Genomic DNA, 45385 nt, shown 5'->3' with positions numbered 1-45385 from the left:
TCTTACTGTTTTTGGGTGTCTTAAAGGTCTTCTCTCGAAGCTTTAAAACTTGTTCTCTGAATTTTCTTTTTTAGAATTTTCAGGGTTGCATTACTGTTTATTTGTCAAGGTTCTGTGCTTGTGCTTTCTTATCTGATGTTTGTTCCAGACAGACTTCACAAGCTTGCACAGTAGCTTCTTATATAGAAGAACTGCGAACGGAGAAGGAGGGATTTGAACCCTCGCGCCGCTATTAACGACCTGCACCCTTTCCAGGGGTGTCCCTTCGGCCACTTGGGTACTTCTCCAAGCAAGCTGATTCAATCAACTCTGCGGTTTGACCCGCTATTTATTTTTGTGTGTCTCGAAAATCATTCAGTCTGATTTCCGCAGCGATTAACGCTAACGGAGAGGGTGGGATTCGAACCCACGCGCCCTTGCGGACAAACGGTTTTCAAGACCGCCTCGTTATGACCACTTCGATACCTCTCCATATGTTTTCTGTCAAACAAAACACTGGGATATTCTGTATCTTATCTTCCCTGCTGTTTATAGGAAAGAATGTTTTCAAGCTTTGCTGTTGCGGAACTCTCTGTTTGTTCAGATGTTTGTGTTCCTCAGCAGTGCAAAAGTTATTATAGCGAAAAAGGCCCTCAGTGTCAACACATTTTTTCCAATATTTTTAATTATTTTTTAGAAAGTGTAATTTTTCCCGTATTTACTGCATATACAGGAATAGCAAATCGGTCAGATTCTGCAAAATCAGACTCTTTTTTCCAAAATGCCGTCAGCAATTACAAGATCTTCGGGCGTGGTGATCTTAATATTTTCATAGGATGCCCGGAACAATTTTACGGGTTGGTGAAGCAGGGTTTCCACTGCCATGGCATCATCCGTGATCTGAATTCCCTCTGTACGCAGCTTTTCTTCTTCCTTGATAAGCCTGCGGTATGCCTCCCGGATCAGGGACGCCTGAAATACCTGGGGGGTCTGCATCATCCAGACGAGATCCCTTCTGGGGGTTGAAACTGCAAAATCCTGATCGTCTGCGATTTTTATCGTATCCTTTACCGGCATCGCCGCCACACAGGCTTTGTGAACCCGTACATTCTTCAGTGCGTCATTTATGATTTGCCCGGTAACAAAAGGTCTGGCTCCGTCATGGATAAATATATAGGCACAGTCTTCCGATACGGCCTCCAGTCCATTGGCCACACTGAAATACCGTTCCGTTCCGCCTGCGGTTATATGCTTTACCTTGGTAAGGTGATATTTATCGACTATTTCTTTCCGACAGTATTCCTCTTCCCCTTTTTCGGTTACCAGGATGATTTCATCCACGAAGCTGTCCTGAAATGTCTGCAGGGAATAATAAAGAACCGGCTTTTCCCGAAGCAGCATAAACTGTTTCGGCACATCGCTGTTCATTCTTTTTCCTTTACCGGCGGCCAATACTACCGCAGCTGTTTTCTCCTGCATAATCTGTTCCTCTTTTTCTGCATGGGAAGTATATTTCCTCATGCTCTATGTAAAATACAGGCGTCAGAATCTATATTCTTTCACCCAGCTTCAGATTGGGAACCGCATTCAGATCCCAGCCATGTCTTGTCCCTTTGCAGTATTCATAATAACCGGCCACGCCGATCATGGCGGCATTATCCGTACAGTACACCGGAGATGGGTGATAGAATTCCAGGCCTTTTTCTCTGCAGGCTTTTTCAAATGCGGCGCGCAGGGAAGTATTGGAAGCCACTCCTCCGGCAATGGCAAATTTATTCAGATGGTATTGGGACACGGCTTCCATGGAATGCCCTACCAGGACATCGATCACCGCTTTTTGGAAAGAAGCTGCAACATCCGCCTGATTTACCGCAATTCCTTTCATTTCACAGGAATTGAGGTAATTAAGCACTGCGGATTTCAGGCCGCTGAAGCTGAAATCGTAGGTACTCCCGTCTACTTTCGCACGCGGGAATACAATGGCATCCGGATTGCCTTCTTTCGATACTTTATCGATTTTGGGACCGCCGGGATAGCCGAGACCGATAGCCCTCGCCACCTTATCGAAGGCTTCGCCCGCGGCATCATCCCTTGTCCTTCCGATGATTTCGTACTCCCCGTAATCTTTTACCACTACAAGATGGGAATGTCCGCCGGAAACCACAAGGCAGATAAAAGGAGGCTCCAGATCCTTATTTTCTATAAAATTGGCGCTGATATGTCCTTCGATATGATGGACTCCGACCAAAGGCTTGTCCGCGGCAAACGCTATGGCCTTTGCTGCGGATACTCCTACCAGAAGCGCCCCCACCAGGCCGGGGCCATAGGTCACTGCCACAGCAGTCACTTCCTCTAAAGTAATACCCGCATCGGACAGGGCCTTTTCGATTACCTGATTTACTTTCTCTATATGCTTTCTGGATGCGATTTCAGGGACCACACCGCCATAGAGCGTATGCAGATCGATCTGTGAATATATAATATTGGAAAGAACCTCCCTGCCATTTCTGACAACGGAGGCCGCTGTTTCATCGCATGAGCTTTCCACTGCGAGAATATAGATATCTTCTTTTTCCATGGGCTTTTCTCCATTATTCTGCTGCATTTCAGTCTTCCTCGAAAAGGAGGTCTATACTTTTCCCGTCTTTCCCGGCAATGGCCTGAGGGAAGATTTTGCGGACTCCATCCATATAATCTTCCGGCCTGATGAGGGAAGGACTGTAATGGGTCAGCCACATCTGCTTGACCTGGGCGCGTTTTGCCATATCCGCCGCCTCCAGAAAAGTCATGTGCTTGTATTCCCGGGCCTTGTCCTTTTTTTCCGGTTCGCCGTACATACCCTCGCAAATGAACAGATCGGCTTCGGCGGCATTTTTTACGATTCCCTCCGTGGGCCTGGTATCTGTACAATAGGTGAGCTTAATTCCTTTTCTGGGAGGCCCCATAACCATATCCGGGGTGAACACGTTTTCCGGGGTCTCGATGGTTTCCCCTTTCTGCAGACGGCTCCAATACTGTTTGGGGATATTCAATGCCTGGGCTTTGTCCAATTGGAAACGGCCGCTTCGTTCAATGATTATACTATAGCCGTAGCAGACTACATTATGGTTCACGCGGAAGGCTTCAATACGGAAGCCTTCAAAATCTATGCTGTGCTCCGGCTCTGTCAGTTCCATATATTCAATAGGAAAAGGAAGTTCGGGAGCGATGACACGAAGGGAATTTACCACACGGGTAAGCCCCTTGGGGCCTATCAGAAGAAGCGGTTCTGTCCGTTCTGCATTCCCCATGGTGAGAAGCATTCCCGGAAGGCCGCTGATATGGTCGGCGTGATAATGGGTAAAGCAGATAATATCCACCGGCTTAGGGCTCCAGCCCTTTTCCTTCATGGCAATCTGTGTTCCCTCGCCGCAGTCGATCATAATACTTTTTCCATTGTAACGGGCCATGAGGGAGGTCAGCCACCTGTAGGGCAGGGGCATCATCCCTCCGGTTCCCAATAAACATACATCCAGCATCTATACGTATTACTCCAATCCGCTACAGAAGTTCTTTTGCCTCCTTCACTTCGGCAGGCACCTGAAATTCTGTGAGCATTTTATCAAAACACTGTTCGCACAGGTCAAATTGATACACCTGTCCGTCCTTTTCACTGAAATATCCGAAAGCATGGCTGACTTCAAAACAGCCTTCCTTCAGTATTCCATTTTCCACCTTTAACTCTTTTTTGCATCGGTTGCAGATTACCGTTACAAGTTGGGTATTATTATCCTGATATTTCCGCATGGCCACTCCTATCCGCGTATTTTACGCTTTCCGTTTTGTTCATTATAACGTAAATTTTTGTCGAAAAACAGCGGTAATTATTCCATGCGCTGGCTATCTCTTCCACATAATGAGCGCATTTTCATTCGGATTTCTGTAAAAATTTTTCCTGATTCCCTCTGTAACAAAGCCTAAAGACTCATAAAGGCGGATGGCGGGCAGATTACTCTCCCGAACCTCCAATGTAAAATTTTCCACGCCGGAGGCTGCCGATTTCTGCATCAGTTCCCGGAGCAGAAGACGCGCGAATCCTTTTTTTCTGTATCTTTCGTCCACGGCTACATTGGTGATATCTCCGTCTTCAAAGGATCTCCAGATACCGCAGTAGGCTATCAGGCCTTCCTCCTCTACAATGCAGGTAAGGTAGAGCGCATTCTCATCCTCCAGGGCATCAGCGAAGGCCTGCATCGACCAGGCATCCGCCCCAAAGCATTTTTCTTCCAGCGCGGCAGCCTGAGTGAGATCTTCCCTTCTCATTCTGCGAATTTCCATTATCAGCTACCACTTTCTTCCGGGATGGCTTTCTTCTCTTTGGAGAAGGTTCCTTTTCTCATCATGGCGTCACCGGCCTGGGCTCCTGCTAATTTCCGGGCCTCGCTTCGTTCTCTTTCCGCCTGGGAGGGACGAAGATATTCCGGGACAAAAGCATCCGCCGATACCATTTTCCCTTCTTTTGCATACCCGGCGGCTAATACCGCGACTGCAGAGGCGCGCTGTCTGTTGCACAGAGCCGGGGCAAAGGAATAGGGACGGCGCATTAATTCCGCCAGCCTCGAACGGAAAACAGGTACCCCATCCCCTAAAAAGATCACGCCGCCGGCTTCCGGCAGCCGGTTCAGCCTTTCTGCAATCTCTTCAATGGGTACCACACATTGGGGCTCTCGTACTTTCAGAGAATAGCTGACTTCACCGAAAGCCTGTGCCTGCGCGGCATCCGGAAGGCTGGCAGGAGCTGCCGCCTCATTCCCGCTTTCCTGCACAAAACGGTAAATGCCGGTATAAACCTGGCTGCGTCTGGCATCCATCAGGGGGCAGATGATCTGATCCGTCCCATACAGGTTCATCGCCAGGGCATCCACTGTGGGTACACCTATCAGCGGCTTATTCAAAGCCAGGCCCAGCCCTTTTGCTGTTGCGGATCCTATCCGGAGCCCGGTGAAGGAGCCCGGGCCGGCAGATACGGCAATGGCATCAATGGTGTTTAAATCCAGTTCTATCATTTTCTTCACTTCATCCAGCATGGGAAGAAGTGTCTGGGAATGTGTTTTCTTATAGTTGGTGGTGTATTCCGCGATAAGATTATCATCTTCCGTTACCGCCACGCTGGCTACCAGTCCTGAACTGTCTATGGCTAATATTTTCATTCTTGATTCGCTTCCTTCCTTGTCAGGGTGATTTTACGATAGTCAAAACCCTTTTTCAAGTCTTTTTCAATCCGGATCTCCGTATAGGAGGGGGGAAGGATTTCTTCTATGAGGTTGGCCCATTCAATAAGGCAGAGGCCGTTTCCGTAGAAACAATCTTCATAGCCTATCTCATCCATTTCTTCCACATCGCCGATGCGGTAAACATCAAAGTGATAAAAGGGCATCCTTCCTTCTTCATAAATTTGGATAATAGTGAAGGTAGGGCTGCTGACCGGCTCCTGAATACCCAGTCCTGCCGCAACACCCTGGGTGAAAACCGTCTTGCCCACACCCAAATCACCTATGAGGGTATAAACCTGCCCGGGAACGGCCTGTCTGCCGATCTGTTCTCCAAATGCAAAGGTGTCTTCCGGGCTGAAGCTCTCGATCTGTTCTGTTTTCATTATGGTATCTCCTGCGTCCGTTTTGCCGGACATTATCTGCAAAGGCTGATAACTACATTCGGATATTCACTTTTTTAGGAGGCATATGCGTGGAGATCATTTCCACAACTTTGGAGAGGCTATCCTTTAAATCCCTGCGAGGAAAAATACTCGCATTGATTCTGGTTGTATAAAGGATAATGCTCCTGCCGGTGGAAATCGCCTTCACCATATCCTCCCACTTCTGGAATTCCACCATATCCCCCTGGGATACTTCGACGCCTTCTTCTGTCATTTTATAATGAAGGGGCTGCTTGAATGCCGGATTTGTGAGCGCCTGCTGCTTTGCTTTCAATAAAAGACTTCCCGGCTGGTACAGCAGGATTATAAGTCCGGCAATCAGATAGACCACATGGCCCGTCATGCCAAACGCAACCAGAATCAGCGCTCCTACCGTAGTTCCCACTACTCCGGCAAAGCTGGTATAGGTATGGTGGAGCATATAGTCATAAAGAACTGCCGAATCAATTTTTACATCAAATTCCACTTCCATAAATTACCTTCCTGTCCCTGTTGATTCATACGACCCGAAAAAGCACCTACGTCGTAGGTGCTTTTGTCTACTTATCATTATATTATACTGAAAATATTTCGTAACGCAAGAGATTTCAGCCTATTCATGGCGAAGCGCTTCAATAGGGCTGAGTTTTGCCGCCTTCCTGGCAGGATAAATTCCGAAGAAAATACCTACGCCTGCCGAGAACAGGGAAGCTATCAAAACAGTGCTTGGCTGAATCCGGGCTGAGAAGCCAATTACTCCTCCGATGAGAATCGCGCCTGCAACACCCAGGATGATACCTATAATACCTCCCAGCAGGGTAATAATAGCGGATTCGGACAAAAACTGGAGCAGTATGGAACCGGTCCGGGCACCCAGAGACTTGCGGATACCAATTTCTCTGGTACGCTCCGTAACGGAAACCAGCATGATATTCATAACACCAATTCCGCCGACCAAAAGGGAAATTGCCGCCACTATTACAACAAAGATGGATATACTTCCTAAAACGGAGTTGATTTCGGAAATCTGGTCCTGCATGTTCTGAACCTGAATCACTCCCTTTCCTCTTACATTGTGTCTTCCTTCCAGCAGGTTGATACTGCTCTGGGCCACCTGAACGGACTCCGCAGGAGAATCACTGATAATCATGAAATCCGTAAACTCCCCAAAATACAATCCATAGGACGCGCTGAGTACGCTAAGCGGCAATTCAATATTAATCATATCACCATACATGCTGAACATAGCCGCAGCACTGTCCTGGCGGACACCTACAATCCTAAGATCCTGTGTTGTCCCATACAGAGTTACCTCTATGGTAAGGCCTACAACATCCGTAGTACCAAACATCTTCTTCGCCGCCTGTTCCGGTACAACGCAGACCTTATTACCGGAATAATAATCACTGGCGGTAAAATAATGTCCTGCAATAATAGGCTCACTCTGGTAAAATTCCATGCTTTCCGTACCGCCGGATGCATACGCGGTAAATTCACCTTTTTTGCCAATTGCACTGCCGTACATCGTATATACAGGGGTCACACCCTTTACACCCGGCACCTTCTCTTTTATTGCTTCAAAGTCATCCGAGTCAAAATAAACCTCTTCTTCACTGTGCTCATTATTTACATAAATACCAATCAGCCCTCCGGCCATGGCATTCAATTCATCATTAACCTGTCCTTTAACCCCATCGCCGATGGATATAATCATGATTACGGAAGTAATACCGATGATAATACCCAGCATAGTCAGGATTGACCGGCCTTTATTGCTCCTGATATTCATCAGGGCAATTTTTATATATTCCCATGCCTGTGCCACTATTCAGTCCTCCTTATATAGGCAGCTTCGAATAGTACCTGGCTATTCATTTTCAGATCCCAGTGTGCCACTCGCTGCCTGTGATTCAGCAGTTTCTGTTTCTCCGCCTGCTTCTTCGGAGGAACCCTCTCCGGCCGCTGTCTGCGATACAGCTTCCGATGCCGTTTCTGTCACAGCTTCCGTTTCACCGGCTGCTGCTCCGGTTTCCATCATGGTCTGGCCGGCCATTCCGCCGCCCATAGGAACTGCCATAACCTTCATTCCTTCCATAATGGTACCTGTCACATCATATACAATCTGATCGCCCTCTTTCAGGCCTTCTTTTACCTCAACCATGCTGTCGGAGGAAATTCCTGTGGTGATTCTTCTCATGGTCACAACACCATTATCCACTACATAACAGAATTCGCCCTGCTTATCCGCATTTACGATTTCAACCGGTATGGTTATTACATTCTCCGCGTAAGCGGTATGAATAACAAGCTTTGCTTCCACACCCAGGAAGATGCTGTCATCGGGATTCTTGATATGGACTTCCGCTCCAACCACGGGTGTTCCCTGGGAATTGGCTGCCGCCACCTTGTTAATTTTGGAAACCTCTCCTTCATATACATTGCCCGCTATTGTAACGTCTACCTGCTGGCCAATGGCTATTTTGGGCAAATCGTATTTGGTAACTTCTATTCCTACTTTGACCTGTTTATTGCTTTCAATCGTAAAGAGTTCGGTTCCTTCGGCAACGGTTGCGCCTTCCAGAAGGCCGCCGCCCTTGGTCGCATCCTTGGATGTGGATACGGTGGCAATTTTGGTAACAATGCCGGGGAATTCGGCAGTTACGCCTGCCCGGGCTTTTTCCAGTTCATTTTCAGCCTCGGTTGCCGTAAGCTGGGCGCTCTGTGTGTTTGCCGCCAGCTGCTGTTTTTCATAAGGATCGGCAATCCCCGCTTTCGAGGAGGTTTCCTTGCCTTCTCTCTTATTGATTTCTTCGTTCATATCATCCAGTTTCTTCTGTTCTGCATCGATAAGACGCTGTTTTTCTTTCAGCTCGTCAGACATGCTCAGATCGCTGATCTGGTTATTCGTTTCGCGGATGCTGTTGTTCAGGTTCTGGATGATCTCCTGAATACTTTTTCTCGTCTCAGAATCGTGCTGCTCCTCCAGCTTATTAGACTGTGTATCCAGCTCCTGATTCAGTTTTCCCAGCCAATCCTGCAGCTTTTGCTTTTTCTGCTGCTGCTCGTCCTCCAGCTGGTACTTCAATCCCTGTACATACTGTTCCTGCTGCTCTGCCAGTACCTTCAGCTCAGGCAGACCGATTGTTGCTTCATTATATTCAGACTGATTTTTATTGCTCTTATACTCGGAACTTTTGTAGCTGTTTGCTGTTACGGACGCATCCAGCTCCGCTTTCGTCTTCTTCATTTCCAAATCTGTAGTATCAAAGGAAACCAGCTGCTGTCCCTCTGCCACCTCATCACCCAGGGCGATGCTCATTTGGGAAATGGTAGCACCCACAGGCGCATAATATGTTTTGCTCTGCTCACTGCTTACCGTACCGCTGGTGGATAATGTTTCTTCAATCACTCCGACGGTCGCTTCCACGGTATTCACCTGCATGGGGGTGTTTTTGGCAATAACACTTGTCACAACGGAATAGCCCACTATGACAATGACTAAAGCAAGGGCGATAATCCAGCCGAATTTCTTCTTTTTCTTCTTGCCGGTCCCTCCGGCCATAACAGCTTCTCTCTTCTCCTGAGCCTTCTTTTCCTTTGCTTCGGCTTTTTCTCTCTTCTTTTTATCTTTGGCCGATTCCAGGCTGCCGGTATCTTTGTTCTCTAACTCACTCATTTTGATTCCTCCATAATTTATCCCGTAGGGTAGTTACCTATTATATAAAGAGTTCTGAAACTCTGTAAAAAAATTATTCCTCATAGTTCTCCGTATCCTGGTTATAATCCGCTTCAATATAGCCATCCTTGATACGGATAACCCGCTCTGCCTGAGCGGCGATATCATTATCATGAGTAATTATGATTACGGTTCTTCCTTCCTGGTGAAGGCTCTTAAGAATTCCCATAATTTCTTTGGTCGAACCGGAGTCCAGGTTACCGGTAGGCTCATCCGCAAGTATCACAGGCGGCGCCTGGGCAATGGCTCTCGCTATGGCGACCCTCTGCTGCTGCCCTCCGGACATTTCCGAAGGCTTGTGGTTCATTCGTTTTTCCAGTCCTACCTTTCTGAGGGCATCCTGGGAAAGCTCCAGCCTCTCTTTTTTGCTGATTCCCCTGTAAATCAGAGGAAGTTCTACATTTTCCAGGGCCGTCAGATTCGGTATCAGGTTAAAACCCTGAAAAATAAAACCGATTTCCCGGTTTCTGATATCGGACAGATCATCGTCACTCATCCTGGAAACGTCCTGATCATGCAGAAGGTAGGTTCCGCTCGTAGGGACATCCAGGCATCCCAGCATATTCATAAGCGTGGATTTTCCTGAGCCGGAATGACCGATAATTGCCACAAATTCATTTTCATTAATCGATACATTTACATGATCCAGTGCCCGCACTTCGTTTTCACCCGGGTTGTAAACCTTACACATGTCCTTTACTTCAACCAGCGCACTCATACTTTTTCTCCCTTTGTTCCCCTTCCGGTCAATTTTCTTTTTTGACCGCGGAAACTGTTTACATTTCATCTGTATTATACAGTTAATACAGTAATACGGTTTATTCATTTTGTCAACCGGATATTTTATCCTGCTGACAGTATCCTCCGTTCCATCCCCTTAAATTAAGGAGTGTCCCGAAATATTACTTTGACTATCATACTATAGTTACCTTTGAAAAATCTATGTACTTCCTTTAAAATTTTCTTAATTTTTTCTAAATAACGATTGTTTTTGTATAATTATCTTGAAACAACACATACTATCCGTGCTTCCATAACAACTTATAACAGCAAAGGAGGAAATATGAGCCTTTTAAATAATGATGAAATACCGTTGGGATTAGGCATGGCGTTAGCCCAGAATATGGATGCCATGCGTGTTTTTTCCTCATTGAGCGAATCTTCCCGCCAAAATGTGATCGATCGTTCAAGACAGGTGAATTCAAAACAGGAAATGGAGCATCTCGTAGCCGGGCTGACCGAAGATATGAAAAGCGAGGGATTCATTTTTTAGTTCCAAAAGCTTCACAATTTCTTCAAACTTCCATCACGGAACTTCCATACTTGGATGTTATCGTATATTTATACAAAGCCAATAACTTTTTAAAATAGATTTCTTTTTCATAACTTGCCGGCATCTGCCAAGATGCCGGCCCTCCCTCAAAAATTATAGCAGGCCGGACGGCCTGCCTTTTTTGTGTATTCCTTCCTCTATTTATTGAAAAACAAACTCAGCAAGATAAAACAAAAGGAAGGTATGTGCCGGATAAAAGATGTAAAAGAAATATTTCATGCCCGGGCCCTTCTGGTTATTGTATCCAAGCATCAGGGGAAGGACGAGAACCATGAGCCACTGGGTAGCTCCGATGCCTCCGCTTTCAAACATCTCTATACTGAACTGGCTGATACAGAAGAGGATATACATAACGCAGAACAAATCTTTCTTCTCCTTCAGGAAATACATGAGTACCCCCAGGACCACGAAAGAAAAACCATATTCATTCAGCGCAAGATTGGGAACAATCCCCGTAAGAAGATCCCCGGATAAATTACGTGTAAAGGGAATAATATTGGGCATGAGGAAATACAGCAGCTGGACAAAGGCTATCGCACCCAACAGGACAGCGCCCTTTTTCCGATCCTTCTGATATAGCTCCACTGTGCTGATAAGCACGCCTACCAAAAACATGGAGAGAAAAATATTGTGATTTCCATAACCGTTCTGCGAAACAAACACTGTATCCACGGTATAGGAAAAGAACGTCATAAAGAGACTCATCAGATACAGACGAAGCAGATACCTTTTCCGGTTCCTTGTATACTGATAGCCCCAGACCATGCAGAAAAGAAACAGGGGATAGGAGCCTCTGCCCAGCCATCGAAGCCAGGACGGCGTTCCTTCAAAATAATAGCCGATATGATCGATAACCATAAGGACGAGTGCGATCATTTTTAATGTAAAGGTATTCATGACGAGCTCCTTTTCGTGTCACTCCCCGGTAACTGCCGCGGGGCTTCCGACTTGCTTCATCATACTATAGAAGCGGTCTGCAAATCCATGCGGTTCTTTTAAGGTTTCCTTATTTTTTTCTAAATTATGGGATTATTATGAATATTTCCGGGGAAAACGGGTATTATAGGAATATGAAAAATCAATAGAGGATACATTTTCTATTTGCAATAGCTTCACAAATTCTTCAAAATTTCATCACGATTGCTACACAATTGAATGTTATCCTTTATTCATACAAAGCCAGTAAGACTTTTTTAAATAGATTTTTCTTTTTCATAACTCACCGGCATCTGCAAAGATGCCGGCCCTCCCTCAAATTTTATGGGCGGCCGCATTCATCGGAAAGCGGCCGCCCTGTTTTATTTATGCTTGTGCAAAATCTGATGTATTTCCTTTATTACAGTTCCCCTTCCAGGGGCGGGCCGGTAAATTTCATCAATTCCTTTTTATGGTACCGATAATAAACCAGCCCCGTCACATCAGCCAAAATCCATCCGACGGGAATAGCCGCCCAGATTCCGGTCACACCGACAAATGCTGAAAGCAGATAGGCAAGCAGTACCCGCATTCCCAAGGAAATCACGGTCAGCACCACGGACATGCCGGGGCGTTTTACGGCGCGGTAAAAACCATAGAGTAAGAAGAGGCAGCCGATTCCCCAGTAAAAAAGGGCGACAATCCGCAGATATTTCACGCCTTCCGCAAGGATTTCCGTTTCCTGCGGCTGTACAAACAACAGCATAAGAGGCCTGGCGAAAAGAACTACAACAGCAGATACGAAAATGCAGAACAAGAGGGTGAGCTGCACTGTTTTTTTAATGCCGACCCGAATACGCTCTTCTTTTCCGGCTCCATAATTCTGAGCCACAAAGGTAGAAAAGGCATTTCCGAAATCCTGGACCGGCATGTAAGCGAAGGAGTCGATTTTGACGGCTGCGGCAAAAGCCGCCATGATTACCGGCCCGAAGCTGTTCACCAGGCCCTGTACCATCAGGATTCCGAAATTCATGACGGACTGCTGTATGCAGGTGAGAATAGAAAGGCTGCATATTTCCCGCAGGATATGGCTGTTCCACCGCAGATCCGTACGGGATGGCAGAAAATTTTTACAGCGGATAAAGGTATAAAGCGTGATACCCAGGCCTGCTGCATACTGAGCAATAACCGTAGCGCCTGCCGCCCCCTTCACTCCCCAGTCGAATACGAGAACGAACAGCAGATCCAGGCCGATATTCAGACATGCGGAGATACTCAGAAAAATCAGCGGAACGGAAGAATTTCCCATGGCCCGCAGCAGTCCGGCAAAAAAATTGTAAAGGAAAGCAGCTCCCACGCCGGCAAATATAATCCATAAATAATCCCTCATCAGGGGATATACCTGTTTTGGCACATGCAGAAAGGCCATGATAGGATCGATAAACAGATATACCCCGACATTCAGGACGGCAGCAATCACAAAAATCAGTCCGAACGCATGGAGGACAGCAGCTTTCAAACGCTGTGTATCTCCCTGTCCCTGGTAAATGGAAAACAGCGCCCCCGCTCCCATGGACAGGCCCAGAAGAATGGAGGTGAGGAACGTCATTAATGTGTAAGCGGAGCCTACCGCTGCAAGGGCATTGCTGCCAAGGAACCTTCCTACTATGAGGGTATCGGCTATGTTATAAAACTGCTGCAGCAGATTTCCCGCCATCATAGGCAGCACAAACAGTATTATTGTTTTTGTTATATTCCCTTTGGTTAAATCCCGGTACATGGAATGCCGCTCCTGTCATCGTTTTTGTCAAAGATATTTTGCCCTGTCAAGCAATGGCATGACAGCAGTAAAAAAGGAAATGAGATTATATCCGCCATGGACAAGCATACAGCAGAGAAGCGCTTTTCCTATGGTTAATTGATTTGAAGTATTCATTTTGTCTCCCAAAGTATAAGGCATTATTTTTTCAGAAGCAATTCCATGGGAGTATAAACAATTCCCTTATAGACGGCCTGTGCGCCTGTATCCTGAAAGCCTAAATGGTGATAAAAAGGAACGGCATAGGGCGATGCGTTCAGCTTTATCTTATCCGCTCCGCGGCGGCACATTTCTTCGGCAGCTTTCTCAAATAAGCATCTGCCTATTCCCATTTTATGGTATTTTCCTCTGACAAACACACAGGACACCGTGTTTTTATCCGAAAAAGACAGCACACCGGCTAAATTATTTCCGACGAACGCGCCGTACATTACTTCTCTTTTATCAGTGAATTTATTTCGGAAACCGGCTCCATGGACATATTCCTGATAAAAATTATCTATCCCTTCCTGTGTATAATCCGGAGCAACGAATTCGAGAAACACCTCCCAGATTAAGGAAAAGGCTTCTTCTGTTTCTTTTTCATCAAGCAATCTGATTTCTATCATCTTTTTCCCTCATTTATCTTCCCTGTATTGACGAATAGCGGGAACCGTCCTAAAATAAAGCTTGTTGATTGTTCCTTGTCCCATATATATCGAACTATGATACAGTTTATTTATTATAGGAAACCTTTCATGAAAAGTCAAAGTTCCCGGCAAGTACAATGGACTGAAGTCCGCGGCTCTTTGACCCCCGCGGTTGCCAGGGACAGACGAATCTTTGGCCCGCCGCCCGCGGGAATCACGATGATTACAGGAGGAATAACGAAATGGAGAAGAAATTATCCAGGGATGAAGCCTGGGCGCTGTTAACCGAGTACACCAAGACCCCTGCCCTGCAGAAGCACGCTCTGGCTGTGGAAGCTGTTATGAGCCACTTTGGCCGGCTCAACGGTGAAGAGGAAGAAACCTGGGGCGTGGTCGGTCTGCTGCATGATTTGGATTATGAAAAATATCCGGACGAGCACTGCAAAAAAGCGGCGGAAATCATGAAGGAACGGGGAATCGATGATTTTTATATCCATGCAGTCTGCAGCCACGGTTATGGAATCTGTTCCGATGTAAAACCGGAAAGCACGATGGAAAAGGTGCTGTTCACCATTGATGAACTGACTGGCCTTATTAATGCGGTTTGTCTGATGCGTCCTTCCAAAAGTGTCCTGGATTTGGAAGTGAAGTCTGTAAAAAAGAAATTCAAGGATAAATCCTTTGCCGCGGGCGTGGATCGTAATACCATCCGTACCGGGTGTGAAATGCTCGGAATGGAATTGGATGATGTGATCCGGGAGACGATTGAAGGGATGAAGGAAAAGGCCGAAGCTCTGGGGCTGAAAGGAGAGCTGTAGGCTCTGCGCAGGCGCCGGAATTCCTGGCGTATTTAAAACAGGCAGCTGAGACAGTCTAAACAGTCTCAGCTGCCTGTTTTTATGTCTGCGTCTAAAGTTTCCTGTCCGAAGCGTTCTGTTCCTCTGTCATATCTTCTTCCTTATGAGCCGCCGACAGCGGTAATTCTTCTTCTCCTGCCTGCGCCTGATAGGCGGGTATCTGTGTCAGATCATAAAGGTTGTCCAATGCCTTATTCTTACCCTTCCGGTTCAGCCTATGATAATATTCCATAAGCAGGGCTGTTTCCGGTTCCTCCCGGACTGCATATTCTTCTATCCCTAACAGATAAGAGGGGGATACTTCCAGAATCTCCGCCATCTTCAGCAAGGTGGCTTTTTTAATATTGGAAACCCTCCCCTTTTCGTATTTAGCTATGGCTGATTTCTGAAGTCCCAGCATATGGGCCAGCTCCTCTTGGGTCATATGCCTGTCCTTACGCAGCCTGCGTATTCGCTCTCCTATTTCCATAAAATAGCTCCTCTCGGAATATTATTTTCCAATTATGTGTCTTAATATTACCATTCTTTTGTTAAGCAAGCAATATTTTATTTATTTTTCCCAAACAAATATCTTTTTAAGACACTTATGTTGTTGACATCCTTTGTTTTTCATAGTATGCTATTAGTGTCTTAAAAAGATACTAAAGAGTGCCAAATCCGCACTTATGATGAAAAGGAGGACATTTTTATGTCAAACATTGATCTTTTAAAATTACAATCTCTTTTGGATGACCACCGTCATTATCTGCTTCAGGGATATAATGTAGTCAGCAACCCCTATCTCAGAACTGAGGATATCCAGATGTCCAATACCATTCTGGATAAAGATAAGCTTAATGAAAAATTCCCGGGCAACAGCTTTTATAATTACGTGAGTGGAAATGAAACAGGTTCCATTTCCGAAACCTATGCAGGAAATACTCTTTATGAGATGGAAACCAGCTTTGGGACGAAGAATACCATTGCCTACAATTCGGTAGCCCTCAATGCCAGCCTTTCTGCAGATTACCAGACAGGAAACTCCATTCTGGACAATAATATTTTCTTAAAGCAATATCAGGCGCATGTCCTTGGCCATATCTATTCCAAAGGAGATGTTTCCGACCTGCGCGAATGCCTGGATGCACATTTCCGGGAGGATTTGGAAAACATGGAACCCAGAAAGTTATTTTTAAAATATGGTACCCACCTAATCCGTGATTTCAGTGTGGGTGGATGTATCATGCTGGATATGCGCTATCACAACCATATGCATAAAACCGTACAGCAGGTTTCCGCGGATGCTGCCGCCGCTTATTCGGGTCTCAGCTTCGATTCCTCCACCAGCGCATACAAAAACGCCGTTTCTTTTTATCAGAATGTCAGCGTCAGGATACGTTCTGTCGGCGGAAATTCTTTCTCGGCGTTTTCTGTCAGCGATTTTAACAGTCAGAGTAAGGCCTGGATGGATTCTCTGGCGGACAAAGCCGTTCCTTTCCGGATTAACAGAAACGGCAGCCTGCCTATATGGGAACTGACGAGTAATGCCGCACGTGCCAAAACGCTGGAAAAAGAATTTTATCTGTATAATATAGATGTCCTGGACGAAGTGAAGGCAAATATTCCTTTTATAACCGACCTCCGTGTAGAAATAAGGGATAAAGATAATATCCGTTCCGTCTGCCCTGAAAACTGGTATGTTGCCCAGATGAATCCGGGGACTCTCTCTGCTTATGATATTGACCTGAACAAAGGATCGGGAGGGAAATATATTTACCTGCTCTATCGTTTTGGTACAAATCAAAAGGACAGAATTACAGATATTAAAATTCTGATGGGACGTAATACAAAGCTCGGCGGCTATACCAGGATAGATGCCGATTTGAATACAGGATCCGGAGGTGAATATATTTATCTTGCATATAAAAAAGAAGATAATAAGGAAAAAGACGGGATTTACGGCCTTGGGACCACTGAGCAGTCATCCTTTACGGATAATTACTGGAGGATGGCAAAGGATCAGAACAATAATCTTGCTGATCTGAACAAGGGAGCCGGAGGGCTTTTTATTTATCTGTTAACCTATCGTGAGAAATATCTTGATGAAATTGAAAGGGAAAAGAGAGAACTGCAGGCGCTGGCTGACAGTCTGAAATAAACGTACAGATTTTTACCGGAAGTAAACATTCCTTCCCATATACAGCGGGGACTGCCTGAAAAGGCAGTCCCTGATTAGCAGCTCAAACTATTTCGTATTGTGGAGAATCGGGCTGATTTTCTTATATATCAGCATGGTTACTAAGGATACGATGCCGCCCTTGAGTATGTTCATTGGAGCCACTGCGAATACAACAAGGGTATTAACGCTGTTGATGGCCGGGTTGATGACGTGGCCCATTTCGATTATGGAGTCCAGAGGAAGGCCATAAAGCTCCGCAAATTTGGGAAGCAGATAAACCGCATTAAAGGCCGTTCCGAATATGGTCATCACCAAAGTTCCCACAACACATCCTATCACCGCATTTTTCTTGTTCTTCCGGAACAGGTAAATGATCGAAGCGGGAAGCAGGAAGGTGCAGCCAATAATAAAGTTTGCCAGATCTCCTACGAAGGCAGTGGAGGTTCCTTTGAATAACAGCTTCAGGACTATCTTGCAGAATTCTATCATGACGGCGGCTACCGGGCCGAACGCAAATGCTCCGATAAGGGCCGGGAGCTCGCTGAAGTCCAGTTTATAAAAGTCGGGGGCGAAGGGAATGGGAAAATCCATTACGTGAAGGACTGCCGCTATTGCAGAAAAGACGCCGATCATGGCAATCTTTCTGGTAGTTAGGGTGCGTTCCTTTACGCCGTTTTTCTTCTTTTCCAGTTTTTCCACCACATAGGCTATGATTACCATGGCGGCTACCAGTCCCAGGAACTCCAGGACAAAAATAAGGTTTTCCATAAATGTTGCTGCTAGATTATTCATAACTCTCTCCTTTTCTTTTTTCCGGATTCCCGGAAAATTTGATAGATAAGGAAAATTCTTCTGACTTTTCATGAGGAGTATGGCTTTGGATTTATTACGATTGCGGGAACGGCTGTCCTAAGGAAATAAAAAACCCGGAGAAATATATTCTCCGGGCAGATATCCAATCCATAGGAAAAAGCGGCATTACCCTGTTTCCGGGGAAACAATAAATAAACCAGGCCTTCCTCTCATGATTCTTCTTCTCTCATCCAGACTTTACTGTCGGTTCCGGATTCTTACCGGAATCAGCCGCTTATGCGGGTCGCGGACTTGTCTGCTCACGCAGCTTCACCGCCGGTAGGGAATTACACCCGACCCTGAAGAACTTTACCTTTATTCACCTGAAAGCAGATTTCCATGTTATCTTAAAAACCGCTTTCTGTTACTTTTTTATCATAGCAGGATTTCGGCAAAAGTCAACAGGGATTTTTCTCCTTACTGCGGCATCTCTTCCAGCACAAGGAAATCATTCCTTTCCAGAACCTCTTCGTCCGCCGCAGCCTTTTTTGTCAGATAATCCCGGTACCCTCCGCATTTCTTTATAGTCTGAGGGGCGGATGTAAAATTGAACAGGAAGAAGATTTTTCTTCCGCCCAGCAGGCGCATGACGCGTTCCACTCCGTCAGGGGCTGTGACCTGTTCGGGCGCCGGACAGGCAGGGGCGCATACAGTGAGGAGGAATTGCTGCCATGCTTCATCGGGCATGTCGGTTCCTACGTAACAGGCCTTCCCTTTTCCGAATTGCTGTTCGGAAATGACCATGCAGCCTTTTTTATAGTCTTCCTGATAAACTCCCAGGGCTTTTCCGGTTCCTGACAGCAGCTCGCTCCACATGCCGTCGGGAACGATCCATTCTCTTTTCTCCCCGTCCTTCTCTCCGCCGTTTTCACAGGGCAGGGTAAGTTTGAACGATGTATGATTTTCGGCAAAAACCGGCTCCACTTCTTCCACCTGTATGCCGAATACGTCCGTCAGCCCGGCGGGAAGCGGCTGGGTACAGCCCGCATTATCTTCATTTTTCACCCCGGTTAAAAAGGTTGCGATAAGAATGCCTCCCTGCCTTACATATTCCCGCAGCCTGCCGCGGATATCCGCATCCAGTATGAAGGCGGCGGGGAGCAGAAGGACTTTATAGCTTTCCCAGGAGGCATGGCAGGATATGACATCCGCGTTAATTCCGATTCGTTCCAGGCTGCGGTACAGCTTCTGTCCATAATCCAGATAGGTAAAAAGAGGATCATTTACAGGCTTGATGCGCAGGGCCCAGTGGCTGTCGTAATCCAGAAGAATCGCCGCTTCCGAGGGAAACTTCGCACCGGATAAGGGCTCCAGCTTTTTTAACAGTTCCGCGGTTTCTTTCATTTCATAGTAGCGTCTTCTGGGGATTCCGTCCATGTCCACAATGGCGTAATTCAGCTGCTCCGCCCCATAGGGAAAGGTGCGGTACTGGAAATGCAGAAGCGCCTGTGCGCCATGGGCAAAGGCCTGAATGACCGCCTGCTTCAGCGCCCCGGGATTCGGCTGCAGCCTGCCGGAGCCACTGAGCCGGTGGCCGCCTCCCGACATGAATTCCAGCACCCAGAAGGGGGCACCCTCTTTGACGCCTCTGGCAAATGCATAGGGGAAGGAATCCACCCGGGCATTGCGCAGGCCGGGATAGTAATCAAAGGCATAGCAGTCCAGGGCTTCGGTGCTTTTATAATAGTCTATGCTGTTGGTAGCAAGGCCGGTGGCATTGGTGGTCACCGGACAGCCGGTATACTTCCGCAGGACAGCTGTCTGGCTATTCTGGAACTCGATCTGGCTGTCGCTGGAAAACCGTTCGAAATCCAGGCGTACCAGAGGATTTTCATAAAAGGCGTTTATCAGATTCTGCGCACCGGGCTCTATGGAATTGACAGGAGGGGTAATCTGGTCAAAGCTCTGATATTCCTGGGACCAGAATACGGCGCCGCTTCTTTGGTTAAAATTTTCTATTGTACCGTATTTTTGTTCCAGCCAGCGGCTGAATTTTTGACGGCACACCGGGCAGGTACATCTGCCGGTCCCCTCCTGGGCGGGTTCGTTATCGATCTGAAAACCGGCTACCCAGGGGTTCTTTCCGTAATGCTCCGCTATTTTTTGCGTGATCCGCGCGCAGGCTTCCCGGTAAAAATCATTGTTATAGCAATAGTGGCGTCTTCCTCCGAAGGGCCTTACCACTCCTCTGTTATCCTGATACAGGATTTCCGGGTGTCCGGTCACCAGCCAGGCCGGCGGGCAGGCTGTGGGGGTACAGATGATGGTACGGATCCCCGCCTGCCCCAGGCTTTCCACCACATCATCCAGCCAGCCGAATGCAAAATGCCCTTCCTCCGGCTCCATACGGCTCCATGCAAATTCCCCCATGCGCACCGTATTGATTCCGGATTCTTTAATCAGGGCAAGGTCCTGTTCCAGTTCTTCCTTCGTTTTCTGTTCCGGATAATAGGAAACTCCATATAACATCTTTTCCCCTATTCCTTTCCCGTGAAATAAACTTCGTTTTCTTCTTTTTGAGGGACTTTCCCGTCCAGTTCCAGTACGACGATGCAATCCGGATCCTGCGGCGTTGTCTTTCTTCCCTGAGGTATTGTGATCCGAAGCCCTTCTTCTCCCTGTTCAAAAGGCGCGTCTTCTTCTGTTCCCAACAGGTAACAGCGTCGGATCCGCACGCCCGGATCCGGGAGCCTGCGTCCGGCAAAGGCCGCCGTGTCCAGGATATGCAGATAAATGCGGTTTTCACGGAAGGTGGTTCCGTATACCTCATCCTCTGGCTCGAAAGGGCCTCCTCTTGTATTGTAGATGCTTTCGCCGTAACGGCTCAGCCAGTCTCCGATCTGCCTGATACGCTGGTGGATCTCTTCCGAAACCTTGCCGTTTCTGTCCGGGCCGATGTTCAAAAGCAGGTTGCCGTCCCGGCATACTACATTGACGAGCATTTTTATCAGCCAGTCAAAATCGGACACGGGATCATCCGCCATCCAGCCCCAGCTGCTGCCGCTGCAGAGGCACATATTTTTTTCCCATGGAACAGGAATGATTTTTCCCTGTATTTCATGGGAGCCTTCGTCGCAGTAAAAATCTCCTTCCCAGCCGGATCGGGGATTGATCACGGTTTCCGGGCTGTGGGAACGCACCATGGCATTGAGCTTTCCGGGTTCCCAGAACCAGGCGCTGGAGGTGTCACTTCCTTTGTGCGCCAGCCAGCCGCCGTCATACCACAGGATATCGGGTTTCCCATATCGGGTAACCAGCTCCTCTACCTGATCGTAGCATTGTTTTTTCATCAGCGCCGCATTCTCCGGCAGGCCCTCCGGATCAAAGTAACCGGGAAACCGCCAGTCCATGGGGGAATAGTAATATCCTACTCGGAGTCCTGCCTTACGGCAGCTTTCCGTATATTCCGCCACAAAGTCCCTGCGGGATCCGGTTTTGGCAGTGGTAAACTGCTCATAGCTGCCCGCGCTGTCCCAAAGTGCAAAGCCGTCATGGTGTCTGGTGACCATGACCATATACCTTGCCCCCATCTCCACGGCCATCTGTGCCCATTCGTCCGTGGAAAAATTCTGAGGGCTGAATTCCATGGCAAGGGCTTCGTATTCTTCCTTCGGTATCTGTTCATTGAAGCGCACCCATTCCCCTCTTCCCAAAAGGGAATAAAGCCCCCAATGCACAAACATTCCTATTTTGGCATCCCGCCACCACTGCATCTGCTCCGGCTTCAGCTTCAGGCCGGGAACCTTTACGCCGCCCAGACTTTTAAAATTGATGCTGCTTTTCAGCATGGATTTCAGTTCCGCCCCCGTAATTTCCCTGGGTATTTTCTTTTCCATTTTCTTATCCGCCTTTCACTCATACATCCAGTCAAGGGTATCCATTCCTTCCCCTTCCAGCCCTGCGTTCCGGGGAACGACAGGCGCATCCTCCGGTATCACGCCCGCAACTATAAATGCGCCGGTGCCAAGATAAATCTCATGGGTTCCTTTTTCATAGGAGAACGCATGAATATGGACAGCCTTGCAGCCCTGTGCCTTCAGGGCGTTGGCATAAAGGACAGCCAGGCCGCCTCTGTCATCCGCATGGGTGTTGGTTTCCAGCTCGGGCACCTGCAGCCATTCCACCCCTTTGTCGTCGAAATAGCCTATCAATATTTTGGAATCCTGCGCCAGGGTCAGCTTAATGGTTATCCCTGTGACGATGGCCTCGCCCATGCCGAAACGGATCCCGGTCAGGCCCTGTATTTCCGGCGCGATATTCTGAATCCGGCTGTCACTGTCCGTAAACAGGTATTCTCCCTTTTTCAGGGTATAGGTTTCCAGTCCTTTTCCTTCCAGGGTAAATTCCGCTTCCGGCAGCCTGCTTCCTTCCGTTTCCTCTTCTTCTCCCACGGGAATCCAGCCGTTTTTCAGCTTTTCCACATTTGCCCTGAAATTACGGAATTCTTTCTCATATTCAGGAAGGCACTGTGTCCAATGCCCATAGGTTTCTCCATTGGGGAAAGGGATTTTCCTCTGGGGCGTCTGCATACTGTTGGCATACAGGTAGGTCTCTTTGGTAAGAGCCGTCAGCTTCCGGTACCATTCCATGGCCTGCTCCCATTGCTCCTGCGCTTCTTCCAGATACCTGAGCTCTCCCAGGCATCTTTCATCCATGCCGTATTTATAGGCCAGGATATTCATGGCGGCTTTGATTTTCCAGCAGTAAAACAGGGTCATGGCTTTCACAGCCCTGCAGTCGTCCAGGATTCCCTGAAGCCCTTTGGGATCCCTGACGGAACACCGGGCCGCTGCCGCCGCATTTTTATCCATACGTTCTACCAGATATTCCAGATCCTCCACCAGATCAAAGGGTGTTTCTCCCACATGGGGAAGGCCTTCTTTTTCCTTCCGCCAGTAATCATCCGGCTGCTCTCCCACCGCGGCCACCGAATGCCACAGCTCTCTGTTGGGGCGGTATTTTATCACATTGGTAAGCTGGGACATGGTCATCCCCAGACTCATGGTCTGGCGATTTCCTTCCGTAATCCCCACTCTTCCGAGGATTTTAGGCGCGCACAGGCCCATGGCTTCCAGGGCCTTCAGCAGGCTTCCGGCATTTTCTTCGGGCATGCCGTATTGACAGGCCAGCCTTCTTTTCCAGTATTCCTTTTCCTCTTCCTCCGGCCTCCAGGGATTCCATGCATAGCGGAACCACGCTTCATACCACAGCCAGTCGCGGTGAAGCTGGGTGAGCCTTTTTTCCGATTTATCCGGGGAATAGGGCCAGTCCCAGTAAAACAGGGGGTAGAGATGAAGCCCGTTGGCTCCGAGCCGCTCGCTTCCCGCCTGGACACATTTTTGGATAAAACCGGGGGCCATGAAGCGGAAGGGCTCCAAATTAGCCAGAATGTGTACGTTCATGATATGGCCGCCGCCCAGGGCGCTTAAGCTTTTATGAAGCTGCTGCCAGTTTCCTCTCGGCAGATAGGTGGTCAGGCTCTCCCCATTATATTTCCACATGGTATATAAATGGGTATATTCGGCGGAAGCGGCTTCCATGGCGGCTACCGGGTCACAGTCGTGGCCGCGCAGGATGACAGGAGGTTCCTCCTTCAGGCCGGCCTCCTTCGCGCCCTGCTTCACAGCGGGAATGATCGTACGGGCAAACCAGTCCGTTTTATTCTGCGTTCCGCGCAGCGCCTCACCCAGGCAGACCATCAGGCCGATATGGGGATAGGTCTTAACAAATTCCACGATGGATTTGTAAGTATAGTCCGCCACAAGGGGATGGATATTGCTCTGGTTCAGATCCAGTCCGTGGGCCAGGGCAAAGGGCAGGGAAATATGGATGTTATAAAATTTCAGGACAACCCAGATTCCCCTTCTGTCGCATTCCCTGGTGAGCCAGCCGAAAAGCTCCCGGTTTTTTTCATATTCTTCAGGGGTCACTTCCAGGGCTTCCGGGTAATCCGGCACCTTTACCAGAGAGGCAAAGGGATGGCCGCTCCAGATATAAAGGACATTACAGCGTTCCCGGAGCATGCTGTCCAGAAATTCCTGCCACATTTTCTTATCGTAGAACCAGGGGAAACGATCCGGGGTGATCGGGTATTCATAGGTATGCCTCGGCGGCTCCAGTTTTGTTTTCTGAAGGCCCACACAAGGCCCCCTCAGCTTAAAGGCCGGTGCATCATAAAAACTGAGTTCAGCGGGCAGTTCCTTTTCCTCACGCAGCAGCTCCGCCAGCTTCAGGCATCCGTAAAGGGCTCCCGAAGTGCTTCCGCCGCAGACCACCGTCATTTTCCCGGGAATGTGCTGAAGATAAAAGCCTTCTCCTTCCGGTTCCCGGCTGTGGAAGCAAAGCACCTCCTCTTCCTCCAGCCAGTTCATCAGCTCCTCTTCCTTACGGATTCCCACATAAAGCTTTTCTCCGGGAATCAGGCGGTATTCCCATGGGTGTTCGGGCACTTCGGCCCAGACGCAGCCATATCCCGTTTCCTTAAGCGCTGTTTCCAGCAGGCTGATCCCGAATTCCACCCGGGGTTCCTCTTTTTTCAGCCGCCGTCTGTCCCCGATCAGGGTGACTTCTCTTTTTTTCATCATATCCTTTCCCTCTTCCAATACACTCAGCGTGAATCCCTCTTCCTGCATTCCCGCGTAAAGCTTCCTTCCACATCACTCCAGTGTTTCTCGGCGTGCGACAGGATTTTGTCCGCATTTTCCCTGGACATGGGGCCAAAATACAGGAACAGGGCGCTGCTGCCGTAACGGGCTACCAGCTTATCCAGCCTTTCCAGCCATTCCTCTGTTTCGCCGCTGTATACCTTTACCCACAGGGCTTTTCCCGCCGCAACAGCCTTGTCATAAATGGGATACCATTCTTCAAAGGTTCCGTCCGGTCCGTAATCCCCGCTGGTCCATTGCAGGGCGTCAATTTCCTCAATCTCCATGATAGCGTCCAGATGGCGTATGGCGTCCGGGCCGTCCAGATGGTAGAGGGAATGATTTAACTGCTTCGCCTGTCCCCGGAGGGCTTCCTGCACGAATTCCCGGAACTGATCGGGGGAAATCATGGCGGAGAAATCACACTGCAGCTTGGCAATTTTCCCTTCTCCCCAGATCTGGAAAACCGTGTAGCAGGAGCTTTCTTTTCCGTTCTCCATTTGTTTTGCCAGATCATAAAAGGCATCATAATATGTAAAATATAAATCCTGGACCTGGTTCACTCTGCGAAGCAGCTCCTCCGGTTCGTCCATCATATCAAAAATGGTATCCTGGGCTCCCCTCATGGACACCAGCACATCCAGATTTTCCATGATATCCGGTATTCCCACATAGAAATCCCCGCCGGACAGTTCGCACACTCTCCGGAAGACCTCCATATGCTTCTGAAACCACTTGTTTTCGGGGTCAAAGGCGAGATCCGGATAATCCAGCCAGTCTTCCACAAATTCCCGGAACCAGACGGTTTTCATATCAAACACAATATCGCTGCCCAGGTATCCGGCCATGGATCCGGGGCCGAAATCCACGCTCAGGTTGGGGAAGCTTTCCGCCAGAAAGTCATGGGTTTCGCAAAAGTAGCGGAACCGTTCCACACTCCTTTCCGGATTCATATATTTATCTTCTACGTCCACGGATTTCAGATGCGCGGCCTTTTCAGCGTCCATCGCTTCCGGCTTTTCGGCTATGATGTTCATGAGCGGCCTTCCCGTGTTTTCCCGTTTCCAGTACTTTTCCCATTTCTGTTTCGTCTCTTCCCAATTTTCTTTATATTTCATTTTCCTGTCCTTTCTTTTTCCGCAAACAATGACAGCTTACAGTAAAAATCCTCTAAAATCAGCCGGGGATCCACGCTGTTGTACACCCGTATGGGGCGGTACTGCTTCGTATGCACATAAGTCATATCCCTGGTAATTAACGGTGCGCCGATCCAGTCAAAACAAAATCTGTGCTCATAAAGCAAAAGTCCCGGCGCGGGGGAATCTCCCAGCACCCAGGTTTCCCCTGTCCGGAAAGGGCTTTTCCTGGATGTTTCTTCCATCTGGCAGGCAAGGAGCTGTTCAAACAGATACTTTCCCAGCACACCCTGGGGCAATACCCGGCATTCCAGCTCCGCAAAGCTTACCGGCATCATTTCATATACATTTTTGGGCACCTGCCACAGGGGGATGGGGGAGGAAAATACCACATTGGCGGCGTGGATATCATTTCCCAGGTTGAATTCCGGCCCTCCGGCAGGATATCTGCCGCCTCCGATCCAGATGACCGTAAGGCGTCCCGCGATGGCGGGTTCCAGGAGATAGGCGCTGGCGATGTCCGTAAGGGGACCCATAAAGGTGACAAACAGGGGGCGGTCGTCTTCCCGCATGGCCTCCCGGATAATCAGCCTGGCTCCCTCCGAATCCACGGGTTCCCCCGGAGACGGAAGAGGCCGGTCCGCTCCCCGGAAAAGGAGATTCTCCTCCGGGATATCCATCAGGGAAAGGATCTTCTGAAGCTCTCCGAAGCTTTGCTCCATGCTGTCCGCCGCTCTGTCCGTCCCGAAATGGGCGGCTATGAGCCCCACATTTTCAAAACGGGGGGACAGAAGGGTATGTACCACAGCGAAGGGATCATCCGCCTCATTTTTCGCATCCGTATCCGTGATGACACGGATCACTTTTTCCCGGGGCACCTGAAATTCATAATTCTGATACCGCATTTTTAACGCCTCCCCTCAGGAGCGGGTATTAGCTGCTCCAGTTCTTCTTTCATGGCGGAAAGTTCCTCATCCGATACCTCCGCAAACGGGGATCTCGCGATCTCCTCCACAATACTACCCTCTCCCTGGAACGGGATGCCGGACACGGCTTTCGGGAAATGCCTCACGATGATTTCTCTTGTTTCCGGTATGGACATCAGCTCATTCAGGTTGCTGTCCATACCGAAACGGCGGCGATAGGGCCTGCACGGACGGTAGGTGAAAAGATAGCTGCCCGCCTGCACCTGTGTCTGTACGTCCTCTCCCTGTATTTGGAACTCCGTTTTCCATTCTTCCCCGGCGGCACCTTCCTTCTCCTGCCGGATCAGGGCGCCGGCCCCTCCTGGCAGAACCAGCTTTGCCGAAGCCCCGAAGGGAACCGTAAACCGAAGCCGGAGCGTGCCGTCTTCTTCCAGCTCCCACCCGGAACGGTAGGTTCCGGCCGGTGTCAGGAGTTCTCCTTTGACATAGCGGAGCCGGTAATCGGGTCTGGGGGACAGGACCGCCTTCCGGAAGCCCGGCGCATCCTCCTGCGGGTTGATTCCCGCGGCATAGCGGTACAGGAAGGAGGCGATGGAGCCATAGGCATAATGATTCAGGGAATTCATTCCTGTTCCGCTTACGGAACCGTCAGGCAGCACCGAATTCCAGCGTTCCCAGACAGTGGTCGCACCCATTTTCACTTCATACAGCCAGCCCGGATATTCTTCATTCAGCAGCAGGCCGTATGCTTTTTCCGTGAATCCGTGATCCGACAGCGCGGGGCACAGATAGGGCGTCCCCACAAAACCGGTGTTGAGCCGGAAGGCATTTTCTTTCATTTTATCGAAGAAAGCCTTTTTTACCTGTTCCCGGAAATCCTCCGGCACCAGGCCGAAAGCGGTTACTACCGCGTAGGCGGTCTGGGTGTCCACCGCAAGCCTTCCGGAAGGGGTATAATATTCCCGGTAAAAAGCCTGCCTGATTTCATCCGCCAGAGTATCGTAACGCTCCTGCTCCTCCTTCTTTGCAAGGACTCCGGCCGCCTTTGCGGTGAGCCGCGCGGAATAATAATAGTAAGCCGTCGCCAGGAAGTAAGGATCCGTGCTTCCGTAAACTCCGCCGTCCACCTTCCCGTCCAGTGCCAGCCAGTCGCCGAAATGTCTGCCGGTCCGCCATAAACGGCCGCCTCCGCTTCTTTCTTCTTCTCCCCGGATATATTCCACCCATGCCTTCATGCTTGGGTACTGGGCCTTCAGCACATAAGGATCCCCGAAGTGTACATAAACCACCCAGGGAATGACGGCAGCGGCATCACCCCACGCACAGGCGCCGTTCAGCTCGTAGCGTGACATGGGGACCACATAGGGCACGCTGCCCCCGCATTTTTCCTGTTCCAGCGCCAAATCCTTCAAAAACTTCAGGTAAAAAGCGTAGGTGTCACAGTTGAAGCTGGCTGTATCCGCAAAAATCTGGGCGTCACCCGTCCATCCCATCCGTTCATCCCTCTGCGGGCAGTCGGTGGGCACATCCAGGAAATTCCCCCGCTGTCCCCATTTTATGTTGGATATAAGCTGGTTGACCATAGGCGATGAGGTCTGCAGACTTCCGGTTTCTTCCATTTCGGAGGAAATCACACAGCCGGTAAAATCTTCGGGACTGACTGTTCCCAGGAAGCCTTCTATTTTCACATACCGGAATCCGTAAAAGGTAAAATGGGAACGGGCCGTACCGGGCTTTCCGTCCGATATATAGGTGTATTCACATTTCGCCGTGCGCATGTTGTCCCGGTAAAAATTCCCGTTCTGAAGGATTTCCCCGAACTGCAGCCGCACCGCGATTCCCGCAGGCTGATTGACGGCAAATTCCATCCAGCCCACCATATTCTGTCCCATATCCAGTACGGTTTCCCCCGCGGGCGTATGCAGCAGGGCCGCCGGCCTGAGACGCCGCACTATCCGGATGGAAGGGCTGAGCCTGGGGGTGAGGCGGCTTGTGGAAAGGTTCGCCTGTTTCACCGGATAATCGGATTCTCCCTGCCCTCTTTCGTCATAAATTTCTCCGTCGTAGATGCTGTCAAAAAGGACTTTTCCTTTCCTGACCGCCCAGCTTTTGTCCGTACCCATGACGCGTTCCTCTCCGTCTTCAAAGAAAAGATGGAGTTCTCCGATAAACGCATACTCCTCCCCATGGCGGGGCAGCTTTGCCTTCAGCCCATAGGGTCCTTTATACCAGCCTTCCCCCAGCATGGCTTCCAGCGTATGAGTCCCTTCCGTCATCGTGAGCTCATAGGTCTGATACTGCAGCCAGCTGTCATAGGCATGAAGGCCGGGGAGAAGAACCTCTTCTCCTAATTTTTCCCCATCCAGGGAAAGTTCGTAAACGCCCAGGCCGAGGGCATAAAGACGCGCTGTTTTCAGCGGTTTTTCCACCCGGATTTTCTTACGGAATACCGGATGCTCCTGCTGGGAAAAGGTCTGTGTGATAAACACGCCTTCCCAGGCCTCCCCATCTCCCTTTGCTGTCTCAAACCAGGCAGGCTCGCTTTCACAGACATCCCCGGCATCGTCCCAGACCGTCACTTTCCAATAATACCGCGTCCGGGGCTCCGGACGGAAAGGCAGCTCATAACAGATGCTGTCAATATCTTCCCTTTTCCCCGAATCAAAAATAAGCTCCGCAAAGGTCTCCTCTTTTGCTGCGACAACTCTCGCAGCTGTCTGCCGGCTTCCCCTGCTTTCCTCCGCCACATAGGAAATCCTTGCGCTGTCCATGTAAAACCCCAGCGGATTCTCCATCCGGTTAGTCCGCATTCCAGTAATTTTCATTCCTGTTTCTCCCTCTTTCTATTCCGGCAGATATAAAAATTCCCCGGTGACTGTTTCCGTTACTCCCGCCTCTAAAGAAAGCGGCCTGTGCATTCCCTTGTATTCCAGGCTGACGAGCGTCTGCCGCGCCGCGGTAAAGCGGGCTTCCTCCAGGCGTCCTTCCTGCCAGCGGATACCCACACGTACATTCCCTCTTGCCAGGAGTCCGTCCACGCTGCCGCAGTCCCATTCCTCCGGAAGGCAGGGAAGCAGGCGCAGTTCCCCGCTGTGGCTCTGGAGCAGCATTTCAGCGATACCCATGCTCAGGCCGGTATTGCCGTCCAGCTCATAGACCTCCATAAAAGAACCGGCGCCTCTTGTGGGCGGATGCATGACCAGGAGATTGGGATGGGTCAATTCCTTCTGCATACTCCGGAGATGGTGTGAAGCTGCTTCTTTTCTCCGCAGCCTGGCGCTGTAGAGCAGCAGCAGGGAACGGGCCCAGCCGGTGTCCTCCCAGTTATCCTCCGGACACAGACGGCTTTCCATGCTTTTCCAGGCGGCTTCCGCCAGTTCCGGGGTCCCTTCTGACGTGACCTGTGCGTAAGGGAATACGCCGAGCAAATGGCTGGTATGCCGGTGCTGGGAATCTGCGGCAGGATGGGAATGTGCCCATTCCGCCAGCGTCCCGTCCGGCAGAATCCGGTAAGGGAGCAGGCGGGGAAGGATTTTTTCCGCCTGCATGACAAGCGTCCTGTCCTTTTGGGCTAAATCCGGCAGGAAAGAGGCCAGCTCCAGGAATTCCTCCAGCAATTCCCTTATCATCAGGATTTCATAGGTGCAGCCGTTGGAGAAAAAGCGTTTCTCCCCCTCTTTTATATACGCATTTTCGGGAGATATGGACGGCCCGGAAAGATAACGGCCGTCTTCTCCTTCAAAGACATAACCGGTGAAAAATTCCACGGCCTCCCGGATAACAGGGTAGGCATGTTCTCTCGCAAAGGCCTCGTCCCTGGTATAACGGTAATATTCCATATAATCGGAGGCCTGCCAGATCCCTCCCGTCGGGCAGGGGGAAATGGTGCGTGACCAGTAAGGCGCGGAAAATCCCCATGCATTGGAAACAAGATCGGCGCTCCAGCCTTTCCTGCCATAGCTTTCCCGGGCGCTGATCCGCCCCGAGGGAATCAGCAGCTTTTCCATCCATGCAAATAACGGCCTGCGGCATTCGGGCAGATTTCCCGGCCCGCTCAGCCAATAGTTCATCTGGGTATTAATATCCAGATGCATATCGCAGGTCCATCCGATGCGGCAGGCCACATTGTCATTCCAGACGCCCTGAAGATGGGCCGGCAGCGGGGAATCCTCTCTGGACGAACACTGCAGCAGATATCTGCCGAACTGGAAGGCCAGGGCAAAAAGAAGCGGATCCTCCTTACCCTGCCGTGAAGCAAGCACTCTTTCGTCCGTAGGGACGGCAGACGCAGCTTCCTGCTCTTCTTTCGTGCCAAGGCACAGGGAAACCCGTTCCATTCTGCTTTTCACGTCTTCCCTGTGACGGCTGCATATCCGGTCATATTCTTCCTGCAGATTTAGCTTTTTGCAGCCCGCTTTCTTTTCCTTACCGGCCGTCAGGCCCGCTTTCTCTTCATAGTCCGTTTCCATCCACAGCCCGATCAGAATCCTGCTGCATCCGGTAAAGGCAATCATCCCGTTGAGGAAGGAAATCCTGCCGTCTTCGCACCAGACTTTCACCGTCCCGGAAAGATCCACCCCGCAGCTGCCGTCGCTGTGCAGCTTTTCCCTTGCCTGCACCTGAAAACGGTACTCCCCCTCTTCCGTACAGGCCGAAAAAGGATTCTCCCCGCCGTCCACCCATATCCTGCCGGACAGGCTTTCCGGCTTTCCGGTTTTTATTTCATAGCAAAAGACCTGATCCGGCCAGGATACAAAAGCATTTCTGGCAACGGTGCTTCCTTCCTGCCGGTATTCCATGGAAAACAGGCCGGTCTTAAGATCCAGCCTTCTCACATATCCGTCCGGCTTTTCCCCGCTGTTTTCCAATGCAATTTTCAGTCTGCCAACCGGGAGGTTTGTTCCGTAATTTTCTCTGATGCCTATGAAATCAGAGGCTCTTTCCATAGCCGCTTCTTCTTTTCCTTCCTGAAGAAGAGAGCGCATTTCCTGAAAAGCCAGGGCTGCTCCCTTTTGGTTATTCTCCGAAGAAGGACTGCCGGAGAAAAAAGTGATTTCCGACAAATCCACCGTTTCCTCAAAGACACCTCCGTAAACAGCGGCTCCCATTCTGCCGTTTCCCAAAAGATATGCCTCCTGCCATCTATCCGCTTCCTTTGCGGACCAAATAATATCCTGCATTCGCTTCACTGCTCCTCCTGCTTGACTTTGCCCCTCATTCTCTTTATTATTATTTTAAATGGTCCGGTTTTCCCCGGACTGCCGTAAAGATACAGACTATCGGAAGGGGGGCTTATTATGTATCAGGCTGTCATTGTGGACGACGAACCTGTCATTGTGTCAGGGATCCGGGACGCCCTGGATTGGGAAGGGTTTGGTTTTGAAATAGCACTGGCCACCACCAGCCCGGCAACGGTGCTTTCTTTTCTGTCCGTTCATCCGGTGCATCTTCTCATTACCGACATCTCCATGCCCGAAATGGACGGCATTGCGCTGATACGCGAAGCCAAATCCCTCGTTCCCCTGCTTTCCGTCATCGTCCTCAGCGCCTATGATAACTTTGATTATGTGAAAGGCGCGCTCCGTTATGGTGCGGAAAACTATCTGCTGAAGCCTCTTTCCTCCGATGAGCTGAGCGATTCCATCCGCAATGTGGTCTCCCATGTCAAGGAACGGGAAGTCCTGAATATGAATTACGGCGGAACCATGCTCACCTTCCGCAGCACCTTCGTGGAGCAGTGGCTCAAAAACCTCCTGACGCCGGAAACCCTTCTGGAACGGGCCGGGCTTCTGGGAATCAATCTGGAAATGGACAACTATACTGCGGTGATTTTCAGCGCCGATAACCGTGACGCCGCATCCATGTCCCGTTTCTTTGATTTTCTGTTGTCCCTGCTGCCCGGAAGGTTTCTTGCCCATTTTTACTTCGAAATGCCTTACCGTCTGGTCTGCATTTTTTCCGGGCTGGATTCTTCCACGGAAATACGTTCCTTTGTCCTGCATCTGCTGGCTTTGTCCGAAAGCATGGGGCTTCCCATCTCCGCCAGCATGGGGCAGACGGTTCCTTTTTACCAGTCCGTCTGCGAAAGCTACCGCCAGGCCTGCTCCACTCTTTTCTGCAGCTGCTGCCGGGTTTCCTATGTCTCACAGGATGATTTTCTTGGACAGGAAACCGCCGAAAAACTGGTTAAACTGCTGGAGACCGGGGATATGGATGCTTTCCGTGCCTTTTATCCGGGTCTTTATGAACAGCATCAGTCCTTCTGTTGCTCCGTTACCCTTACCTCCTGCCTGCTGTCAGACTTATCCGCAGATCTGGACGAGCTTCCGGAAAAATATCCCGCCCTTGCCCGGGCACTGCTTTCTTTCCCCGGCAGGGAGGAAAATGAGGACAGCCACTGCGTCTTTATAGAACGTCTCATACAGGAATGCGCGGCAATCAAAACTGCCGCCAGCCAATCCATGTATCCCTGTGTGAATGCGGTCATTAAAGCCATTGAAGAATTTAAGGATAAGGACATCTCCTTAAAAACCCTGGCCGCCCGCCTGAATGTGTCCCCTTCCTATCTGGGCACCGTTTTCAAACAGCAGACAGGCTATTATTTCAACGACTATCTCACCGAAGCGCGCATCCGTTATGCCGCAAAGCTGATCGAAACTACTGATATGAAAATGAAGGATATCGTGGACGAGGTGGGCTTTTCCAGCCAGACCTATTTTAACCGCATGTTCAAACGCTTTTTCAATGTATCCCCTGTGGCCTACCGGCGGGACAAAAAGCTGAATTCCTGATTTTGAAAGAAGGGGCTGTTTACACAGCCCCTCTTTGGTTTTATTCGTAATCCTTAACCTTCTCCAGTGCATTATTCCATTCTGTGGTATAGTATTCGGTTATCTGATCCAGGCCGAGTCCTTTGGCATCGTTTACCATGGTCTGCCATAAGCTTTCAAATTCCGCTTCGTCCTTGGCATATACCATCTGCCAGGAATATTTCTTCACAACTTCACCGATCTGTGTTTCTATGATCTGCTGGTCATCGGAAGGAATCTGAACCATGTTTACAGCCTGGGTGGATTTTCCCACCATATCATTGGCGTACAGGTATTCCGCAAGGGTGGTGGTTCCCAGCCATTCGTTCACTTCCACCTTCATTTTGGTCTTGGTAGCGTCTCTTTCTATGGTGGACGGCCAGTAACGGTAGCTCAGGGTAAATCCATCGTCCAGCTCTGTGGCGGCCTGCGGCCCTAAGGTATTAAAGGCATACACACCATCCTGGAAAGCGCCTCCGCCCACTTCTTCCGGCATGAGCATCTCTGTCTTCTGGTCAACGATATCCCAGTTTGTGATTACAGGTTCGCCGTTTTCCCCTTTTTCCCATGCCACGCCTTCCGGCCCGTTGGTAAGATATTGGCATACATCCAGGTCATATAACCAGTTAAGGAATTCCAGAGCGGCATCGGGGTTCTTGCAGCTCTTGCTGATTCCGAAATACCAGTTACGTCCGATGGTCTGGTCCGGCGCTTCATACAGCTTCATATCTTTGGCCACTACGGATGCATAGCCGTCCGGATCCTCTTCATTGTTCACATGTCCTGCATTGGGATCATTGTAGGTGCCGGTAAGCCAGGAAAACCAGGAAAACATGACTCTTCCGGAGCTTAATTTCGCCACCATTTCATCATAGGTCTGGGTCATGGCATCCGGATCCAGAAGCCCTCTCTGGTTCGCATCAAAATAGAATTTTAGGGCTCTTTTATAAAAGCTGTCATCCGCCAGGAGAGACTTTGTCTCGTTGGTGATGATATTGGTTTCCATCAATGTGGATACATATTCCGTATCAATTCCGTACATGAAGGAAAGGGTGGAGATTTCCAGCGCGGTATATTTATCCCAGTCTGAGAACAGGGAGAAGCCGTATACCTTTTCTCCGTCCGGCGTTGTGGGCTTTTCCTTTACCATCTGCTCCACTACATCCAGATAATCCTCCAGGGTATTAATCTCCGGTTTGCCCAGCGTCTTATAGACAGACCACTGAAGCAGGGGCACCCAGTTATAAGCGTTATAAGCGGTGGGCCCGATTGCCGTGGGCATGATATAAAGCTTGCCTGAACCGCCGCTGGTATAATCCTGGGAATACTTGACCGCATTCTGGTACACTTCTTCCCCGAAAATATTAGGCAGCTGATCCTGGTATTCGTCCAGAGGCAGGAGCATTCCCGCATCCATAGCCAGCTGTGCCTGATCCAGCCCTTTGAAGCCTATGATATCCGGAAGCTCTCCGGCTACCAGATACTGGCTCAGCTTGGATTCCACTTCGTTGCCGGTAGGGTCGAAATTAATCTTCATGTTCAGGTCGTCATGCAGCTTCTGTGCTCCCCAGCCCTGCCATATTCCGGACTCTCCGGTTACAGACTGCTGGATAAATGCGCTCAGCGTCACTTCCTCCCTGCTCTGTTCCCCGTCCGCTGTTTGTGCTTCGCTCTGCTGCGCTGCCTGACTGCCCGACGTATCCGCTGAATTACCGCCGCAGCCGGCCAGTGTGCCGACAACAAGTGCTGCTGTCATTGCCAGTGCCAATCCTCTTTTTCTCATTTCTCTTCTCCTCTTGGTTTATAATGTTAGTTTAACTGTAATTGTTGCCTACCCCTTGACGGCTCCGATCATGATGCCTTTAACGAAGTATTTCTGGAAGAACGGATATACCAGTAGTATGGGCAGAATCGTTACTATGGAAATCGTGTATTTAATGGTGAGCGGCGACAGCTGGGTCGCCAGGTCGGCGTTCATGGCCGACGGATCCTCCCTGGCTATCTCTGCCAGCGTATTTGCCTCATTCAGATAACGGTACAGCACATACTGCAGGGTCTGCAGCGATTTATCCTTGGTATACAATACCGTATCCATCCAGTTATTCCACTGTCCCACCGCGGAAAATACGGAAACGGTGGCAAGGATGGGCTTGGACAGAGGAAGAATAAGCCGGAAGTAACGTACCAGGTAGCCGGCCCCGTCTATTTCCGCCGATTCCTCCAGGGATGCCGGCAGCGATTCTATGTAGGTTTTGCACAGAATCAGGTTGAACGGCGTCACGATACCGGGAATGATATATACCCAGAAGGTATTATAAATACCGATGGTCCTGTAGGTCAGGAACAGAGGAATCAGTCCCGCGCTGAAATACATGGTCACTACCACAAAGCGGTAAAAGAATTTTCTTCCCCAGTATTCATTCCTGGTGAAAGCATAGGCCGGGAAGGATGCCGCAAATACGGTGAAAATGGTTCCCAGCACCGTCCTCGCAATGGAAACGAACAGGGCCGGAGGCAGCTCCTTCAGGGTGAGTACTCTGACATAATTCTGGAAATGGATCCCCTGGGGAAACAGAGAAATCTTCCCCGTCATGACCAGGTTGTTGTTGCTGATAGTGTTGATGAAAATATAGTAAAACGGGAAAATACAGACAATGGTAAACAGACCGAATATAATCGTTATGAAAATATCCACGGCCCAGTCCCCCGCGCTCTTTTTCCCCACTCTTACCTTTTCTTCGGCTTCTTTCTTTGCCATTTTTACTTCTCCTCTCCTTTTTCCGGACTGTCCGGACAAACGATATGATTCTCTCAGCAAACCACCTTAGAAAAGGGCGGTGCCTCTGATTTTTTTCGACAGCTTGTTTGCCCCGAATACCAGTATCAGGCTGATGATGGATTTCCACATGCCGATTGCGGTGGCATAGGAGATATTCCCCTGTACAAGACCGTTCCTGTATACATACAAATCAAGAACTTCTATAAAATCCTGATTCATGGCATTGGAAAATACCAGATACTGATCAATTCCGTTATTGATGATATTTCCTATCTGCAGGATAAACATGACAAAGAAGGTGGGAATCAGGTGGGGAATGGTAATATGTCTGATTTTGGCAAACCGGCCTGCCCCGTCAATGTTTGCCGCTTCATAGATTTCCGAATCAATGGAGGTGATGGCGCTTATGTACACGATGGCTCCCCAGCCCAGCCCCTTCCAGAGATGGTAGCCCAACATCTTGAGCCACATATGGCTGCTGCTTGCCAGGTAATTAACAGGCGTTTCCAGAATTCCCATGCCCACCAGCAGGTTATTCAGAAGTCCTTCTGTGGAAAGGAGGGAATAAAATGCGGAATAAACAAGGACCCAGCTGATAAAATTCGGTATGGTTGTCAGCGTCTGCACCGCCTTCCGATACCGTTTGGAGGGGATTTCCATGAGGAAAATCGCAAAAAACATAGGCAGTATCATGGCAATCAGATACAGGAAATTAATGCCCAGCGTATTGGCCATAACCCTGCCGAACTGCCCGCGCAGAACGGAGTTGGCAAAAGGCATCGTAAACCACTTCAGGCCGGTAAAGGTACAATCCCAGATAGACAATCCCGGCTTGTAATCAAAAAAAGCATATATCCACCCCAGCAGGGGAAGGTATGAAAAAATAAAGATTCCTATCAATATAGGCGTGGTCAGCAGAAACAGACGAAAACCGGCTTTTCTTCTCGGATTGACTCCCGCTTTTGCTTTTTGTTCGTTTTTACTCATTTCCTTTGGATACCCCCTAATCCTCTTAAACTATTATCGCTCTTCCTGTCTCTATTATGGGGTGTAAGTGTTTACATTGTATATAGTACTTATTTTAAGTTTTTGAAATAATTTCAACTATCTTGCAAAATGTGCCGTGGATTCTCCTTACACGCTTGCAAGGGTTGTTGGGATCTGATTTAATTAAAAAAGAAAGACCTTTTAAAAGGAGGCGGATATGAGGAAACTGAGGAAATTATTATTGCCCAAAGGCTTCTATACAAGTATGTTTCTGTTAAGCGTTATTATTTTAGGCGTATTCTCCCTGTTCAGCGCCCTGATTGCCGGGAGCATGGCGCAGCGCTATGAAAAAGCCCAGTATTTCAAGAATTACGATTATGCGCTTCGAAGCATTTCGGATACGTTTGCACAAAAAATTGTTGATTTTCCCAACGGAATCGCCCTTAAAATCACAGGCGGCACCACCAGATGCAATGAATCTCTCTGCCGCCTTCTGGAGGCCCGTGATTATGAAGAGATAACGCCGGCCATAAGAAGCAATGTCATATCCGTACTGCATTCCATTGTGCAGAACGATAATTATCTGACGGGCTTTCTTCTGTACTCTTCGGAAGAAGGACATCTTTATTATTACAGCCGTCTCTCCTCCCTCACCTACCTGCCCCGGACCCCGGATAATTTTTCCACGCTGAAGCCTTTTACCAGGCAGCTGATATCTGACGAGTGGCTCTCGGATGTTTTTACGGAGAACGGTATCCAGAAGCCGTCTTCCCATATTTACGGGCTGACCGGGACTCTGTTCCGCAGCGCAAAGGAGCCTATCGGTTCCCTGATAGCTCTGTATTCCACCTCGGAGCTCACCGGCGTGCTGAACCGTTATCCGCTGGATGAGGACAGTACCTTTCTCATCACCGGCCCTGACAATCAGATTCTTTTCAGTTCGGACCAGAACTACTCAGCAGCCCTGCTGCCGGCGGATTTCAAACCGGATATCCCTGTTTCGGATTCCGGCTCCTTTCCTGCCCTGCTGCCGTTGGGAGGAAAAAACTATTATGTGTCGTCCCTGCCCAACAGGAATCACGCCTTCCGCGCTTTCTATCAGATTCCGGGAAACAGCCTGCCCGCCAATTACACGCTGTCCCTGATTTTCAGCCTCTCCGTCTGCCTGTTTCTTGTGTCGCTGTGCATGTATCTGATCACCTGCTTTATCGGGAATAAAAAGGTAAACAGCATCCGGGAAGGGATGAAACACATCGGAGATACGAATTTATCCTATCGGATCCCGCCTACCAAAGGGCAGGATGAGTTTTCCCAAATCATATCCGGTTTTAACCTCATGTGCGATGCCCTGCAGGAAAACGTGGAAAAGTCTTATATCTATGAGCTGCAGCAGAAAAAATCGGATTTATATGCCCTGCAGACCAGCATTAACCCTCATTTTTTATATAACACGCTGGAAATCATCCGTGTTCAGCTGACCCAGGGAAAAAATGCGGACGCCTCGCAGATGATACTTCTGCTCTCCAAAATTTACCGCTCCCAGACCAACCGCAGCATGTATGTTTCCATCGGCGCAGAGCTGGAGGCGTGTGAAAATTTCATGGTTCTCTATCAGTACCGGTTCCGTAATTTTGAATATGAATTTGATGTGCCCTCCGGGCTTCTTCCCTATGGGCTGCCTAAAAACACACTTCAGCCTCTGATAGAAAATTATTTCGTCCACGGGATCGATCCGGCGCGGGAGGACAATCTTTTCACCATAATCGGAAGTTCTTTTGTGAAAAACGAAGTGGAATATATCTGCCTTGAGGTCTCGGACAACGGGCTTTGCATATCCCAGGAAAAGCTGGAAGCCCTCAGGGAAAAGCTGTCAGGAAACATCTATGCGGATAAAAAAGAGGAAGGCTTCGCCCTCACAAATATCAATAACAGGCTGAAAATAGTGTTCGGGAACGACTGCTCCATGAACCCTTCCATCCCCATGGACGGCGCAGGCTTTTCCATGAGCCTTATTTTCCCCAAACGGCTGCCCGTCCAGCTGGAAGAGGGAATGAGCCGGACGGTTTTGGAAAACCGCAGCGGCCCCGGTGCAAGATAGTGTAAAAACACCATAACATAAGGCAAGACAATCCGCTTCCGCCCTGCTATCCTTTAACTGTCGGCATGTAATTTCCGGTTCTTCCCCTGCCGCCGGAGGCCCTGCCCTTCCGCCCCGGACGCCGCCCTGCCCTGCTTTGCCCGTTCGTTCCTTGTCCGCCCTGTGCCGCTCCGGCCTGCAAGGTTCCTTACAGGGGACACTTCCGTTCGGATAAGCACGCAGCGGTACTAAGGCTGCAAAGGACGCAGCCTAAGGACCGGCGAGCTTATAACGCCCCTTACAGGAATCCTTGCAGGCCGGAGCGGCACAGGGCGGACAAGGAACGAACGGGCAAAGCAGGGCAGGGCGGCGTCCGGGGCGGAAGGGGAGGGCCTCCGGCGGCAGGGGAAGAACCGGAATTTGCAGGGGAAGGCAAAGCAGAGAAAAGGAGCGGTAAGCGATGAAAAAATTTACGATGGGAGTTCTCGGTCTGGGGGAAGGCAGGAGCATCATATCCGCCGTACAAAACAGTGAGCTCTGGGAGCTGGGGAACATCTGTGATTTGAATGAAGAATTGTGTAAAGAACGCTGTCAGAAATTCGGTCTGGACGGCTATACCACGGAATACCAAAACATGCTGGATGATGAATCCATCGATGTCATTGGGATTTATACGCCGGATCAGCTTCATGCGGCGCATATCAAAATGGCTTTGGAGGCGGGAAAGCACGTCATCTGCACCAAACCATTGATGGTTGATCTGGATGAGGCAGGCGCTCTCCTGGAGGCACAGAAGCGTACCGGAAAAACGGTTTTCGTAGGGCAAAGCTCCCGGTATTTTGAGCCGGCCAGAAGGCAGAGGCAGGATTTTGAAGAAGGCAGGCTCGGCGGGCTGATCACTGTGGAAACTCATTATATCAGTGATTCCAGATGGTTTCTGGACAGGGAATGGAGCCACCGTAAGGGCTTTTCCTGGATGTACAATTTTATGATACATGCGGTGGATTTAGCCGTGTGGTATCTGCCGGAGGTGGAGGAAGTATACGGTCTTGGCATTGCGAGTGAAAACACCCGGGAACGAGGGATCCAGGCACCCGATACCATGAAATTCCTGCTGAAAAACAAAGACGGAAGATTCGCCGGCGTGAACGGCGTGTATGCCGCGCCCACACTGGGCAGCGCCGTGGAACAGTCCATCAGCTGTACACTCCGGGGAACCAAAGGCATCAGCCGGGCCGGGTATCCGAAGCTGCAGTATTATACGAATTTCCAGCCCCTACAGAAGACAGCCCAACTGCACGAATATAACGAACTGCATGATTACTTTTTCCGGTTCGAAGCGGAAACCCACCATGCCGGGGAATACCAGAACTATATCGAACAATTCGCCCGGGATATGAATGAAGGAATAACTCCCAAACCGGATCTGAAGGAAGGGATCCGTACCCTGGCCGTTATGGAAGCCATGGAACAATCTCTCCGGCTTGGCATTCCGGTAAAGGTATCCCAGGTTCTTGCAGACAGGAATCTCTGCCTGGACTGATATCCGTACCTTCACAGTTAGCCGGACTGCTAGCTGTTCCGTACCTTCACGATTACCCGGGCTGCTGCAAACACACCTTACTTTCTGAATTCGCCGGGCGTCATATGCATATATTTTTTAAACATCCGGTTAAAAAGAGAAACGGATCCGAAGCCGGAAGCCAGGGAAATCTCCGCAATGGACAAATCCACTTTTTTCAGAAGACAGCAGGCGTACTGGATCCGCACCTGCTCCACATATTCAAAAACCGTCTGATTCGTCATTTCTTTAAAGTATCTGCACAGGTAGGTCTTGCTGACAGCCAGGCTGTCAGCGATCTCCTGCAGGGTGATCTCTTCCCGGAAATGCTCCTCAATATAGGAAAAGACCTGCTCCGTCCGCTTTTCCGGATATAAAGCCGCATTCCCTTCCTCCGCTATATGCTTTCTGCCCGCATAGTAACGGTACAGGTAGGACAGCAGCAATACACCCGCCGCTTCCAGCACATTCCTCCATCCGGTTTCCTTTTGTTCCGCTTCTTCTTTTATGGATGAAAAAGTCTGATCCAGCTTATCATAGCCTTCTTCTTTTTTACGGATTTGATTGGAGAAATCCTCCGTCCTTTGGAAAAAGGGTTTCAGATAATCCTGGTTATACCAGTCCTTCCACACTTCCGAGGAAAACAGGATCACGGTCATGCGGACAGGTTCCTTATGCACGGCCAGATGCCTTTCCCGGTTATTGATGACAAAAATATCCCCCGGGCAGATTTCATAAACTTTTCCGCCGATGATATAGTTTCCCGTCCCGCTTTCTATCCGGTTCAGTTCAAGGCAGTCATGGCAGTGCAGGGTCTCCTGCTTCTTTGCGACATCGAAAACCTGAATCCTGCTGCCCTCCTCAAACTGAAATTCTTCATGCCTGTAGTCCATGCGTTCCATCCTTCATTTCCTGTGACGGTTTATTCCTGCACTTCCCGGATTATCACATCCACATCCGCCGCATCTATGGCCTCCGACTCCTGTCCCCTGATATCTATCCCTTTGAGGCACAGCCTTTCCACATTCCGGAAAAACAAACCTTTGCGGCACATTTTTTCCACGCCGCACATCATGGCCGGCAGACCCGGCCGGGCATCCTTGGCATATCGGATCCGTACGTCTTCCATAATGACAGATTTGATCTTTTTCTCCGGAAGTCCATAGAAGAAAGCCGCGGCGATATGGCAGTCCGTGCAGTAAATATGACGGAATACCAGTTCTCCCATATTGGGCGTCCGCTCATCCGCCGGAAGAGCCTCTTTCGTCTGCACATAGTCCGAACGGCCGTCCGGCTCACAAAAGTAAAAGCAGTTCAGCACGAAAGGGGTATCCACCTGCTCCATGTGTATATTTTCAAAAAGAACGGCATCCACCACACATGACTTTCCTCTGCCTCTCCTTGTTTTGATCCGAAGCCCCCTGTCCGTATTCCTGAAACAGCAGTCCCTGACCGTCACATGATGGACGCCGGAGCTGATTTCACTGCCGATGGTCACGCCGCCATGGCCATTTTCCATAAAACACTGACGGATCTGAATATGACTGCCCGGTACGGGATTTTCCTGTGCCCGCCTGCCTTTCCCTGATTTTATGGCGATACAGTCATCGCCAAGGGAAAAATGACAGCCCGCGATTTCCACATCTTCACAGGATTCGGGATTTATCCCATCCGTATTAGGGGAATCCTCCGGATTGATAATCTCCACATCATAAATACCCAGATCGCTGCAGAAGCAGGGATGGATGCACCAGCTGGGACACATGGAAAAATGAAGCCCCTGCACCCTGATATGTTTACAATGAGTCAGAAACAGCATCCGCGGCCTGTGGGGAGAGCTCTGCCTGTTCTCCTCACTCCACCAGTCCTCCATGGAAGCGCCTCCCAGTATTTCTCCCTTACCGTATAAATTGACATTCTCTGCGCCGCATCCGGTAAAAAGGGCGGCATACATATCCGCCGCTTCTCCTTCCCAGCTGCCTAAAGCAAAACTATTCTCCTCTTTTCCGGAAAGAAGCCCGGGAAGGATCGGAAGACGTCCGGGCCGTCCGTCATATATAAGGACGGCCCCCTCCTCCAGTTCCAGATTGCTGTTGCTTTTCAGGAACAGGCTGGTCACACGGTATTTTCCCGGCGGAATCACCACCCTGCCCTCCGGCGGACACGCCATGATCGCCGCCTGGATAAAGACGGTATCATCCTGTTCCCCTTCTCCCGAAGCCCCGAAATCACGGACATTTAAGACGGCTGTCTCCGTTTTTGTGTGAAAAGAGATTTCTCCCCGGATACTTCCATCCTCTCCTGCAAGCTGCAGCAGGTAGTCCCTGTCGGGAGACAGGTTAAACAGAGAGGTGACAACCTTCTGCGTCGTTCCCCGCTCTTCCCCGTTAAGGAAGATTGTATATGCCTCCTCCAGCCTGTAAATACTGCCGCATTTGATTTCCACCACAGCGCTTCCCGCGGTCAGCATCAAGATTGCAAGCTCCATTTTCCTTCTCCCTGTTCCTGCCTGTTTTTAAGAATATATTACCACATTTTCCGACTGCTCTGTTCCATTGACAAAAAGTTTCCTTGTTTTCTCTTCCCATACAAGCTCCGTGAGCTCATATTCTCCCTGCTCATAAGCATAGCCATCGCCGCTGTCCCTGTATAACGTAAAGCTGCAGTCCGCTCCTGCATAGATACGGTATTCCACTTCCGCTTCCGCCGCCCGGGCCGTATTCTGTGCCGCCTCTGCCATGGGAAGGATACTCCCCGCTTTTACGAACAGAGGAATCCGGGAAAGAGGCGCGTCCGCTTCCACATACTGTCCGCCTGCATAACGCTCCCCGGTATAAAAATCATACCAGTCACAGCCCCCGGGAAGGTACACGGTTCTCTTTTCAGGAATACCGCTGAGCACCTCAGAGCCTGTTCCGTAATACATAGGTTCCGTCACAGGGCATACCAGGATACTTTCCCCGAACATATACTGATCCCCAATATCCAGAGCCTTCTCATCCTGCATGAAATCAAAGGCCAGCATACGCAGAAAGGTCTTATCCTCCTTCCACACACGGTAAGCCCAGGAATAGATGTAAGGGAGCAGGCTGTAGCGCAGGGAAACCGCTCCGCACAGTGCCTCATAAAAACCGTCCTTCCCGTTATCAAACAGCCATGGCTCCCTTCTCACATCTGTGCCATGGCTCCGGAATACAGGAAGAAACGCCCCATACTGGAACCATCTCACGAAAAGCTCACGATAGCCCAGATCCGAAAGACCATCCTCATAATCCCCATTCCAGAACCATGGCTCCCCTTTCTTCACAAAAAAGGCTCCGATATCCAACGTCCAGTAAGGAAGGCCGCTGGCGCAGAAATTCAGCCCTGCCGCTATCTGCTTTTGCAGCGTTTCCCAGGATGCGTAAATATCCCCCGACCAGAGAATCACCCCATAACGCTGTCCGCCCACATAGGAATTACGGGTCAGGTTCACCACTCTTTTTTCTTCCGAAGCTTCTCTCTGCCCTTCATAAATCGTTCTGGCATGAAACAGCCCATAAGAATTCATACGCTCCGCGGGAATATATTTCCCGGCATCCCGTACAAAGTCCGCATACATTTCCTCCGGCCCCGGCTTCACCTTCCTGGCCCATTCCGGCGTAAAAGGCTCGCTGGAATCACACCACCAGGCATCCACCCCATGCCGGAAAAGCCCTTCCTGCACCTGTTTCCAGTAAAGCTTTCTGGCTTTCTCATCAAAGGCGTCATAGATTTCACTGGCGGGAAGCAGAAGCTTTTTCTCCAGGAATTCCTCATAATCAGCCGTACTTTTACTCATATTCGGCCAGATGGACAGCATGAAATGCACATCCTCCTGATGCAGGGCATCCGTCATCGCACCAGGATCCGGAAAACGGGAAGGATCAAAACTCTTCTGCCCCCACATGCCGTCCTCCCAGGAACACCAGTCCAGAACAAGCGCATCCAATCCGAAGCCCCTGTCCCTGAATTCCCGGGCCACATCCAGGATCTCCTCCTGTGTTTCATACCTCTCCTGCGACTGAATGAAACCATAAGCCCACCTCGGCAGCATGGACGCTTTTCCGGTAAGCAGCCGATACCCGCTGATGACTTCATCCATGGATCCCCCGGCAATAAAGTAATAATCCATTTCCTCATCCGCTTCCGTATAGAGATAAGAACCATACTGCGTATCCTGGAATATGGCTGTACTGCCTGTGGAAAGAAGGATTCCATAGCCATTGGAGGACACCAGGAAGGGAATGGCTATCTTCAGATTCGCCTGATGGAGATACTGCACGCTTCCCCGCAGATTCAGCAGACCTTCCTCCGCCTGCCCAAGCCCATAAAGCCTTTCCGACTCCTGCCACTTCAGATGAAGGCGGGTATGATACAGCTTCTTGTCAAATACCATACTTGCTTCCTTGATAACACGCTTTACGCCGTCAGCCGTCTCCACCTCTTCTATTTTGGTATTCTCATCAATTACCGTTTTATAAGAATCAAATTCC

36 protein-coding genes, 2 tRNA genes and 1 riboswitch (1 of these 39 only partly in view) are annotated in these 45385 nt (G+C 49.6%); of the genes, 6 read left to right on the top strand and 32 right to left on the bottom strand.

All coding sequences use genetic code 11. From position 1 onward, the window contains the following. Positions 1-198: 198 nt before the first annotated feature. The 13 genes from BLA28_RS23165 to BLA28_RS23105 form a co-directional block, all read right to left on the bottom strand. Positions 199-287: transfer RNA gene (locus BLA28_RS23165), tRNA-Ser, on the bottom strand. Between the two features lie 98 nt (positions 288-385). After that, positions 386-471: transfer RNA gene (locus BLA28_RS23160), tRNA-Ser, on the bottom strand. Between the two features lie 270 nt (positions 472-741). Next, the gene (gene ispD, locus BLA28_RS23155) at positions 742-1458 is read right to left on the bottom strand and encodes a 2-C-methyl-D-erythritol 4-phosphate cytidylyltransferase (RefSeq protein WP_069151346.1); all 717 of its coding nucleotides are present in this window, start codon (positions 1456-1458) and stop codon (positions 742-744) included. 70 nt (positions 1459-1528) lie between these two features. Continuing rightward, a complete protein-coding gene (gene tsaD, locus BLA28_RS23150; RefSeq protein WP_071699512.1) occupies positions 1529-2584 on the bottom strand; it encodes a tRNA (adenosine(37)-N6)-threonylcarbamoyltransferase complex transferase subunit TsaD in 1056 nt (351 codons plus the stop codon). Between the two features lies 1 nt (position 2585). After that, positions 2586-3497, bottom strand: a complete 912-nt coding sequence (locus BLA28_RS23145) for a ribonuclease Z (RefSeq protein ID WP_009255118.1) — start codon at positions 3495-3497, stop codon at positions 2586-2588. Between the two features lie 22 nt (positions 3498-3519). Then, the gene (locus BLA28_RS23140; RefSeq protein WP_044965400.1) at positions 3520-3765 is read right to left on the bottom strand and encodes a hypothetical protein; all 246 of its coding nucleotides are present in this window, start codon (positions 3763-3765) and stop codon (positions 3520-3522) included. Positions 3766-3858: 93 nt separating this feature from the next. Further along, positions 3859-4281, bottom strand: a complete 423-nt coding sequence (gene rimI / locus BLA28_RS23135; RefSeq protein ID WP_242880593.1) for a ribosomal protein S18-alanine N-acetyltransferase — start codon at positions 4279-4281, stop codon at positions 3859-3861. Positions 4282-4298: 17 nt separating this feature from the next. Next, positions 4299-5168, bottom strand: a complete 870-nt coding sequence (gene tsaB, locus BLA28_RS23130) for a tRNA (adenosine(37)-N6)-threonylcarbamoyltransferase complex dimerization subunit type 1 TsaB (RefSeq protein WP_069157416.1) — start codon at positions 5166-5168, stop codon at positions 4299-4301. Then, positions 5165-5614 carry a tRNA (adenosine(37)-N6)-threonylcarbamoyltransferase complex ATPase subunit type 1 TsaE gene (tsaE, locus tag BLA28_RS23125; protein WP_009255122.1) on the bottom strand — a complete coding sequence of 150 codons (450 nt, stop codon included), beginning with the start codon at positions 5612-5614 and terminating at the stop codon, positions 5165-5167. Before tsaE ends, tsaB begins: the two co-directional genes overlap by 4 nt. 52 nt (positions 5615-5666) lie before the next feature. Further along, positions 5667-6146, bottom strand: coding sequence for a YcxB family protein (locus BLA28_RS23120; protein ID WP_009255123.1), 480 nt, complete (start codon positions 6144-6146; stop codon positions 5667-5669). A 120-nt stretch (positions 6147-6266) separates the two neighbouring features. Continuing rightward, a complete protein-coding gene (locus BLA28_RS23115) occupies positions 6267-7478 on the bottom strand; it encodes an ABC transporter permease (RefSeq protein ID WP_081329997.1) in 1212 nt (403 codons plus the stop codon). A 42-nt stretch (positions 7479-7520) separates the two neighbouring features. Beyond that, entirely contained in the window at positions 7521-9329 is a 1809-nt protein-coding gene (locus BLA28_RS23110; protein ID WP_069157417.1) for an HlyD family efflux transporter periplasmic adaptor subunit, read from the bottom strand. Between the two features lie 73 nt (positions 9330-9402). Next, positions 9403-10107, bottom strand: coding sequence for an ABC transporter ATP-binding protein (locus BLA28_RS23105; protein ID WP_009255126.1), 705 nt, complete (start codon positions 10105-10107; stop codon positions 9403-9405). A gap of 345 nt (positions 10108-10452) precedes the next feature. On the opposite strand from BLA28_RS23105, the gene BLA28_RS23100 reads away from it, so the two are divergent. After that, positions 10453-10662, top strand: a complete 210-nt coding sequence (locus BLA28_RS23100; RefSeq protein ID WP_069157418.1) for a hypothetical protein — start codon at positions 10453-10455, stop codon at positions 10660-10662. A gap of 201 nt (positions 10663-10863) precedes the next feature. Here the strand turns inward: BLA28_RS23100 and BLA28_RS23095 are convergent, their stop codons facing one another. The 4 genes from BLA28_RS23095 to BLA28_RS23085 all read right to left on the bottom strand — a co-directional run bounded on the left by BLA28_RS23095 (position 10864) and on the right by BLA28_RS23085 (position 14064). Then, positions 10864-11619, bottom strand: coding sequence for a TraX family protein (locus BLA28_RS23095; RefSeq protein ID WP_069157419.1), 756 nt, complete (start codon positions 11617-11619; stop codon positions 10864-10866). Positions 11620-12058: 439 nt separating this feature from the next. Beyond that, the gene (locus tag BLA28_RS23090) at positions 12059-13417 is read right to left on the bottom strand and encodes an MATE family efflux transporter (RefSeq protein ID WP_069157420.1); all 1359 of its coding nucleotides are present in this window, start codon (positions 13415-13417) and stop codon (positions 12059-12061) included. 27 nt (positions 13418-13444) lie between these two features. Beyond that, positions 13445-13573 carry a hypothetical protein gene (locus BLA28_RS34455; RefSeq protein ID WP_278336233.1) on the bottom strand — a complete coding sequence of 43 codons (129 nt, stop codon included), beginning with the start codon at positions 13571-13573 and terminating at the stop codon, positions 13445-13447. A gap of 23 nt (positions 13574-13596) precedes the next feature. Continuing rightward, positions 13597-14064, bottom strand: a complete 468-nt coding sequence (locus BLA28_RS23085; RefSeq protein WP_081329998.1) for a GNAT family N-acetyltransferase — start codon at positions 14062-14064, stop codon at positions 13597-13599. Between the two features lie 263 nt (positions 14065-14327). Here BLA28_RS23085 and BLA28_RS23080 point away from each other — a divergent pair, with 263 nt between their 5' ends. Then, positions 14328-14903 (top strand): HD domain-containing protein, encoded by a 576-nt coding sequence (locus BLA28_RS23080; RefSeq protein WP_044965373.1) that lies wholly within the window; start codon positions 14328-14330, stop codon positions 14901-14903. Between the two features lie 91 nt (positions 14904-14994). On the opposite strand, the gene BLA28_RS23075 is transcribed toward BLA28_RS23080, so the two are convergent. Next, positions 14995-15411, bottom strand: coding sequence for a helix-turn-helix domain-containing protein (locus BLA28_RS23075; protein WP_044965371.1), 417 nt, complete (start codon positions 15409-15411; stop codon positions 14995-14997). Between the two features lie 219 nt (positions 15412-15630). On the opposite strand from BLA28_RS23075, the gene BLA28_RS23070 reads away from it, so the two are divergent. Next, positions 15631-17079: an MAC/perforin domain-containing protein gene (locus tag BLA28_RS23070; protein WP_069157421.1), complete on the top strand. Its 1449-nt coding sequence runs from the start codon at positions 15631-15633 to the stop codon at positions 17077-17079. Positions 17080-17166: 87 nt separating this feature from the next. Here the strand turns inward: BLA28_RS23070 and BLA28_RS23065 are convergent, their stop codons facing one another. From BLA28_RS23065 to BLA28_RS23030, 8 genes are all read right to left on the bottom strand, one after another. After that, positions 17167-17892: an ECF transporter S component gene (locus BLA28_RS23065; RefSeq protein ID WP_044965405.1), complete on the bottom strand. Its 726-nt coding sequence runs from the start codon at positions 17890-17892 to the stop codon at positions 17167-17169. Positions 17893-18127: 235 nt separating this feature from the next. After that, a riboswitch (FMN riboswitch) is annotated at positions 18128-18263 on the bottom strand. Between the two features lie 106 nt (positions 18264-18369). After that, complete coding sequence (locus BLA28_RS23060; RefSeq protein ID WP_069157422.1) at positions 18370-20421, bottom strand: beta-galactosidase; 2052 nt, start codon at positions 20419-20421, stop codon at positions 18370-18372. Between the two features lie 8 nt (positions 20422-20429). Further along, positions 20430-21788, bottom strand: coding sequence for an alpha-L-fucosidase (locus BLA28_RS23055; protein WP_069157423.1), 1359 nt, complete (start codon positions 21786-21788; stop codon positions 20430-20432). Positions 21789-21803: 15 nt separating this feature from the next. Beyond that, positions 21804-24536 (bottom strand): hypothetical protein, encoded by a 2733-nt coding sequence (locus BLA28_RS23050; protein ID WP_207648284.1) that lies wholly within the window; start codon positions 24534-24536, stop codon positions 21804-21806. Positions 24537-24559: 23 nt separating this feature from the next. Further along, positions 24560-25714, bottom strand: a complete 1155-nt coding sequence (locus tag BLA28_RS23045; RefSeq protein WP_069157424.1) for a trimethylamine corrinoid protein 2 — start codon at positions 25712-25714, stop codon at positions 24560-24562. Beyond that, entirely contained in the window at positions 25711-26637 is a 927-nt protein-coding gene (locus BLA28_RS23040) for a nucleoside hydrolase (protein WP_069157425.1), read from the bottom strand. Before BLA28_RS23040 ends, BLA28_RS23045 begins: the two co-directional genes overlap by 4 nt. 2 nt (positions 26638-26639) lie before the next feature. After that, positions 26640-29483 (bottom strand): alpha-L-rhamnosidase, encoded by a 2844-nt coding sequence (locus BLA28_RS23035; RefSeq protein WP_069157426.1) that lies wholly within the window; start codon positions 29481-29483, stop codon positions 26640-26642. 18 nt (positions 29484-29501) lie between these two features. Then, positions 29502-31838, bottom strand: coding sequence for a glycoside hydrolase family 95 protein (locus BLA28_RS23030; protein WP_069157427.1), 2337 nt, complete (start codon positions 31836-31838; stop codon positions 29502-29504). A gap of 117 nt (positions 31839-31955) precedes the next feature. Between BLA28_RS23030 and BLA28_RS23025 the strand changes: the two genes are divergently transcribed. Continuing rightward, positions 31956-33449 (top strand): helix-turn-helix domain-containing protein, encoded by a 1494-nt coding sequence (locus tag BLA28_RS23025; RefSeq protein ID WP_069157428.1) that lies wholly within the window; start codon positions 31956-31958, stop codon positions 33447-33449. A 40-nt stretch (positions 33450-33489) separates the two neighbouring features. Here the strand turns inward: BLA28_RS23025 and BLA28_RS23020 are convergent, their stop codons facing one another. The 3 genes from BLA28_RS23020 to BLA28_RS23010 form a co-directional block, all read right to left on the bottom strand. Next, positions 33490-35250 (bottom strand): extracellular solute-binding protein, encoded by a 1761-nt coding sequence (locus BLA28_RS23020; RefSeq protein ID WP_069151267.1) that lies wholly within the window; start codon positions 35248-35250, stop codon positions 33490-33492. A gap of 48 nt (positions 35251-35298) precedes the next feature. Next, entirely contained in the window at positions 35299-36225 is a 927-nt protein-coding gene (locus BLA28_RS23015; RefSeq protein WP_009255146.1) for a carbohydrate ABC transporter permease, read from the bottom strand. A 66-nt stretch (positions 36226-36291) separates the two neighbouring features. After that, positions 36292-37233 carry an ABC transporter permease gene (locus BLA28_RS23010; protein ID WP_009255147.1) on the bottom strand — a complete coding sequence of 314 codons (942 nt, stop codon included), beginning with the start codon at positions 37231-37233 and terminating at the stop codon, positions 36292-36294. 217 nt (positions 37234-37450) lie between these two features. Between BLA28_RS23010 and BLA28_RS23005 the strand changes: the two genes are divergently transcribed. Further along, positions 37451-39331 carry a cache domain-containing sensor histidine kinase gene (locus tag BLA28_RS23005; RefSeq protein WP_069157429.1) on the top strand — a complete coding sequence of 627 codons (1881 nt, stop codon included), beginning with the start codon at positions 37451-37453 and terminating at the stop codon, positions 39329-39331. Between the two features lie 439 nt (positions 39332-39770). Continuing rightward, entirely contained in the window at positions 39771-40853 is a 1083-nt protein-coding gene (locus BLA28_RS23000; protein WP_069157430.1) for a Gfo/Idh/MocA family protein, read from the top strand. A 77-nt stretch (positions 40854-40930) separates the two neighbouring features. Here BLA28_RS23000 and BLA28_RS22995 read toward each other — a convergent pair whose 3' ends face one another. The 3 genes in view from BLA28_RS22995 to BLA28_RS22985 are tightly spaced (at most 27 nt apart) and all read right to left on the bottom strand, a layout consistent with a single transcriptional unit that may run on beyond the window. Beyond that, complete coding sequence (locus BLA28_RS22995) at positions 40931-41773, bottom strand: AraC family transcriptional regulator (RefSeq protein ID WP_050018534.1); 843 nt, start codon at positions 41771-41773, stop codon at positions 40931-40933. Between the two features lie 20 nt (positions 41774-41793). Then, on the bottom strand, positions 41794-43359 hold the full coding sequence (locus BLA28_RS22990) for a glycoside hydrolase family 28 protein (RefSeq protein WP_069157432.1): 1566 nt from the start codon (positions 43357-43359) through the stop codon (positions 41794-41796). 27 nt (positions 43360-43386) lie between these two features. Further along, positions 43387-45385 carry the 3' portion of a glycoside hydrolase family 31 protein gene (locus BLA28_RS22985; protein WP_069157433.1) on the bottom strand. It continues 350 nt past the right edge of the window, so only the last 1999 of its 2349 coding nucleotides appear in the window; its start codon lies off the right edge, out of view; its stop codon occupies positions 43387-43389.

This window comes from Eisenbergiella tayi (assembly GCF_001881565.1).
GTDB lineage: Bacteria > Bacillota > Clostridia > Lachnospirales > Lachnospiraceae > Eisenbergiella > Eisenbergiella tayi.
This window is presented reverse-complemented; position numbering and strand designations above follow the sequence as displayed.

Excerpts from the sequence above, each read along its gene's own strand:
- ispD (WP_069151346.1), bottom strand. The coding sequence starts at position 1,458 with ATGCAGGAGAAAACAGCTGCGGTAGTATTGGCCGCCGGTAAAGGAAAA.
- tsaD (WP_071699512.1), bottom strand. The coding sequence starts at position 2,584 with ATGCAGCAGAATAATGGAGAAAAGCCCATGGAAAAAGAAGATATCTAT.
- BLA28_RS23145 (WP_009255118.1), bottom strand. The coding sequence starts at position 3,497 with ATGCTGGATGTATGTTTATTGGGAACCGGAGGGATGATGCCCCTGCCC.
- BLA28_RS23140 (WP_044965400.1), bottom strand. The coding sequence starts at position 3,765 with ATGCGGAAATATCAGGATAATAATACCCAACTTGTAACGGTAATCTGC.
- rimI (WP_242880593.1), bottom strand. The coding sequence starts at position 4,281 with ATGAGAAGGGAAGATCTCACTCAGGCTGCCGCGCTGGAAGAAAAATGC.
- tsaB (WP_069157416.1), bottom strand. The coding sequence starts at position 5,168 with ATGAAAATATTAGCCATAGACAGTTCAGGACTGGTAGCCAGCGTGGCG.
- tsaE (WP_009255122.1), bottom strand. The coding sequence starts at position 5,614 with ATGAAAACAGAACAGATCGAGAGCTTCAGCCCGGAAGACACCTTTGCA.
- BLA28_RS23120 (WP_009255123.1), bottom strand. The coding sequence starts at position 6,146 with ATGGAAGTGGAATTTGATGTAAAAATTGATTCGGCAGTTCTTTATGAC.
- BLA28_RS23110 (WP_069157417.1), bottom strand. The coding sequence starts at position 9,329 with ATGAGTGAGTTAGAGAACAAAGATACCGGCAGCCTGGAATCGGCCAAA.
- BLA28_RS23105 (WP_009255126.1), bottom strand. The coding sequence starts at position 10,107 with ATGAGTGCGCTGGTTGAAGTAAAGGACATGTGTAAGGTTTACAACCCG.
- BLA28_RS23100 (WP_069157418.1), top strand. The coding sequence starts at position 10,453 with ATGAGCCTTTTAAATAATGATGAAATACCGTTGGGATTAGGCATGGCG.
- BLA28_RS23095 (WP_069157419.1), bottom strand. The coding sequence starts at position 11,619 with ATGAATACCTTTACATTAAAAATGATCGCACTCGTCCTTATGGTTATC.
- BLA28_RS23090 (WP_069157420.1), bottom strand. The coding sequence starts at position 13,417 with ATGTACCGGGATTTAACCAAAGGGAATATAACAAAAACAATAATACTG.
- BLA28_RS34455 (WP_278336233.1), bottom strand. The coding sequence starts at position 13,573 with ATGAATACTTCAAATCAATTAACCATAGGAAAAGCGCTTCTCTGCTGT.
- BLA28_RS23085 (WP_081329998.1), bottom strand. The coding sequence starts at position 14,064 with ATGATAGAAATCAGATTGCTTGATGAAAAAGAAACAGAAGAAGCCTTT.
- BLA28_RS23080 (WP_044965373.1), top strand. The coding sequence starts at position 14,328 with ATGGAGAAGAAATTATCCAGGGATGAAGCCTGGGCGCTGTTAACCGAG.
- BLA28_RS23075 (WP_044965371.1), bottom strand. The coding sequence starts at position 15,411 with ATGGAAATAGGAGAGCGAATACGCAGGCTGCGTAAGGACAGGCATATG.
- BLA28_RS23070 (WP_069157421.1), top strand. The coding sequence starts at position 15,631 with ATGTCAAACATTGATCTTTTAAAATTACAATCTCTTTTGGATGACCAC.
- BLA28_RS23065 (WP_044965405.1), bottom strand. The coding sequence starts at position 17,892 with ATGAATAATCTAGCAGCAACATTTATGGAAAACCTTATTTTTGTCCTG.
- BLA28_RS23060 (WP_069157422.1), bottom strand. The coding sequence starts at position 20,421 with ATGTTATATGGAGTTTCCTATTATCCGGAACAGAAAACGAAGGAAGAA.
- BLA28_RS23055 (WP_069157423.1), bottom strand. The coding sequence starts at position 21,788 with ATGGAAAAGAAAATACCCAGGGAAATTACGGGGGCGGAACTGAAATCC.
- BLA28_RS23050 (WP_207648284.1), bottom strand. The coding sequence starts at position 24,536 with ATGATGAAAAAAAGAGAAGTCACCCTGATCGGGGACAGACGGCGGCTG.
- BLA28_RS23045 (WP_069157424.1), bottom strand. The coding sequence starts at position 25,714 with ATGAAATATAAAGAAAATTGGGAAGAGACGAAACAGAAATGGGAAAAG.
- BLA28_RS23040 (WP_069157425.1), bottom strand. The coding sequence starts at position 26,637 with ATGCGGTATCAGAATTATGAATTTCAGGTGCCCCGGGAAAAAGTGATC.
- BLA28_RS23035 (WP_069157426.1), bottom strand. The coding sequence starts at position 29,483 with ATGAAAATTACTGGAATGCGGACTAACCGGATGGAGAATCCGCTGGGG.
- BLA28_RS23030 (WP_069157427.1), bottom strand. The coding sequence starts at position 31,838 with ATGCAGGATATTATTTGGTCCGCAAAGGAAGCGGATAGATGGCAGGAG.
- BLA28_RS23025 (WP_069157428.1), top strand. The coding sequence starts at position 31,956 with ATGTATCAGGCTGTCATTGTGGACGACGAACCTGTCATTGTGTCAGGG.
- BLA28_RS23020 (WP_069151267.1), bottom strand. The coding sequence starts at position 35,250 with ATGAGAAAAAGAGGATTGGCACTGGCAATGACAGCAGCACTTGTTGTC.
- BLA28_RS23015 (WP_009255146.1), bottom strand. The coding sequence starts at position 36,225 with ATGGCAAAGAAAGAAGCCGAAGAAAAGGTAAGAGTGGGGAAAAAGAGC.
- BLA28_RS23010 (WP_009255147.1), bottom strand. The coding sequence starts at position 37,233 with ATGAGTAAAAACGAACAAAAAGCAAAAGCGGGAGTCAATCCGAGAAGA.
- BLA28_RS23005 (WP_069157429.1), top strand. The coding sequence starts at position 37,451 with ATGAGGAAACTGAGGAAATTATTATTGCCCAAAGGCTTCTATACAAGT.
- BLA28_RS23000 (WP_069157430.1), top strand. The coding sequence starts at position 39,771 with ATGAAAAAATTTACGATGGGAGTTCTCGGTCTGGGGGAAGGCAGGAGC.
- BLA28_RS22995 (WP_050018534.1), bottom strand. The coding sequence starts at position 41,773 with ATGGAACGCATGGACTACAGGCATGAAGAATTTCAGTTTGAGGAGGGC.
- BLA28_RS22990 (WP_069157432.1), bottom strand. The coding sequence starts at position 43,359 with ATGGAGCTTGCAATCTTGATGCTGACCGCGGGAAGCGCTGTGGTGGAA.